Genomic DNA, 57,671 nt, shown 5'->3' with positions numbered 1-57,671 from the left:
TGAAACAGCCCGAAATGATGCAGCGCTCTTGATTCAATCACACTATTTTTGGAAGGCGCCAGAGTATTCTAATTTAAGAAATCAACTGGAGATTTCAGGAATATTAGAGGGAGAAAAGCTGGACTAAGCTAAAAGCAGATTACAGGAAAGTAAGTTATTCTTGCAATCTGCTTTTTTAACTTTTATACTACTCTTAGTACCTAGTCATAAGATCTCGGACGGTGTATCAAATGCGAAGAAATAAAAAAGAGCGGCAGGGTATGCTTGCTGCAACAATTAATGAAAACCCATTTGTCACAGATGAGGAACTCGCTGAGAAATTTAAAGTAAGTGTTCAGACGATTCGTTTGGACAGGTTGGAATTATCGATTCCAGAACTTCGAGAACGTATAAAAACAGTGGCTGAGAAACGATTTGAGGCAGAAGTACGCTCATTACCATTGGATGAAGTAATTGGCGAAATTATCGATATTGAACTTGACCAAAGTGCTATTTCCATATTTGATGTAAAGGAAGAACACGTATTTAAACGGAATAATATTGCGAGGGGGCATCATCTTTTCGCTCAGGCAAACTCACTTGCAGTAGCAGTCATAAATGATGAATTGGCGTTAACAGCAAAGGCCAATATTCAATTTAAGCGGTCTGTTAAGCTGAACGAGCGCGTGGTGGCTAAAGCGAAAGTGAATAAAATTGATGACAAGAATGGCAGAACCACTGTTGAAGTAACAAGTTTTGTGAATAATGAATTGGTCTTTACCGGAGACTTTGAAATGTATCGTTCGAAAACTAACTAAAGGATGAGACAGATGAAAATTGCAATTGATGCGATGGGCGGGGATCATGCTCCAAAGGAAATCGTCTTAGGGGCCTTGAAGGCAGTAGAAGCTTTTCCAGATATTGAAATCACTCTAGTCGGAGACGAAAATAAAATAAAAGAAACTTTAACAAGTCATGATCGAATTTCTATTATACATACAACTGATGTAATTCTTGGTACTGATGAACCGGTAAGGGCAGTCCGACGCAAGAAAAATGCATCCATGGTACTGGCTGCCCAGCAGGTAGCGGACGGGACAGCAGATGCTTGTCTTTCTGCAGGAAATACAGGTGCACTTATGGCTGCTGGTCTTTTTGTGGTAGGAAGAATTGAAGGAATTGACCGGCCTGCATTAGCGCCCACACTTCCAACACTCGGCGGGGAGGGTTTCCTGCTTTTAGATGTAGGGGCAAATGCAGATGCAAAACCTGAGCACCTGCTTCAATATGCCATAATGGGTTCCATTTACTGTCAGAAGGTTAGAGGTATATCAAATCCAAGGGTTGGACTTTTAAATATTGGAACAGAAGAGAAAAAAGGCAATGATTTAACAAAGCATGCTTTTGATTTGTTAAAATCAGCAAACTTACATTTTGTCGGCAATGTTGAGGCGCGTGATTTGCTTAATGGTGTGGCTGATGTTGTTGTAACAGATGGATTCACTGGAAACATGGTGTTAAAAACCGTTGAAGGAACTGCCCTTTCAATGTTTAAAATGTTAAAAACTACTTTAATGAGCAGCTTTAAAAGCAAATTAGCCGCTGCCATTTTAAAGCCAAATCTTATGCAGTTAAAAAATACACTTGATTATTCCGAATATGGCGGGGCTGCGCTGTTTGGACTGAAAGCTCCAGTCATAAAAGCACACGGCTCTTCAAATGCCCGTGCGTTATATAGTGCAGTAAGGCAGACGAGGGAAATGGCCGCAAACAATGTTGTCGGTCAAATTAAACAAACTATTGAAGAAACAAAGCAAAAGCATGGGGAGTGATTAGATGAAGAAAATCGCATTTGTGTTTCCAGGACAAGGATCACAAACGGTTGGAATGGGAAAAGACCTTGCGGAAAAATATCCAGATGTAATGGCATATTTCCAAAAGGCAGATGAAACATTAAATAGTCCATTAAGTCAATTGATTTTTGAGGGACCAAAGGAAGAGTTGACATTAACCGTAAACACGCAGCCAGCACTATTAACAACGAGCATTGCTCTTTTGGACTTCTTTCAAAAATCCGGAGTGAAAGCCGATTTTGTTGCCGGCCATAGTTTAGGTGAATATACAGCACTAGTTGCTGCCGGCGTCTTAAGCTTCGCTGATGGTGTTTTTGCGGTTAGAAAAAGAGGCGAATTTATGGAAAACGCCGTACCAAATGGTGAAGGTTCGATGGCTGCTGTTTTAGGCCTTGACCGTAACAAGCTTTCCGCTGTAACAGAAGCAGTAACGGCATCAGGAATGCCTGTTGCTTTAGCCAATTTAAATTGTCCTGGTCAAATTGTTATTTCTGGTTCAAAAGCAGGAGTAGAATCGGCTGGTGTAAAAGCAAAAGAAGCAGGGGCTAAAAGAGTTCTGCCGCTGGAAGTGAGCGGTCCATTCCATTCACCATTAATGGAACCAGCTGCCACAAAACTGAGAGAAGTATTGGACGGACTTGAAATGAATGATGCCAGGATCCCTGTTATCGCTAATGTAACTGCAGAACCCGTAACAAAAGCGGAAGAAATTAAGGATCAATTAATTGAGCAGCTTTATTCTCCTGTTCTATGGGAAGATTCGATACAAAAAATGATTGAATTAGGGGTTGACACCTTTATTGAAATTGGACCTGGAAAAGTTCTTTCTGGATTAATTAAAAAAATTGATAAAACTGTCACGATTTATTCTGTTTCGGATGAAGCAGCCGCTTCAAGTGTAATCGATGCCTTAAAGGAGGAAAAGCTATGAGTTTAGCAGGGAAGTCAGCACTGGTTACAGGAGCATCTCGAGGAATCGGCCGTGAAGTAGCTCTTGAGCTTGCTAAGCAGGGGGCAAATGTAGCAGTAAATTTTGCCGGAAGTGAAGAGAAGGCAAACGAAGTTGTAGATGAAATCAAAGCACTTGGCAGGGAAGCATTTGCTATAAAATGCAATGTATCTGATTCTAGTGAAGTGGCTGAAATGGTGAAAGCAACAATTGATCATTTTGGCAGTCTTGATATTCTCGTTAATAATGCGGGGATTACAAGAGATAATTTACTTATGAGAATGAAGGAAGAAGAATGGGATGATGTCATTAATACAAACCTTAAAGGGGTTTTCTTAGTGACAAAAGCGGTAACAAGACAAATGATGAAGCAGAGAAAAGGAAGAATAATTAATATGGCTTCTATTGTCGGAATCAGCGGTAATCCGGGGCAGGCAAACTATGTTGCAGCAAAAGCGGGGGTTATTGGTTTAACGAAAACCACTGCTAAGGAGCTTGCTTCTCGTAATATTACCGTTAATGCAATTGCTCCAGGTTTTATCACTACTGATATGACAGATAAACTTCCTGAAGATGTAAAAGCAGAAATGTTAAAACAAATCCCCCTCGCCCGTTTAGGAGAACCAAAAGATATAGCCAAAGCGGCGGCATTTCTTGCTTCAGACGACGCTGAATATATAACTGGGCAAACATTACATATTGATGGCGGAATGGTCATGTAAATGACACGCTTTTTGCCCGCTTCGGAGCGCCTGGCTGTCGGAACTGAACAATTCGCAAAGTTCGTCTGTATTATTTAAAAGAAATCCTTTATAATAGCTTGAGGGGAGGTGAAAAGCATGGCAGAGGTATTAGAACGTGTAACAAAGATCGTCGTTGACCGTTTAGGAGTGGACGAGTCTCAAGTAACACTTGAAGCTTCGTTTAAAGATGATCTTGGTGCTGATTCCCTTGACGTAGTTGAATTAGTAATGGAATTAGAAGATGAGTTTGATATGGAAATTTCTGACGAAGATGCTGAAAAAATTGGCACAGTAGGTGATGCTGTGAACTACATAAATAGCAAAAAGTAAATTTCGTTAGAGCATGCACCTAAAGCCCCGTTTTCAAACGGGGCTTTCTTGTCTGGCTGCGGCGCCAAGCGGCTCGAGTAATAAACCAAGCCGTCAAGATGGTTAAAGAGCAGCCATTACGACGCTAGTCTTATTCTTGTCGCCCCTGAACGTGGCGCCTTCGCTTTTCTTACTGTAAAATAGACTTGGCAAATAGTATTTAATTTTGCCAAGTTTCTTTGCGTTTTGTGAAAGTTTTTCTTAAACTAACAATATCAGTTGAATTTAGTACAAGGTGGAGACATTAATGCGCATGAATGGGAAAGAAAAAGGAGTAAACAACCGTGGAAGGGATTACCAATTTAAGGATTTCCAACAGATGATAGGAATTTCATTTACCAACGAAAAATTATTAAGACATGCTTTTACTCATTCATCATATGTGAATGAGCATCGAAGAAAGCCTTTTGAAGATAATGAAAGGCTGGAGTTTTTAGGAGATGCTGTTCTTGAGTTAACTGTGTCACAATTCCTTTTCAAAAAGTATCCGACAATGAAAGAAGGAGAGTTAACAAAACTGAGGGCTGCTATAGTTTGTGAGCCGTCACTTGTAACTTTTGCCAATGAACTTCAGTTTGGTAAATTCATATTGCTTGGTAAAGGGGAAGAAATGACTGGCGGAAGAGAACGTCCCGCATTACTTGCGGATGTTTTTGAGGCATTCATTGGTGCACTTTATTTAGATCAAGGAATTGAAACTGTAATTAGATTCTTGGAAAGAACTGTATACCCTAAAGTAAATGCCGGTGCTTTTTCTCATGTGATGGATTTTAAAAGCCAATTGCAGGAGTATGTTCAGCGGGATGGTACGGGTATGATTGAATATCATGTCCTCCAGGAAAAAGGCCCAGCCCACAATAAAGAATTTGTCTCTAAGGTCACTCTTAATGGTGAAGAGCTGGGAACGGGAACAGGAAGGTCAAAAAAAGAAGCTGAACAGCATGCTGCACAAAAAGCTTTAGAAGTATTGAAAACCAAGACAACTTAGAATGGGCAAATGTATAGAGGAGAAATCCCTTTAGCATTTAGGGAGGATAAAGTAATGTTTTTAAAACGGTTGGACATTATTGGCTTTAAATCTTTTGCTGACCGAATTAGTGTGGATTTTGTTACTGGGGTAACAGCGGTAGTCGGTCCTAATGGCAGCGGTAAAAGTAATATTACAGATGCAATTCGCTGGGTTTTAGGAGAGCAATCTGCCAAATCCTTGCGCGGGAGTAAAATGGAGGACATCATTTTCGCCGGCAGTGATACAAGAAAGCCGCTTAATTTTGCAGAGGTGACCTTAACATTAGACAACGAGGAGCAAGGCCTTTCGATTGATTATAATGAAGTAAGTGTAACACGCAGAGTTACCCGCTCTGGAGATAGTGAATTTTTTATCAATAAACAGCCGTGCAGGCTGAAGGACATTATTGATTTATTTATGGATTCTGGGCTTGGCCGGGAAGCATTTTCCATTATCAGCCAAGGAAAAGTAGAAGAAATATTAAATAGCAAAGCAGAAGACAGGAGAACGATCTTTGAAGAAGCAGCAGGGGTTTTAAAATACAAGACCCGTAAGAAGAAAGCTGAAGGAAAATTAGCCGAGACACAGGAAAATTTAAACCGTGTCTATGATATCTTGCATGAACTTGAAGGCCAAGTAGAGCCGTTAAAGATACAAGCCTCCATGGCAAAGGATTTTTTAGAGAAAAAAGAAGAACTTGAGAAATTTGAAGTAGCTTTAACTGTATATGAAATTGAGGAATTAAATAAGAAATGGGAAGACCATTCAAAACAGCTGGAGGACCATCAGCAAGAGGAATTAAAACTATCAAGTGAGCTGCAATTAAAAGAAGCCAAGATCGTTGAAACAAGAGACAAAATGACGGCATTGGATGAATCGATTACTGAGCTTCAAAATGTTCTGCTTCATGCAAGTGAAGAACTTGAAAAGCTTGAAGGGCGCAAGGAAGTCCTAAAAGAAAGGCGGAAAAATGCGGCCCAGAATAAAGAACAGTTAAAAATGAATATTTCCGAATTGACGGATAAGATTGCAGCATTAACACAAAATCGGGATTCTTTTGCGGATTCAGTAAGCAATCTGGAGAAGCAGGTGCAACAATTGCAGGCACAGTTAAAGGGAAAACAGGAAAAACTGCAATTATATGGGGAAAATATTGATGAAAAAATTGATGCATTAAAAGATGAATATATTGAGCTGTTAAATGAACAAGCCAGTGCCAAAAATGAATTGAAATATATTGAAGAGCAATTTCAGCAGCAGGAAAGAAAGAGCACTCGTCTAGATGATGAAAATCAAAAATTTTTGCTGGAGCGCGAAAAAGCTGAAAAGAAAAAGGCGGATATTCAAGCAGAACTTGATGATACTGGAAAAAAACTAGATGCCCAGGTTGCAGGGTTTCGCGAACATAAACGGCAGCTTGAATCCGTAAAGAATAACTATCAAAAACAGGAAAAGACGTTATATCAAGCCTATCAGCTGCTGCAGCAGGCTAAATCAAAAAAGGACATGCTTGAAGAACTAGAGGAAGATTACTCTGGATTTTTCCAAGGGGTTAAAGAAGTGTTAAAGGCCCGCGGCAGTAAGCTAAAAGGGATAGAAGGAGCTGTTGCTGAACTGATTACTGTTCCAAAAGAATATGGAACAGCAATTGAAACCGCCCTTGGGGGATCCCTTCAGCATATAGTAGTTGATACAGAACAAAACGGCCGGGCTGCCATTCAATATTTAAAACAGTATTCATATGGAAGAGCCACCTTTTTACCCCTTAATGTTATTAAAGGCAGAACATTGTCCCAGGCACAAATATCCATGATAAAGGGGCATCCGTCTCTTATTGGACCTGCTGTAAGTCTTGTTCGATTTGAAGGAAAATATGCTGAAATCATGAATAACCTATTAGGCAGTGTTGTGATTACAAAAGATTTAAAAGGGGCAAATGAGTTAGCAAAAATTCTTCAATATCGTGTACGGCTGGTAACTCTTGATGGTGATGTAGTTAATCCTGGCGGCTCCATGACTGGCGGAACTGTTAAACAGAAGACATCCTCTTTGTTAACAAGAAAAGGAGAACTTGAGGACCTGAAAGAAAAGCTTGTTATTATGGAGGAAAAAACAGCGGCTTTAGAGGCAGCTGTTAAGTCCCTAAAAGAGGAAGTAACCTTAAAAGAATCGCAGCTTGAAGAGATGCGTAAAAATGGAGAAGAATTAAGGCTCATTGAACAGACTTTAAAGGGTAATCAACGCGCGGCGGAATTGGAAGAAAAAAATATCAATGAAAGACTGGAAATATATGACCTTGAAAAAGGACAAATTGCTGAAGAAATCAGTACTCTATCCTCTAGGAAGAAAAATATTACTCAATCACTAATTGTTTATCAAACACAAATTAGCGAACTTGACCAGCAAATTATGCAGTTAACTGAGCGGAAGACAAATGACCTTACATCGAAGGAAGCACTAACAACTGAGATTAATGATTTAAAAGTTGCGTTTGCTTCTAAGAATGAGCAATATATGCATTTGAAAGAGCGGTTTGGCGCAATTGCAATAGAGCTTGAGGAAAGCGAGCAAAAGCTTTCCATTCTTAAGGAAGATTTAAGTCTTTTATCATCGGAAATGTCAAACAGCAGTTCAGGTGAGGAACAATTAGTAGAAGCAGCCAAACGTAAGCAGCAAGATAAAGAAGCAACATTACAATTAATTACTTCTAGACGGCAGGAACGTCTGGGACTACAAGATGCATTAGAAAATTTGGAAATAGAAACAAGAGAAGCCAAACGCATTCATAAAGGCATGACGGTCGTATTAAAAGATGAGGAAGTAAAATTGAACCGCTTGGATGTTGAACTAGAAAATCGTCTTGCCCGCTTAAGAGAAGAATATTTATTATCTTTTGATGGAGCGAAGGAACAATACCCGTTATCAATTCCAGTTGAGGAAGCACGTAAAAAGGTCAAACTGATTAAGCTTGCCATTGACGAACTTGGCAATGTAAATTTAGGTGCTATTGAAGAATATGAACGCGTTTCTGAACGTTATGAGTTTTTAAATGAACAAAAAACAGATCTTCAAGAAGCGAAAGATACCCTTTTCCAGGTAATTGATGAAATGGATGAGGAAATGAAAAAACGTTTTAAACAAACATTTGATGGGGTTCGTTCCCATTTTGAACCTGTTTTTCGAGCACTTTTCGGCGGAGGACATGCTGATTTAATCCTGACAGAGCCTGATGATATTCTAAATACAGGCGTTGAAATTGTCGCACAGCCTCCCGGGAAGAAATTACAGAATTTAGGGCTCCTATCAGGCGGGGAACGTGCCTTAACAGCCATTGCGTTATTATTTTCCATATTAAAGGTGCGCCCTGTGCCTTTCTGTATTCTCGATGAAGTGGAAGCAGCATTGGATGAAGCTAATGTTCAGCGTTTTAGCCAATATTTAAAACGCTACAGCAGCGAAACCCAGTTTATCGTGATTACCCATCGAAAAGGAACAATGGAAGAGGCAGATGTCCTTTATGGTATAACCATGCAGGAATCAGGTGTCTCTAAACTTGTATCTGTCCGGCTGGAAGATACAAAGGAACTTGTTCAATCTTAAAAGGCAGTGCTAAATGACATTTTGATTTTTAAAACTATGTTGAGTGGAATAGCAGCTGCACGAAGATTTCTGCAAGAGTACGGGACAGAGAAGATTCCGCACGCGCCAAAGCGGCGTCGAGGAGGCTCCTCAAAACTTGACAGGTAAAGTCCTGAAGCACAGGACAATTTCACAGAACCAAAACTAAAGGAAGTGAAAGAATGAGTTTTTTTAAGAAGTTAAAAGATAAAATCACTAAATCAACAGATTCTGTGACGGAAAAATTTAAAGAAGGTCTTACAAAAACAAGGGACAATTTTTCAGGAAAAGTAAATGACTTGATTGCAAGATACCGTAAAGTGGATGAAGATTTTTTCGAAGAATTAGAAGAGATTCTGATTCAAGCAGATGTAGGCTTCGATACCGTAATGGAGCTGATTGATGAGCTGAAAATGGAAGTAAAACGACGCAACATACAAGATCCACAAGAGGTAGAGAGTGTTATCTCTGAAAAGCTGGTAGATATCTATAATTCTGGAGAGGAATTAACTTCCGAATTGAATATCCAAGAGGAAGGTCTTACAGTGATCTTATTTGTTGGGGTAAACGGCGTTGGCAAAACGACCACAATTGGCAAACTTGCACATAAGTTTAAAAGCGAGGGGAAAAAAGTGCTATTAGCAGCAGGAGACACATTCCGTGCTGGTGCAATTGAACAGCTCGAAGTATGGGGCGATAGAGTTGGTGTAGAGACTATTAAACAGGGGGAAGGATCAGACCCGGCTGCGGTTATGTATGATGCCATCCAAGCTGCAAAATCACGTAAAGTTGATATTTTGCTTTGTGATACAGCAGGCAGATTACAAAATAAAGTAAACTTAATGAAAGAATTAGAAAAGGTTAAGCGGGTGATTGAACGGGAAATTCCAGGTGCTCCCCATGAAGTGCTGCTTGTTCTTGACGCAACTACAGGACAAAATGCACTCATTCAAGCCAAAACCTTCAAAGAAGCAACCAATGTCAGCGGGATTGTCCTTTCTAAATTGGATGGTACGGCTAAAGGCGGGATTGTACTAGCGATTCGTAAGGAATTGAATATCCCGGTCAAGTTTGTAGGGCTTGGTGAACGAATGGATGATCTCCAGGAATTTGATGCTGAAAAATATGTTTATGGTTTGTTTGCGGAACAGGTAGATAAAGCAGAGGTATAGAAACCTGCAGTTGTAAAGGTATTTTCTTGACAGATACAATATGGCTGTGTACACTTCTTTGTAAAGGTATTTCACTTAACATTAAAGGAGACGCTGGCATGATAGAAAAAACAACGCGAATGAATTACTTATATGATTTCTATAACTCGTTGTTAACGCCAAAACAGAAAAGCTACATGTCTCTTTATTATCTAGATGATTTCTCTCTTGGTGAAATTGCTGAAGAATATGGAGTCAGCCGGCAGGCCGTTTATGATAATATTAAACGGACAGAAGCCATGCTTGAGGAATATGAAGAAAAGCTGCTGCTGCTGCAAAAGTTTCAAGAGCGTTCAGGGCTGATAAAAAAGATGAAAAAAATGCTTATGGAGGAAAAGCCTTCAAAGCAAGATTTACTTGAGGCCATTAGTAAACTGGATAATTTAGATTAGGGGGCGGCATTGATGGCATTTGAAGGATTAGCCGACCGACTGCAAAGTACGATTCAAAAAATCCGCGGTAAAGGGAAAGTTTCTGAAGCGGATGTAAAAGAAATGATGCGTGAAGTTCGTCTTGCTCTATTAGAGGCTGACGTTAACTTTAAAGTTGTCAAAGACTTTGTTAAGAAAGTCAGTGAACGGGCTGTTGGGCAGGAAGTATTAAAAAGCTTAACGCCAGGCCAGCAGATTATCAAGATTGTTAATGAAGAATTAACAGCCTTAATGGGCGGCGAGCAAAGTAAAATTGCCGTCTCTAACCGCCCGCCGACTGTTATTATGATGGTTGGTCTGCAGGGGGCTGGTAAAACCACGACAACTGGCAAGCTTGCTAATTTGCTGCGTAAAAAGTATAACCGCAAGCCATTGCTTGCTGCTGGCGATATTTATCGTCCTGCGGCAATTAAGCAGCTTGAGACGCTTGGAAAACAATTAAGCATGCCGGTTTTCTCGTTGGGGGATCAAGTAAGTCCTGTGGAAATTGCCAAAAAGGCAATTGAACAGGCAAAAGAGGAACATAATGATTATGTTCTCATAGATACTGCCGGACGCCTGCATGTTGATGAAGCTTTAATGAATGAATTAAAAGACATCAAAGAATTAACAAAGCCGGATGAAATTTTCCTTGTTGTTGATGCCATGACTGGACAGGATGCGGTAAATGTAGCTCAGAGCTTTAATGAACAGCTTGGGATTACCGGGGTTATCCTGACAAAACTTGACGGGGATACACGGGGCGGTGCGGCACTTTCAATTCGTGCTGTCACTGAAAAACCGATTAAATTTGTCGGTATGGGTGAAAAAATGGATGCCCTTGAGCCGTTTCATCCGGAACGAATGGCATCCAGGATACTGGGTATGGGTGATGTGCTGACACTAATTGAAAAAGCACAGACCAATATTGATGAAGAAAAGGCAAAAGAATTAGAACAGAAAATGCGTACGGCAACATTTACGCTCGATGATTTCTTAGACCAGCTCGGACAGGTACGGAAGCTGGGGCCGCTTGATGAATTATTGAAAATGATGCCAGGTGCAAATAAAATCAAGGGCTTAAATAATATTCAAATCGATGAAAAGCAAATTGCACATGTAGAAGCAATCATCAAGTCGATGACGAAAGACGAAAAGATTCATCCTGAACTTATGAACTCAAGCCGCAAGCGGCGGATCGCCAAAGGCAGCGGACGTACTGTGTCTGAAGTCAACCGCCTGCTTAAACAATTTGAAGACATGAAGAAAATGATGAAGCAAATGACAGGCATGCAGCAAAAATCAAAGAAAAAAGGCGGATTCAAATTCCCGTTTAAGCCTTTTTAAAGAGAAAAGCAGAAGCGCCTTGACAGGGGCGGCAGGCATAAGAGCCGGCGAGAAGGATGTTTTTAGCCTTCTTGACGGATTGGCTGTAGACTGCGAACCCTTAGGCGCTGGAGCTGGACGATTATTAAAGTTCTATTTATAGGCTGTTTTATTTTAGTAGATATTGGTAATAATTAATGTAAAGAGAAAACACTTTACAAACATATAAACTATCTGCTAATATTATTTCTTGTGTGAAACTATTCGGAGGTGCTATTAATCATGGCAGTAAAAATTCGCTTAAAACGTATGGGAGCAAAGAAAACTCCTTTTTATCGTATCGTAGTTGCAGATTCTCGTTCACCACGTGATGGACGTTACATTGAGATAGTTGGTACTTACAACCCAGTTACAGAACCAGCTAAAGTTGAAATCAATGAAGACCTTGCACTTAAATGGTTACAAAACGGTGCAAAACCATCTGACACAGTTCGTAACATTTTCTCTAAACAAGGTATTATGGAGAAATTTCATAATGCAAAATTAAGCAAGTAATTCTGCAGTTATGAAAGAATTGATTGAAACAATTGTTAAGCCCTTGGTTGATTTCCCTGATGACGTCCGTGTTGACGCTGTTGAGGAAGAAAATCGTGTAACTTACCATCTCTCAGTGAATAAAGCTGATATGGGGAAAGTTATTGGCAAACAGGGGCGCGTTGCAAAGGCCATAAGAACTGTTGTCTACGCAGCAGGATCATCACAACAAAAGAAAATATTTCTAGAAATTGGTGAATAGCTTTTTGCATCATAGAAAAGCTTCCATGCCTTACTAGGCAGGGAAGCTAAACATGGATTAAAAGGGGGGATTAATTTCCTCCCTTTTTGCTATAGGAACGCCTAGACCCAGGGAGGAGGACCCTGCATGCAGCTAATCCAAACCGTTTTAGTAAAACAAATATTGACTGAAAACAGTAAACAGCAGCTTTTTGACCAATATCACTCCCGAAAGCTCCAGCTTCAGAAGGAATGCGACCAGCTTCAATTTGAATTAAAGCGATTAGACAAGACGAGAAATTTTTCACCCGTTACGTTGAAAAAACATTTTGAAAAAGAAATTCAAATGAGGAAAGAAAAAATAAAGCTTTTAGAGTTTCAAATTGAACAGCTGCATATCCTGCCAATAGGCAGCGAATTAAAGGAGAAAGAAGTTCAGGCGCTCATAGATGTAAAGATTGGGGATGTCTGGAATGATACACAGCCAATAATTGTGGTTAAAGATGGCATTATCGAGGATATTAGATAGTAGGTGATGCAGAATGGAAAAATGGTTTAATGTTGGAAAGATTGTTAACACACATGGAATTAAAGGAGAAGTCCGTGTCATTTCAAAGACAGACTTTCCTGAAGAACGCTATAAGCCAGGAAATCAATTATATTTATTTTTACCAAATGCCAGTACTCCAATTGAGCTGACAGTAAAGCAGCATCGAACACATAAGAATTTTGATTTACTGATATTTGAAGGGTATGAAAATATCAATTTGGTGGAAAAGTTTCGCGATGGTATTTTGAAAGTACCTGAATCGCAGCTGACGGATTTGGAAGAAGATGAATTTTATTTTCATGAGATTATTGGCTGCCATGTATTTCTTCCTTCTGGTGAGGAGATTGGCAAAATCAGTGAGATTCTGACGCCAGGAGCGAATGATGTTTGGGTTGTAAAAGGAAAGGGCGGCAAAGAGATTTTAATCCCTTATATTAAAGAGGTTGTCAAAGAAGTTAATGTGCAGGAGAAAACAGTTTTAATTGAACCAATGGAAGGTTTGTTATCATGATGTATATTGATATCCTGACACTCTTCCCAGAAATGTTTTCCGGGGTGCTTGGCAATTCCATTTTACATAAGGCTGTTGAAAAATCAGCAGTACACTATAATGTGGTGAACTTTCGCGAGTATGCTGATAACAAACATTCGGCTGTCGATGATTATCCGTATGGGGGAGGGGCTGGAATGGTATTAATGCCGCAGCCAATTTTCGATGCTGTTGCAGCCCTAAAAGAAAAGGCAGAAAGCAAAAAAACAAGAGTCGTCCTTTTATGCCCTCAGGGAACCCGGTATGACCAACGAAAGGCCGAGGAATTAGCTAAAGAGGAGCATTTAATCTTTATCTGCGGACATTATGAAGGATATGATGAACGAATCCGCGAGCATGTTGTAACAGATGAAATCTCAATTGGAGATTATGTTTTAACTGGCGGTGAGCTTGGAGCAATGGTCATCATTGACAGTGTTGTCCGCTTATTACCGGAAGTATTGGGGAACGCTGAATCTCATATGAAGGATTCCTTTAGCACTGGATTGCTGGAACACCCGCATTATACAAGACCAGCTGATTTTCGCGGGATGAAGGTACCGGATGTACTTCTTTCAGGAAATCATAAATTAATCGAGGAATGGCGCAATAAGGAAGCATTAAGGCGTACATTGGTCAGAAGGCCTGATTTATTAGAAAAAATAGAATTAACACCACAGCAAGAAAAATGGCTTAAAGAAGTGGAAAAAGAAAAAATCTAGTATTGCAGCCTGTCAATAATTATGGTATGATACATCTTGTGACTTTGCCTGAAGCTTATTCAGCCGGGTCTTATAACGATGTTCCGCTGCAATGATAAGTCGTTTATGTGCATGAGCGTCTGTTGGAAGGAGTTGAAAACGATGCATAAAATTATAGAAGAAATCACAAAAGAACAACTTCGTTCTGACCTTCCTGCGTTCCGTCCTGGTGACACTGTACGTGTACACGTAAAAGTTATCGAGGGAACCCGCGAGCGTATTCAGTTATTTGAAGGTGTTGTGATTAAGCGTCGTGGTGGTGGAATCAGCGAAACTTTCACTGTTCGTAAAGTTTCTTACGGAGTAGGCGTTGAGCGTACATTCCCTGTTCATACACCAAAAATTGCGAAGCTTGAAGTTATCCGCCGCGGTAAAGTTCGTCGTGCGAAACTTTATTATCTGCGTAACCTTCGCGGTAAGAAAGCTCGTATTAAAGAAATCCGCTAATATGAAAAAGAGAAGAGCTTGCCGCGCAAGCTCTTTTTTCATACATATCTATCTAACCTGAGAATGGAATTTGGAAAAAGGAAGATTAAAATTTCATTAAAACTCGGGGTCCTCCGTGCTAATTAGAGGGAAGTTATGTACAATAATCTTTATAAGACTTTGCAGGATTGGTGGGTAATGTATGACAAAGAAAAAAAATGAACTATGGGAATGGACGAAGGCACTATTAATAGCAGTTGCACTTGCGGCAGTTATCCGCTACTTTCTTTTTGCTCCAATAGTAGTGGACGGGTTATCCATGATGCCGACACTACAGGACCAAGACAGGATGATTGTAAATAAATTAAGTTATGAAATAGGGGAGCCTCACCGCTTTGATATCATTGTCTTTCATGCACCAGAGCATAAAGATTACATAAAGCGGGTAATTGGACTGCCTGGGGATCATATCGAATATAAAAATGATACATTGTATGTAAATGGAAAGGCTTATAAAGAGCCATATCTTGACGAATATAAAAGCCAAGTTGAAGATGGACCGTTAACAGATGACTTTACTTTAGAAGAAAAAATAGGCCGTACCACTGTTCCAAAAGGCGAGTTATTTGTCATGGGGGATAATCGCCGCTTCAGTAAAGACTCAAGACATATCGGAACAATTCCTATGGGCAAAGTCATTGGAAAGGCGAGCGTCATCTTTTGGCCAATAAAAGATGCGCGTATAGTAAAAGTTAAATAAATAAAAGGGAGGCGGCACTTTGACGATTCAATGGTTTCCTGGCCATATGGCAAAGGCGCGCAGAGAGGTCACGGAAAAATTAAAGCTTGTTGATATTATATTTGAATTGGTCGATGCACGAATTCCCTATTCATCAAGAAATCCAATGATTGATGAGATTATTCAGCATAAGCCAAGACTTGTACTTTTAAATAAAGCGGATATGGCCGATCAAACAGTAACGAAGGAATGGACGGCCTTTTTTGCGGAAAAGGGAATAAAGTCTCTTGCTATTAATTCACAAGCCGGAGAAGGCCTGAAAAACATCAACAGTGCTACAAAGGAAATCCTAAAGGAGAAATTTGACCGTCTTAAGGCAAAAGGGGTTAAACCACGGGCCATTCGCGCCATGATTGTAGGAATTCCAAATGTCGGGAAATCAACGCTGATTAACCGCTTAGCAAAAAGAAATATCGCAAAAACCGGCAATACCCCGGGGGTTACGAAATCTCAAGCATGGATTAAGGTTGGAAAAGAAATGGATCTGCTCGATACACCAGGGATTCTGTGGCCTAAATTTGAGGACCAAGAGGTTGGGATGAAGCTTGCTGTCACAGGGGCAATCAAAGACACGCTGTTAAATCTGCATGATATGACGATTTATGCGTTAAAGTTTTTAGAAAAGGAATATCCAGAACGCTTAAAAGACCGTTATAAGCTTACTGAACTGCCGGAAGATCCTGTTGCCCTTTTTGAACATATTGGACGGCTGAGAGGCTGTTTGATGGGCGGAGGAATGGTAGATTATGATAAAGTGGCTGAGCTTGTCGTTCGTGAAATTCGTTCTGAAAAATTTGGCCCAATTTCTTTTGAAAAGCCGAGTGATTTCTAATTATCATTCCAAAAATAAACAAAATTTTAGGTGACAAATATGAAACGACCCTCAATAGCGCAAATTGAACAAAGTTTAGCGGAACTTAGGAATGAATCTGACCCGTTTATTTGTGAGCTGGAAAAGGATGAAAGAGTTGGCGTCCAAAAAAGTCTGGCTAAATGGAAAAAGAGGCGGGAAGAGGAAAAATTCCTTGAAATTAAATTTCACAACATGACCTATTATGAACGGAAAGCCAGAGCTGAAGGTTTTGAGCTCATTGCTGGAGTAGATGAAGTTGGACGTGGACCGCTTGCAGGCCCTGTTGTGGCGGCTGCTGTCATTTTACCTCACGATTTTTTCTTATCAGGAATAGATGATTCTAAAAAACTATCAGAAAAAAAACGGCAAGAATATGATGAGATTATTAGGAAAGAGGCTGTTTCAATCAGCATAGCTATGGTACAGGCTGCAGAAATAGATGAAATCAATATTTATAAAGCAACACAAAAAGCGATGAAATCTGCTATTGTTTCATTGAATCCTTGTCCAGATTACATATTAATTGATGCAATGAAGGTAGAAACTCCCTATCCATCTGAATCAATTATTAAGGGAGATGCTAAAAGTGTTTCCATTGCGGCAGCTTCCATTGTTGCTAAAACAGCCAGAGATCAGTTGATGAAGGACATTGCCCAAAGCTGTCCAGCATACGGTTTTGAACGTAATATGGGGTATGGTACGAAGGAACATTTGCTGGCCATTCAGAAATGCGGAATTACAAAATACCACCGGAAATCTTTTGCCCCTGTTAGGGAGTATATTGAACCGAACTTATTCTCTTAAAGGGTGTTTAACTATAGAATTTAAAAACAGGCGATGCCTGTTTTTTGTTTATTATCCTAAAAAATTAAAAGTAGTTATTTCTATGGGGTAATTTCCCTTATTATCTATGAAATGGCAGGGAAAAATTATTTTTATGCTTTATGGTAGACAAGGTTTGTATCATTATATAAAATGAAAACGGAGTCAATTTTTTGAAGAGTAAGCTATAGGAGGATGGGAAATGAATATCCATGAGTATCAGGGGAAAGAAATCCTCAGAAAATATGGAGTAATGGTTCCAAATGGAAAAGTAGCATTCACAGTTGAAGAAGCTGTTGAAGCTGCAAAAGAACTAGGCACTCAAGTATGTGTGGTAAAAGCACAAATCCACGCAGGCGGCAGGGGAAAAGCCGGTGGTGTAAAAGTTGCGAAAAACCTTGATGAGGTTCGTACATACGCTAGCGAAATTCTAGGCAAAACATTGGTAACACACCAAACTGGCCCAGAAGGCAAAGAAGTAAAACGCCTTTTAATTGAAGAAGGCTGTGACATTAAAAAGGAATACTATGTTGGATTAGTGCTTGACCGTGCTACTTCCAGAGTAGTATTAATGGGTTCTGAAGAAGGCGGTACAGAGATCGAAGAAGTTGCTGCAAACACACCAGAGAAAATTTTCAAGGAAGAAATTGATCCAGGTCTTGGATTAATGCCATACCAAGCACGACGCCTTGCATTCAATATTAACATTCCAAAAGAATTGGTAAACCAAGCTGTTAAATTCATGACAGGACTTTATAATGCTTATATTGATAAAGACTGTTCAATCGCTGAAATCAACCCGCTTGTCGTTACTGGTGATGGAAAAGTTATGGCGCTGGATGCAAAATTAAACTTCGACTCCAATGCATTATTCCGTCAAAAAGATGTTTTAGAATACCGTGACCTTGAAGAGGAAGATCCAAAAGAAATTGAAGCTTCTAAATACGATTTAAGCTACATTGCATTAGATGGCAATATTGGCTGTATGGTTAATGGTGCTGGTCTTGCAATGGCGACTATGGATATTGTTAAACATTATGGCGGAGACCCGGCTAACTTCCTTGATGTTGGGGGCGGTGCTACAGCTGAAAAGGTAACGGAAGCATTTAAAATTATCCTTTCTGATCCACATGTAAAAGGTATTTTCGTCAATATCTTCGGCGGTATTATGAAGTGTGATGTCATCGCTGAGGGCGTAGTTGAAGCTGCAAAACAAATAGGACTAACTATGCCGCTTGTTGTTCGTTTAGAAGGAACGAACGTTGACTTAGGTAAGAAAATTCTTTCTGAGTCAGATCTAAACATTACACCTGCTGAATCTATGGCAGACGGTGCACAAAAAATCGTTTCACTAGTGAAATAGGATCGAATGAAAGGGGAATTAACGTGAGCGTTTTTGTTAATAAAGATACGAAAGTTATTGTTCAAGGGATTACTGGCGGCACTGCTCGTTTCCATACAAAACAAATGCTTGAATATGGAACGAAGGTAGTCGGCGGTACTTCACCAGGTAAAGGCGGACAAGAAGTGGAAGGCCTGCCTGTATTTAACACAGTAAAAGAAGCAGTGGAAGCAACTGGTGCGAATGCTTCTGTTATTTATGTTCCAGCCCCATTTGCTGCTGATTCTATTATCGAAGCAGTTGATGCTGAATTAGATCTTGTAATTTGTATTACTGAGCATATTCCAGTATTGGATATGGTAAAAGTAAAACGTTATATGGAAGGCAAAAAGACACGCTTAGTCGGTCCTAACTGCCCTGGTGTTATTACGGCAGATGAGTGTAAGATTGGGATCATGCCTGGCTATATTCATACAAAAGGACATGTGGGAGTTGTTTCCCGCTCCGGAACCTTAACGTACGAAGCAGTACATCAATTAACTCAAGCAGGCATTGGTCAAACAACAGCTGTTGGTATTGGCGGAGACCCTGTTAACGGAACAAACTTCATTGACGTTCTAAATGCTTTTAATGAAGACCCTGAAACATATGCTGTCATCATGATTGGTGAAATCGGCGGTACTGCTGAAGAAGAGGCTGCAAAATGGGTACAAGCAAACATGACGAAACCTGTTGTCGGCTTCATTGGCGGACGTACTGCACCTCCAGGAAAACGCATGGGACATGCTGGTGCAATTATTTCAGGCGGTAAAGGTACTGCAGATGAAAAAATCCGTGTTATGAACGAATGCGGTATTAAAGTTGCTGCAACACCTTCAGTAATGGGTGAAACTTTAATTGAAGTCCTAAAAGAAAAAGGACTTTACGAAAAGTGTAAAACTCACTAATTTACATCATAAGGTATAACGAATAGTCTCTCATATTGTGAGGGACTATTCTTGCTTTTTAAATTTAGGAGGAATGCTGTTAATGGATGAATTTAAAAAAAATTTAATAACCCTGCTTCACTATCCAAATACTTCATGGAATAACATATTTCAGATATTGAAAAAGGACCCGGGTCTTGAATCCTTTCACCCGTACAAATCAGCAAGGCCGTTACAGATGGTCTTCTCCACAATCGGAAAACCTTTCACCCAATCTTCACTCGATTCCTTTCATCCAGATATCATTTTTGACCAAATTCAACAGTACCAAAAGAACAATATCCATGTCATCACTTACTTTGATAAAGAATACCCCAGCTGCCTAAAAGAAATTTATCAACCGCCATGGGCATTATTTGCCAAGGGAGATCTGTCACTGCTTGAAAAGGGGCCAAAGCTTGCTGTGGTAGGTTCCAGACAATCAACTCTTTATGGGAAAAATGCCATTCAGACCCTGTTTCCTAAATTAATTGGAAATAAACTCCTCATTGTCAGCGGCCTTGCAAAAGGCATTGATACACTTGCTCATGAATTTGCTATAAAATATGGCGGCAGGACCATCGGAGTTATAGCAGGCGGTTTTGAACATATTTATCCAAGGGAAAATATGAACCTAGCATTGGAAATGATGGATACACAACTGGTGTTATCCGAATATCCACCGGATACCAGGCCGCGAAAATGGCATTTTCCAGCGAGAAATCGAATTATTAGCGGTTTATCACAAGGAACCTTTATTATAGAAGCAAAACGTAAAAGCGGCTCATTAATTACAGCGAATTTTGCACTTAATGAAGGAAGGGAAGTTTTCGCACTTCCAGGCAGTATATTCAACCCGTTTTCTTTAGGCACAAATGATTTAATCCAACAAGGAGCAAAACTTGTTACAAAGCCAGAGGATATTTTAGAAGAAATAAGATAAAACTCTAACTGAATTGGGAAAAAATATAGTGTATTCTTGCATAAAAAGATAAAATTTAGTATAAAAAGGTTGAAATAATTTCTAATATGTATTACATTTTCCAACAGATGTTCGAAAAAAGAATAAGTTTAAAAAGAATAAATAATATTGTAAATAAAGTGAAACTTCAATCAGCGGCGTCTTTTCATCACCAACTGATGGTTAGTTCCGTTCTATTTTCTCTAATATCGAAGTCTAACGCCTCGACAAATAGAAAGCTGGAACCTGATTGGTTTAACGAAGCCGCCAAAATCACGGCGGCAAAGTTTCACTCTATCTCACAAATTGGGCGCATGCGGCAGTTCCCCCCCACATCTGCTTCCCGCTAAACGCTAAGTCTTGAAATGGGGGGCTGCTGCCCGTTAATGCGGGATAAATAATAATTGAACATATTTGGGATAAGGGAGTTTTGTAAAAAAAATTTTTGAAACAAGTAAATTCAATGGAATTTGGAATTTAGAAAACTTCTCAAATTGTGAGCATCATAGAAAAAGGCACTCGCCGTATTCTAGGCGCTTTCATAATTTCCCTCTTATTTAAGGAGGAATAAACATGACTGAATTTCTTGTCATCGTAGAGTCGCCGGCAAAAGCGAAAACGATTGAAAGATACTTAGGGAAAAAATATAAAGTAAAAGCATCGATGGGTCATGTAAGAGACTTACCAAGAAGTCAAACAGGTGTCGACGTAGAGCATAACTTTGAACCAAAGTATATTACGATCCGGGGAAAGGGACCAGTTTTAAAAGAATTAAAAACAGCAGCAAAAAAAGCAAAGAAAGTATATCTCGCAGCCGACCCCGATCGTGAAGGGGAAGCCATTGCCTGGCATCTGGCACAAAGTCTGGGGGTAGATGTGGAATCTGACTGCCGGGTTGTTTTCAATGAAATTACAAAGGATGCGATTAAGGATTCTTTTAAATACCCTCGGCCAATCAATATGGATTTAGTCGATGCTCAGCAGGCCCGAAGGATATTGGATCGGCTTGTAGGCTATAATATCAGTCCGCTTTTGTGGAAAAAAGTAAAAAAAGGATTAAGTGCAGGAAGGGTTCAATCTGTTGCCGTCAGAATAATCATTGACCGCGAAAAGGAAATACAGGCCTTTGTCCCAGAAGAATATTGGACAATTGAAGGAGATTTCGTTAAAGGTACAAACCAGTTTAGTGCATCTTTCTATTCACTGACCGGCAAGGAAAAAACGGAATTAAAATCTGAAGCAGATGTACAAAAAGTATTAAAAAAATTAGACGGAAATAAATTCAAAGTACTATCTGTTACTAGAAAAGAACGAAAAAGAAATCCAGCACCACCTTTTACGACCTCCTCACTTCAGCAGGAAGCTGCAAGGAAATTAAACTTCCGGGCAAAGAAAACGATGATGCTTGCCCAGCAGCTTTATGAAGGTATTGAACTTGGTAAAGAAGGAACGGTTGGTTTAATCACCTATATGAGAACGGATTCAACCAGGATATCTGAAGTGGCACAAACGGAAGCTGTTGATTTTATAAAAACAACCTATGGTGACGATTATTTAAAAACGGAGCAAAGAAAAGAAAAAAAGCAGACAAATGCTCAGGATGCACATGAAGCCATTCGTCCAACCAGCACGTATAAGGAACCAAATAGCTTAAAGGAATTCTTATCCAGAGACCAGCTTCGTCTTTATAAATTAATTTGGGAGCGGTTTTTAGCCAGTCAAATGGCACAGGCTGTAATGGATACAATGAGTGTTGATTTGCAGAATGGCGACGTTATTTTCCGGGCTACTGGTTCGAAAATAAAGTTTCCAGGTTTTATGAAACTATATGTAGAAGGATCTGATGACCAAGTAGATGAAATTGCAAAGATGCTTCCTGATTTAAATGAGGGAGACGAAGTTTTTCAAAAGGACATTGATCCTAAACAGCATTTTACTCAGCCGCCGCCAAGATATACTGAAGCAAGATTAGTAAAGACGCTGGAGGAGCTGGGAATCGGACGACCTTCCACATATGCTCCAACGCTGGATACGATTCAAAAACGTGGTTATGTTACGCTGGATAATAAACGTTTTATCCCTACAGAGCTTGGGGAAATTGTGCATGAAGTCATGGTTGAATTTTTTCCAGAAATCATCGATGTGGAATTTACAGCCAAATTAGAAAACGGATTAGATAATGTTGAAGATGGAAAAATGCCATGGGTACAACTGATTGATGCCTTTTACAAAGAGTTTGAGACCCATTTGAAAATTGCGGAACAAGAAATGGAAAAGATAGAAATTAAAGATGAACCTGCAGGAGAAGATTGTGAAATGTGCGGTTCACCAATGGTGTTCAAAATGGGCCGTTACGGAAAATTTATGGCCTGCAGCAATTTCCCTGACTGCCGGAACACTAAACCAATTGTAAAAGAAATTGGGGTTACGTGTCCTAAATGTAAGGAAGGCACCATCATCGAAAGAAAAAGTAAGAAGCGACGTTTATTTTACGGTTGCAGCCGTTATCCGGAATGTGATTTTATTTCATGGGATAAACCATTGCCAAGGCAATGTCCGAAATGTGAGGGACTCCTGGTTGAAAAGAAATTGAAAAAAGGTGTCCAAGTTCAATGTGTAAATTGTGACTACAAGGAAGAACCGCAAAGCTAAGAGTGGATAAAAATCCACTCTTTTACATTGTTTCTGAATCTAAAAGCTTTTTTGTTTTTAATTCATGTAGTACAATGCAATATGGGTCAAATCAAAGGATAGTCTTAAATGGTTCCATGAAGAGCAAATGAGGTTATCAACGGGTAATTTTGGAATTAAAGACTTATATTAGGAACAATTCAGAACTTTATGAAGATTTTGTAAAAAACGTTGCAAGGGTTTTGGAAGTGTGATAATATGTAGTAGCCTTTGCGGGAATAATTGTTTGTAATTGTGAACATTTTATTAAAGTTAGTTATCAAGTATTTACAATTGTTTTAGAGTTATTCAAAATAAACAATTGAGCCATTGATAGCTTTTATCAACTGAACATATTGTTCAATTCTGAGCAAAAAAGACTAACAGAGCATTTACAGTGACACTTAGGAAATCATCATTAAAAATTAATATTGAAGACCGTTAACTCTAATATGTTAATGATATTTTGAAAATATTTTACATAAGTTAAACTGTACAAATTGTGAAATACAAATAATTAACTCCAAAGGGAGGACCATCTTAAATGAATCAATTTCATGCAACAACGATTTTTGCTATTCACCATAATGGACACTGCGCCATGGCTGGTGATGGTCAAGTAACATTGGGCAATACGGTTGTGATGAAGCATACAGCGAGAAAAGTTCGGAAGATTTTTAATGGGAAGGTATTAGCAGGTTTTGCAGGTTCTGTAGCCGATGCTTTTACCCTTTTTGAACTGTTCGAAGGAAAGTTAGAAGAATTTAACGGTAACCTTCAAAGAGCTTCTGTAGAACTCGCGAAGGAGTGGAGAAGCGATAAGGTGCTTAGGAAACTCGAAGCAATGCTTATTGTCATGGATCGTGAAAATTTACTATTAGTCTCCGGCACAGGTGAAGTCATTGAACCGGATGATGGTATATTGGCCATCGGTTCTGGAGGTAATTATGCGCTGGCGGCAGGACGATCCCTTAAAAAGTATTCGGGTGAGTATTTATCTGCCAAAGAAATTGCCAGGGCTTCATTGGAAATTGCTGCAGAAATATGTGTCTACACAAACCATAACATAATCGTTGAAGAGCTTTAATGGGAGGAGACATAAAATGAGTAAAAAATCCGATTTAACGCCACGCCAAATTGTTGAAAAACTTGATCAATATATCATTGGGCAAAAGGATGCGAAAAAAGCAGTTGCGGTTGCACTTAGAAATAGATATCGAAGAGGTCTATTGAACGAAAATCTGCGGGATGAAATTATTCCTAAGAATATTCTAATGATTGGGCCGACGGGTGTCGGCAAAACTGAAATAGCCCGCAGAATTGCTAAATTAGTTGGTGCACCATTTGTAAAAGTGGAAGCCACTAAATTTACAGAGGTAGGCTATGTGGGCCGGGATGTGGAGTCAATGGTCCGTGACTTGGCAGAAACTGCTGTTCGTCTTGTCAAAGAAGAGCGGATGCAGAGTGTTAAGGAGCGGGCAGAGGAGAATGCTAACAATAGGCTGGTTGAGTTATTAGTACCAGCGGCTAAAAAATCAAACAACTATAAAAATCCTTTAGAAATGTTATTTGGCGGCGGAAATTCTGCTTCTGAACAAGAAACACCTCAAGAGGATTACTCAATTCACGAAAAACGGAAAATTGTAAGAGAAAAGTTAGCCCTTGGGGACTTGGAAAACGAAGTGGTCACAGTAGAGGTAGAAGAACAAGCTCCATCTATGTTTGATCTTTTTCAAGGCTCTGGAATTGAGCAAATGGGTATGAACATGCAGGATGCTCTTAGCAGTTTCATGCCAAAAAAACACAAGAAAAGAAAGTTAACGGTCAAAGAAGCTAGAAAGGTACTAACAAATGAAGAAGCATCCAAATTAATTGATATGGATGAGGTAACAACAGAAGCCATTTATCGTGCTGAGCAAACAGGTATTATTTTTATCGATGAGATTGATAAAATTGCCAGCAAAAATTCAGGCGGTTCAACTGCAGATGTCTCTCGAGAAGGAGTGCAAAGAGATATTTTACCAGTAGTAGAAGGTTCAACGATTGTAACGAAGTACGGACCTATCAAAACAGACCATGTACTATTTATTGCAGCTGGTGCCTTTCATATGGCTAAACCATCTGATTTAATTCCAGAACTTCAAGGCCGTCTGCCAATTCGTGTTGAACTTACAAAGCTGACAGTTGATGATTTTTATCGCATCTTAATCGAACCTGATAATGCATTAATTAAGCAATATAATGCATTATTAGAAACAGAAGGTATACAAATTGAATTTTCTGACGATGCTATTCATAGAATCGCAGAAATAGCTTTTGAAGTGAATCAGAATACAGATAATATCGGGGCTCGGCGTCTTCATACTATTCTTGAAAAGCTTTTAGAGGACCTCTCATTTGAAGCACCGGATATCACAATGGATAAAATTACGATTACACCTCAATATGTAGATGAAAAACTTGGAGCTATTTCGAAAAATAAGGATTTAAGCCAATATATCTTATAAAGGTATAGGTTTAAGGTTTTCAAGGTACCTAATTCAAAGAAATATTTCAATAACACAAAAATTAAATAATGGTTGCAGCTATTTAGGAGGAAGAAACAGATGGATTTACTAACAAAGTCTAGAAAAATTAACGTTTTATTGCAAAAAGCAGCAGGAAAGCCAGTAAACTTTAAAGAAATGGCAGATACATTAAGTGAAACTATTGAAGCAAATATTTTTATTGTAAGCCGACGTGGTAAGCTTCTTGGATTATCCATTTATCAGCAAATCGAAAATGAACGTATGAAGAAGATGTTTGAAGAACGTCAATTTCCTGAGGAATATACTCATAACTTATTTAATATTACTGAAACATCTTCCAATCTTGGGGTTGAAAGTGAATATACTGCATTCCCTGTGGAAAACCAAGAACTTTTCCGCGAAGGTTTGACAACAATCGTTCCAATCATCGGCGGCGGGGAAAGATTAGGCACTCTTATTCTTGCAAGACTTCATGATCAATTTTCAGATGACGATCTTATTCTTGCTGAATATGGCGCTACTGTAGTCGGTATGGAGATTTTACGTGAAAAAGCAGAAGAAATTGAAGAGGAAGCAAGAAGCAAAGCTGTAGTTCAAATGGCAATTAGTTCATTATCTTATAGTGAACTTGAAGCAATTGAACATATCTTTGAAGAACTTAACGGACAAGAGGGTCTATTAGTTGCTTCAAAGATTGCTGATAGAGTCGGTATTACCCGTTCCGTGATTGTTAATGCATTAAGAAAGCTTGAAAGTGCAGGAGTTATCGAATCCCGTTCACTTGGTATGAAAGGTACTTATATCAAAGTTCTTAATGATAAGTTCTTAGTAGAACTTGAGAAATTAAAATCTCATTAAGAAGAAGCAAGTAAAGGGTGTCAGGCACCATGTGAATGTCACATAGAGCCAGGCACCCAATTTTTTTAAAGTAAAACTTGATTGTTTTTTTTGTCTGTGCTATATTAATTCTTGGTGTTAATACACACGTTTGTTGATTTGAACGGATGGTGCTGTTTCGACAGTTTCTGTTTGAAGATGAGACAAGCGGAGGAAATCAAACCATTAGGAGGAAAAGTTACATGTCAGTAATTTCTATGAAACAATTACTTGAAGCTGGTGTACATTTCGGACACCAAACTCGCCGTTGGAACCCAAAAATGAAGAAATATATCTTCACTGAGCGTAACGGCATTTATATCATTGACCTTCAAAAAACAGTTAAGAAGGTTGAAGAAGCTTATAGCTGGGTAAAAGAACTTGCTGCAAATGGCGGAACAATGCTGTTTGTTGGTACTAAAAAACAAGCTCAAGATTCAGTTAAGGAAGAAGCAGAACGTTCTGGAATGTATTATGTTAACCATCGTTGGTTAGGTGGTACATTAACAAACTTTGAAACCATTCAAAAACGTATCGCACGTTTAAAAGATATCGAGAGAATGGCTGAAGATGGAACTTTTGATGTTTTACCTAAAAAAGAAGTTGTTCAATTGAAAAAAGAACAAGAACGTCTTGAAAAGTTCTTAGGCGGTATTAAAGAAATGAAGCAGCTTCCAGATGCATTATTCATTATTGACCCTCGTAAAGAGCGCATCGCTGTTGCTGAAGCAAAGAAATTAAATATTCCTATCGTAGGAATTGTTGATACAAACTGTGACCCAGACGAAATTGATGTTATTATCCCAGCGAATGATGACGCAATTCGTGCGGTAAAACTATTAACTTCTAAAATGGCTGATGCCATCCTTGAAGCAAAACAAGGCGAAGAAGTAGCAGCGGTGGAAGCATAATTTTAATAATGTAAACTAAAAAAAGGTGATAAGAGGGAGACCCTTTATCACCTTTTTTTAAAGAAATATAATTATGACAAAGTTTATCTTTAGCGTGTATGGCTAAGATAGGTACATAGAATATTAAGGAGGATTTTATAATGGCTGTAACTGCACAAATGGTAAAAGAATTACGTGAAAAAACCGGCGCAGGTATGATGGATTGTAAAAAAGCACTGACTGAAACAAACGGTGATATGGAAAAAGCAATTGACTTTTTACGTGAAAAAGGAATTGCCAAAGCAGCTAAAAAAGCTGATCGTATTGCTGCAGAAGGATTAACTTCCATTTTAACAGAAGGTAATGATGCGGTAATTTTAGAAGTGAATTCTGAGACTGACTTTGTAGCGAAAAACGAAGGATTCCAAACTCTTGTAAAAGAACTTGCTTCACACTTATTGAAAAACAAACCAGCTGATGTTGAACAAGCATTAACTCAAACAATGGAAAATGGCGCAACTGTTATTGACCATGTTAATGCTGCAATTGCGAAAATTGGAGAAAAATTAACTCTTCGCCGTTTTACAATTGTATCAAAAGGTGATAATGATGCATTTGGTGCTTATCTGCACATGGGCGGACGTATCTCGGTTTTAACAGTATTAGAAGGTACTTCTGATGAAGATGCTGCAAAAGATGTAGCAATGCATATTGCAGCTTTAAATCCTAAATATGTCTCTCGTGATCAAGTATCACAAGAGGAAGTTGAACATGAGCGTCAAGTATTAACACAGCAAGCTCTTAATGAAGGAAAACCAGAAAATATTGTTAAAAAGATGGTTGAAGGCCGCTTAGGAAAATACTTTGAGGATGTATGTGTCCTTGACCAAGCTTTTGTTAAGAATCCTGACCAAAAAGTACGTCAATTCGTTGAATCAAAAGGTGCAACACTTCGTGAATTCGTTCGTTATGAAGTTGGAGAAGGAATTGAAAAGCGTGAAGATAACTTTGCTGAAGAAGTTATGAACCAAGTGAATAAACAATAGTCAACTTTTCTTAAGGGAAACTTTAATTGAATTTTAAGGGAATGTTACTGAAATAGATTCTGAATAGGGGACACGATGTGTGTTCCCTATTTTTAAAGAAAAATTTGAAATTTGAAAAGGTCTAGCTCCGGGTGCCATCGGCTGTTTCATCATGGTCAATCCATTAAGAAGGTTAAAAGCCGGTTTATATCGGCTTGCCTGTTCTTGTCGAATGGAAGGGCGCCCTGTGCTTTTCTAATCGGAGGTTTATATGAGTAGTCCTAAATACAAACGCGTGGTGTTGAAATTAAGCGGGGAGGCATTAGCTGGTGACACAGGCTTTGGAATTAAACCTTCCGTAATAAAATCAATTGCCACACAGGTTAAAGAAATAGCAGAGCTTGGAGTTGAAGCAGCAGTTGTTGTTGGCGGCGGCAATATTTGGCGTGGTAAAATCGGCAGTGAAATGGGAATGGACCGGGCAACAGCTGACTACATGGGCATGCTTGCAACCGTAATGAATTCCTTGGCTCTTCAAGACAGCTTAGAACACTTGGGAATTGAATCCCGTGTACAAACTTCCATTGAAATGCGTCAAGTGGCTGAGCCATATATAAGACGAAGAGCTATGAGGCATTTAGAGAAAAGCCGCGTGGTTATTTTTGCAGCAGGAACAGGAAATCCATATTTTTCGACAGATACAACTGCTGCATTAAGAGCAGCAGAAATTGATGCAGAAGTTATTTTGATGGCAAAGAATAATGTCGATGGTGTTTACTCTGCAGATCCAAGAACAGATCCAAGTGCAACAAAATATGAAGACTTATCATTCCTTGATGTAATTAAAGAAGGGTTAGCTGTAATGGACTCTACAGCATCTTCTTTATGTATGGATAATGATATTCCGCTAATTGTTTTTTCTATTACAGAACCAGGAAATATTAAAAAAGCAGTTATGGGTGAAAAAATCGGTACAATTGTTAGGGGGAAGAAATAATGCCTAAACAAGTTATTAATTCGGCAAAAGAGAGAATGACGAAAGCGATCCAAGCATACACTAGAGAACTTGCAAGCATCCGTGCAGGAAGAGCTAATGCATCATTATTGGACAGAATTACTGTTGATTATTATGGTGCCTCGACTCCAGTTAATCAGCTTGCTGGGATTTCAACTCCAGAAGCAAGATTATTAGTAATTCAGCCATATGATAAGTCAATCCTCGGCGAGATTGAAAAAGCGATTTTAAAATCTGACCTTGGATTAAATCCAACCAGCGATGGGTCTGTTATCCGTCTTGCCATTCCACAATTGACGGAAGAACGTAGAAAAGAGCTTGTTAAATTGGTGAAAAAAGAATCAGAAGAAGCGAAGATTGCTATCCGCAATATTCGTCGTGATGCAAATGATGAATTGAAAAAACTTGAAAAAAATGGCGAAATTACTGAAGATGCTCTTCGAGGGTATTCAGATGACATCCAAAAATTAACAGATGATCAGATTAACAAAATTGATCAAATTACGAAAGATAAAGAAAAAGAAATTATGGAAGTTTAATAAAGAAAAGCGAAAGTACCTTGAATAGAAATAGGGAGACCCTCTTTTTTAGGGGGTTTTTTTCCTATTGGCTGTAATAATGTTATCCCTGCTATTATAAGTTTGATGGTTGAGCGAAAATTAACGGGGAAGTATAATAAAGTGAAACTTTAATCAGCGGGAAGGTTTTCGTTCACCGCTAATTATTAGTTGAACCAATCGGGCATTTACGGGCAGTTAATCTCCCGCATATCCTTCTTTGCATGTAAGCCTAAAAGCAGTTCTTACATCCCGTTAATGCGGGATAAAAGTTCTAATCATTATTCTGAACTCATTTTAATTTACATAGGTTATTAAATGAAGATATCTTTTGGATTATTTGGTATGATATAAACATGCTGGATAATTTCTACAATACATATTGTTGGTAACAAGCAGTTTAATTTCGGAGGAAATGAATAAGTATTCGAGGAGCAAATGTTATGTTTAATAAAATTAGGCTTTGGAAGAATCAAAATAATTCTTCCATACTCCGAGATAAAATAGAAGAGTTAAAAAAGTCACCCATACCAGAACACGTCGCTATCATTATGGATGGTAATGGCCGTTGGGCTAAAAAGCGGGCACTGCCAAGGATTGCGGGCCATCATGAAGGTATGAAAGTAGTTCGTAAAACAACCATGCTCGCTAATGATCTTGGCGTTAAGACACTTACTCTGTATGCTTTTTCGACAGAAAACTGGAAACGGCCAAAAAATGAAGTCGATTATATAATGAAACTGCCTGAAGAATTTCTTGGAACATTTCTTCCTGAATTGGTGGAAAATAATGTTCAGGTAAAAATGATGGGATATAAAAATCAACTTCCCGTACATACACTGCGTGCAATAGAAAAAGCTATGGAAGAGACTAAAAATAATGATGGGTTAGTATTAAATTTTGCATTAAATTACGGCAGCAGAGCCGAAATTATTGATGCAGTAAAAAAGGTTTTAACTGATTGTCAAAATGGAACACTGAACGAATCTGACTTGAATGAACAGATTTTTTCATCTTATTTGATGACAGCGGATTTTTCAGACCCAGATCTATTAATTCGGACAAGCGGTGAAATCCGTTTAAGTAATTTTATGTTATGGCAATTAGCTTACTCGGAGTTTTGGTTTACGGATGTGTTATGGCCTGATTTCAGTGAGGAACATCTGCTGGAAGCGATAGAGGTTTTTCAAAAAAGACAAAGACGCTTTGGAGGAATATAAAGGCAGGGATGTTTCACCAAATAATGAATCCCGTCTAGCCAATCATTTTATTTTTAACCTTCTCTAATATTAAAAAGGTGTTGAAATTATTAATGAAGCAAAGAATCATAACTGGGGTCGTTGCAGCAGCGCTATTTCTGCCAATCGTTTTTTATGGCGGACTTCCTTTTTTGCTGTTGACATATGTTCTTGCCAGTATTGGACTCTATGAATTAATGAGGATGAAGAAATTAAGTATTTTTTCGCCTTATGGGTTTTTGGCGTTAATTCTTCTGTGGATTCTTCTTTTACCAAATGAAATTCTTAATGACTTTTATTATTCTAAAGTTGAAATAAGTATTGCGCTAATCCTTTTATTATTGACTTATACGGTTATCACGAAAAACCGCTTTGATTTTGAGGATGCCGGATTTTCGATTTTATCCTCGATATATGTAGGAATCGGTTTTTATTTTTTCATGGAAACACGTGAAGCAGGAATTGTGTATATTTTTTATTCGTTATTCATCATATGGGCTACTGATTCCGGGGCGTATTTTTTTGGTAAAGCAATGGGTAAAAATAAACTTTGGCCGGAAATCAGCCCGAATAAAACGGTAGAAGGGTCTTTAGGCGGAATAGTTTGTGCAGTAGTGGTAGCAATTTTTTTCGGACTCTTTTCTGACTTTAATGCTACTATTATCACATTAATAGGGATGACGATTGTTCTTTCCATATTTGGACAAATTGGAGACCTTGTCCAATCTGCCTATAAACGCCATTTTAATGTGAAAGATTCAGGAAATATTTTACCAGGTCACGGCGGTATCCTCGACCGCTTTGACAGCTTACTTTTTGTTCTGCCATTGCTGCATTTATTCCACATTTGGTCTTAAATTTAATATTTAAGACCTTCAAGAATGTACAGCTCCAGCACCGAACTCCCGGCGTCACAAGCCAATCTGGTCATAGGCAATAAAGCTTTCAGCCAGATTGGCTTGTGCTTGCCTGAGGCTGGCCAAGGCGCTTACGCTTTTCTTTCTTATAGGAGATGACTTATTTTGAAAAATATTAGTTTATTGGGGGCAACAGGATCCATTGGGATTCAAACACTTGATGTTGTCCGTGAGCACCAAGATGAATTTACTATTAAAGCAATATCTGTTGGGAAAAACATTGAGCTAACCCGGAAAATTATTGGTGAATTTCAACCAGAATTAGTATCTGTCCAAAATTTTGATGATTTTAATACATTAAAAGCAGAATTTCCCCATACTAATTTCACATACGGGGATGAAGGAATAATTGAAACGGCTGTTTATGAAAAAGCGGATATACTTGTGAATGCCGTGTTAGGCAGTGTTGGATTAAATCCAACACTGCAAGCCATTGAATGTGGCAAAACCATTGCCATTGCGAACAAAGAAACATTGGTGACAGCAGGACATTTAGTAGTAGATGCAGCTAAGAAAAATAATGTTCCGCTTTTACCAGTTGACAGTGAACATTCTGCTATTTTTCAGTCGCTTCAGGGGGAAAAAGAGAAAAATATCGAACGATTGATTTTAACTGCGTCTGGGGGCAGTTTTCGAGACCGAACTCGAAGCGAGTTAGAAGATGTCACTGTTGAAGAAGCGCTAAATCATCCAAATTGGTCGATGGGTGCAAAAATCACGATTGATTCAGCCAGTATGATGAATAAAGGGTTGGAAGTCATTGAGGCACATTGGCTGTTTGATATGCCATATGATAAAATTGATGTCCTTCTTCATAAAGAAAGCATTATTCATTCAATGGTTGAATTTCATGACTCCAGCATCAAAGGTCAGATTGGAACACCAGATATGCGGGTTCCAATCCAGTATGCTCTTACCTACCCGGATCGTATGCCGCTCCCGTCAGGACATCGGCTGGATTTGGCAGCAATAGGCCAATTGCATTTTAAAGAAATGGATTTGGAACGTTTCCGCTGCCTTAAATTCGCCTATGAAGCTGGCAGGATTGGGGGAACCTTGCCGACCGTTTTAAATGCTGCGAATGAAACAGCTGTTGCTGCCTTTTTGGAAGGCAAGATACGTTTTTTACAGATTGAAAATTTGGTTGAAAAGGCGTTAGAACATCATCAAACCATTGATTATCCGAGCTTAAACGTAATTCACGAAGTTGACAAGGAAACAAGACAGTATGTACAATCACTGTTATAATTAAAAATAGCATCGGCTGTGATAATTATTCACAGTCGATTAAAGGAATAAAGATCCTTTCCTACCCCAAAAAAAGGTGGTTATATTTTTGAATACAGTTATTGCCTTTATCGTAATTTTTGGTGCATTAGTCTTCTTTCATGAATTTGGTCATTTCATTTTTGCCAAGAGAGCCGGAATATTGTGCCGTGAGTTTGCAATCGGTATGGGACCAAAGGTTTTTTCTCATAAAAGGGGAGAGACAACCTATACAATCAGGCTGCTGCCAATTGGCGGTTATGTCCGCATGGCTGGAGAAGACCCGGAAATGGTTGAGATTAAGCCTGGTTATCGGATTGGATTATTATTTAATAAGGAAGAACAAGTAAGTAAAATTATCCTTAATAATAAAGATAAATATCCTAATTGCCGAATTGTTGAAGTAGAGCATGCGGATATTGAAAAGGATTTGATCATAAAAGGGTATCCTGATGATGATAATGAAAACATGCAGACTTTTCCTATTCATCCCGCAGCGGTCATTGTAGAAAATGGTGTGGAGACACAGCTTGCACCGATTGACAGACAGTTTGCCTCCAAAACATTATGGCAAAGATTTTTGACTATTTTTGCAGGTCCGGCTATGAATTTTGTTTTGGCTTTTGTGGTATTTATTATTATCGCTTTATTACAAGGCGTGCCGACAAATGAACCAAAACTTGGGGTTATCACAAAGGATGGTGCCGCAAATGCTGCTGGACTTCAAAAAGATGACATTATTCAGAGCATTAATGGGTCAGAAATTACAAGCTGGTCTGACGTAGTTGAAATCATACGTAAAAATCCAAATGAAAAATTAGATTTTTCAATTGTTCGTAATGGACAAGAAAAGGATGTCCAAGTAACACCACAAGAGAAAGCGGTCGAAGGAGATAAAATAGGGATTATCGGGGTTTATAGTCCTGTAGAAAAATCTCCTGTTCAAGCAGTTACGGCTGGGGCGAAAGAAACTTATTTTTGGACAACACAAATTTTTGTAATGGTTGGTAAATTAGTTACAGGACAGTTTTCTATTGATGCACTATCCGGTCCTGTAGGGATTTACTATTCAACCGATGAAGTTGCAAAATCGGGAATTTATTATCTAATGAAATGGGCAGGTATTTTAAGTATCAATTTAGGAATTATGAACTTATTACCAATTCCTGCACTTGATGGCGGCAGATTGATGTTTTTTGCCATTGAGGCAGTGAGAGGAAAGCCAATTGACAGGCAAAAAGAGGGAATGGTACATTTCATCGGCTTTGCTTTACTGATGCTGCTCATGCTTGTCGTCACATGGAATGATATACAGAGGTTCTTCTTAAAATAAAGTAAAACTTCCATCAGTTGGTTCTTCAACCCCACTGATGGATAGTCCCGTTGTACTGACTTTAATATCGTTGGTGCCGCACTGATAAAGAGTCCGTACAAATAGGTTTAGACTAACCTTTGCTTACGCATCGGTAAGTTTTGCTGTTTTTCACAAATCGGACCTTTACAGGCAGTAGATCTCCTAACTAATTTCTTTGTTTACTCAATAATTTTAAGGTGGGAGTCTTACTGCCCGTTGAGGCGGAATAAACAAATTTGGAACCAGCTTTATTGGTTCCTTATTTTTTTATGGACAAAAAATGGATGAAGGTTTTTGTCGAATAAAACCGATTTTTGATAAACTGATGTGATATAATTATGTTTTGTTAGAGAGAATTAGGATGGGAGAGAGAACGATGAGCGAACATGCCTTGGGCAATAAAGAGCGATTCCAACTCTTGCTCCAGCAGCTGCAATTAGTTGAGGATGCTGTTGTAGTGTATTTCAACAATGCGCAAATCGAAAGGCTATTAGTTGAAAAAAAATCAAGGAAGTGGCATTTTCAATTTTTATTTGAAAAAATTCTTCCTTTTAATGTTTATATCCAATTTGCAACACGGTTAGAAAGAGCTTTTTCTAATATCGCTATTATTACTTACGAAATCCACACCGAAAATTCCGCTTTTACTGCTGAATTACTACAACAATACTGGAGCTATTGTATCCAGCAAATTGATGGTATTTCGCCGCCCCTGATTAAGCTTTTAAATGGACAAGTTCCAGAAGTCAATGGAAACAAATTGACCGTTGCGGTTCACAATGAAGCTGAAGGAATGACATTAAAAAATAAATATGGTTCTGTCATTAGCAATATACTTCAATCTTTAGGATTTCCATTCATTTCAATGGATACGGAAATCAAAAAGGATGAAAAAAATGAAGAATATGAACAATTTCAACGGGCTAAAGAGAAAGAAGATCAAGAACGGGCCCTTTTAGCAATGGTGGAAATGCAGAAGAAAGAGGCAGAAAATAACCAAGCTAATGGCGACGTTTCGGATGGCCCGGTTTCAATCGGTCTTACAATTAAAGATGACCATGATCTTCGCAGTATGATTGAAATTGTAGATGAAGAAAGAAGAGTAGTAGTCGAGGGTTATATCTTTGATGCTGAAATACGTGAATTAAGAAGCGGACGGTCACTGCTTACATTTAAAGTTACAGACTATACCAGTTCCATTATGGTGAAAATGTTTTCCCGTGACAAAGAGGATGCTGCCCAATTTCAACGTGTCAAAAAAGGAATGTGGGTAAAGGCCCGCGGAAGTATACAAAATGATACCTTCGTCCGGGATCTTGTGATGATTGCGAATGATATACATGAAATTAAGCCGGTTGAGCGGAAGGATACAGCACCGGAAAACGAAAAACGAGTGGAGCTCCATCTTCATACACCAATGAGTCAAATGGATGCCGTAACACCAGTAAGTGCGCTGGTTGCCCAAGCAAAAAAATGGGGTCATAAGGCAATTGCTGTAACAGACCATGCTGGCGCTCAATCATTCCCGGAAGCATTTAGTGCAGGTAAGAAGAACGATATTAAAATTCTTTTTGGCGTCGAGGCAAATCTAGTGGATGATGGCGTTCCTATTGCCTACAATGATGCTCACAGGCTGCTTTCAGACGATACCTATGTTGTTTTCGACGTTGAGACGACCGGCCTTTCTGCTGTCTATAATACGGTTATCGAGCTTGCAGCTGTAAAAGTGAAAGACGGAGAAATAATCGACAGATTTGAATCTTTTGCCAACCCGCATCACCGCTTATCGGCTACAACCATAAATTTAACAGGTATAACGGATGATATGGTACAAAACGCACCAGAAACGTCTGAGGTCTTCCAAAGGTTTCATGATTGGGCACAAGATGCGGTCTTAGTTGCACACAATGCCTCGTTCGATATGGGATTCCTAAATGTCGGATATAAAAATATCGGTATAGGAAAAGCAAAAAATCCAGTAATTGATACATTAGAACTTGGCCGTTTTCTTTATCCAGAGTTAAAGAATCACCGTTTAAATACGTTAACCAAAAAGTTTGATATTGAATTAACTCAACATCACCGGGCAATCTACGATGCTGAAGCTACAGGCTATTTATTATTAAAAATGTTAAAAGATGCTCAAGAAAAAGGGATTGAGTATCATGACCAGCTTAATGAAAACATGGGGAAAGGGAATGCATATCAGCGTGCAAGACCTTATCATTGTACTCTTATTGCACAGACAGCGGCTGGTTTGAAAAATTTATTTAAGATTATTTCCATCGCTCATATTGAGTATTTTTACCGGGTTCCAAGAGTACCTCGTTCGTTACTGCAGAAATACCGTGAAGGAATAATTGTTGGTTCTGCTTGCGACAAGGGAGAGGTCTTTGAAGGAATGATGCAAAAGACTCCCGAAGAAGTTGAAGAAGCTGCCCGCTTTTATGACTATCTTGAGGTCATGCCAAAAGAAGTTTATGCACCATTAATTGAGATGGAACTTGTTCGTGATGAAAAAGCCCTTGAACAAATAATCGGCAATATCGTGGAACTTGGCGATAAACTTGAGATTCCTGTGGTGGCAACTGGAAATGTTCATTACTTGAATGAAAATGATAAAATTTACCGCAAAATCCTGATTAGTTCACAGGGCGGTGCCAATCCATTAAATCGTCATGAACTTCCGGATGTTCATTTCAGGACAACCAATGAGATGCTTGATGCCTTTTCATTTCTTGGTGCGGAAAAGGCCAAGAGAATAGTGGTTACCAATACCAATAAAATAGCAGATATGATTGATGACATTAAACCAATCAAAGATGAATTGTATACACCAAAGATCGAGGGTGCAGAGGATGAAATGCGCAAGATGAGCTATGACATGGCTCACAAGATCTATGGTGATCCGCTGCCGGAAATAGTTGAAGCACGGCTTGAAAAAGAATTGAAAAGTATCATCGGTCATGGATTTTCCGTCATCTATTTAATCGCCCACAAACTTGTAAAAAAATCACTTAATGATGGATATCTAGTTGGTTCCAGGGGTTCAGTCGGTTCCTCATTAGTTGCCACGATGACGGAAATTACTGAAGTAAATGCACTGCCGCCTCATTATATCTGCCCTGAATGCAAACATTCGGAGTTTTTTGATGATGGATCGGTTGGTTCTGGTTTTGATTTACCAGATAAAAACTGTCCAAATTGCGGAGCTAAATATCGTAAAGATGGTCATGATATTCCCTTTGAAACATTTCTTGGTTTTAAAGGGGACAAGGTTCCAGATATCGACTTGAACTTCTCTGGTGAATATCAGCCGCGCGCCCATGACTATACAAAGGTTTTGTTCGGTGATGACTATGTATATCGGGCAGGTACCATTGGTACAGTCGCAGATAAGACAGCTTTTGGCTATGTAAAAGCCTATCAGCAGGATCATAATCTCCATATGAGAAATGCTGAAACTGAACGGCTTGCTTCAGGCTGTACGGGTGTTAAGCGGACAACCGGCCAGCACCCTGGGGGTATTATCGTTATTCCTGATTACATGGATGTTTTTGATTTTACTCCTATTCAATTCCCGGCTGATGATAGAAATTCTGAATGGAGAACAACCCATTTTGATTTCCATTCCATTCATGATAACGTCTTAAAACTAGATATACTCGGACACGATGATCCGACGGTTATTAGGATGCTGCAAGATTTAAGCGGGATTGATCCAAAAACCATTCCAACGGACGACCCAGAGGTAATGAAAATATTCAGCAGCCCTGAATCTTTGGGAGTTACCGAGGAACAAATCATGTGTAAAACAGGGACACTGGGTATCCCTGAATTTGGAACAAGGTTTGTTAGACAGATGCTTGAGGATACAAAGCCGACAACCTTCTCAGAACTGGTTCAAATTTCTGGACTTTCACATGGTACAGACGTTTGGCTTGGAAATGCTCAGGAATTAATTCAAAATCAAACCTGTACATTAAGCGAAGTAATCGGCTGTCGTGATGATATCATGGTATACCTGATTTATCAGGGGCTAGAGCCTTCACTTGCATTTAAAATCATGGAGTCTGTCCGTAAAGGGAAGGGCTTAACAGATGATATGGAAGCAGAAATGCGCAGGAATGAAGTGCCGGAATGGTATATCGATTCATGTAAAAAAATAAAGTACATGTTCCCAAAAGCACATGCTGCCGCATATGTTTTGATGGCAGTGCGGATTGCTTATTTTAAAGTTCATTTACCGCTTCTTTACTATGCAGCCTATTTCACAGTTCGTGCAGAAGACTTCGAAATTGAAACAATGACACATGGTTCTGAAGCGATTCGTGCAAGGATTGCAGAAATCAATGCAAAAGGATTGGATGCATCCAATAAAGAGAAAAGTTTATTAACCGTTTTGGAATTAGCGCTCGAAATGACCGAAAGAGGGTACTCATTCCAAAACTACGACTTATATAAATCTGCTGCATCAGAATTTATTATTGATGGTAATTCATTAATTCCACCATTCAATTCAATCCCTGGCCTTGGAACTAATGCTGCAATCAACATTGTAAATGCACGTGCCAAGGGTGAATTCTTATCGAAGGAAGACCTGCAGCAACGTGGAAAAGTATCCAAAACTATTCTAGAATACCTAGATAATCAAGGCTGTTTAGAATCACTTCCAGATCAAAACCAACTTTCTCTATTTTAATGGAAGTAAAATTTCTTGGGTTTGCATATAGAATTTGGTTATGGTATAGTTTTATTGGAAATACTAATGATTACTCTCGTATCTAAAGAGTGGGGTCCCTCCCACTCTTTCGTGTGTTTACACGGTTTTTTTGTTGTTACTGAAGCGCCATGGGGTTAAGGGGCCGCAAGCCGCAGCCTCAAGAAAGCTGGTCTCGTGCCTGCTGCCTTTGAACAGGCGCTTACGCTACTCTTGTTACTTTGAAAAAATATCAGCAGGTACATAGTAGTTGGGTGGAAAAGGAGGTATTACATGAGCAAAGTAACTGAAATGGTCGAAGAACTGGCTGCGCCAATATGTCAAGAACTTGACATTGAACTTGTAGAAATTGAATATGTGAAGGAAGGAAAAAGCTGGTTTCTTCGCGTATATATTGATAAAGATAAAGGTGTTGATATTGAGGATTGCGGATTGGTGAGTGAACGTCTCAGTGAAAAACTTGATGAGATTGACCCGATTCCACATAACTATTTCCTTGAAGTATCATCTCCCGGAGCAGAAAGACCTTTAAAAAAACCAAAGGATTTTGAAAAAGCAATCGGAAAAAATGTTTTTCTTAAAACGTATGAACCAATTGATGGGGAAAAAAACTTTGAAGGAATTTTACAAGAATTTGATGGCCAGATAGTAAAAATAGAAATAAAAATAAAAACCCGTAAAAAGACCATCGAAATTCCTTATGAAAAAGTAGCAAATGCGAGGCTCGCGGTTACTTTTTCATAATTAACTGTAGAATATAATATGATTAGGGGGATACGAACAAATGAGCAGCGAATTATTAGATGCTCTTATGGTGCTGGAAAAAGAAAAAGGTATTTCGAGGGATGTTCTAATTGACGCCATTGAAGCGGCACTTATATCTGCATACCGCCGCAATTTTAATCAGGCCCAAAATGTACGAATAGATTTGAATTTAGATACAGGTTCAATGCGTGTTTTTGCCCGTAAAGAGGTTGTAGATGAAGTCTTCGATCCACGGCTTGAAATTTCAATTGAAGATGCCAGACACATTAATCCGAACTATCAGGTGGAAGATGTCGTCGAAATGGAAGTAACTCCTAAGGATTTTGGCAGAATTGCAGCACAAACAGCTAAACAGGTTGTGACTCAGCGGGTCAGAGAGGCAGAAAGAGGAATTATTTATTCTGAATTTATTGACCGTGAAGAAGATATCATGACTGGTATTGTCCAGAGACTGGATTCGAAATTTATTTATGTGAGTCTAGGCAAAATTGAGGCTTTACTTCCGGTAAATGAGCAAATGCCTAATGAGAAATATAAACCGCATGATCGGATAAAAGTTTTTATCACAAAAGTTGAAAAAACAACAAAGGGTCCGCAAATTTTTGTCTCTCGTACACACCCTGGTTTATTAAAACGATTATTTGAAATTGAAGTGCCTGAAATTTACGACGGCACGGTCGAAATTAAATCCGTGGCACGTGAAGCGGGTGATCGCTCAAAAATATCCGTCCATTCTGATAATCCTGAGGTAGATCCGGTTGGTTCCTGTGTAGGACCTAAAGGTGCAAGAGTTCAGGCGGTTGTAAACGAATTAAAGGGTGAAAAAATAGATATTGTCAAATGGTCAGATGACCCTGTTGTATTTGTTGCCAATGCACTCAGCCCTTCAAAAGTGCTTGATGTTATTGTTAAGGAAGAGGAGAAGGCAACTACAGTAGTTGTTCCTGATTATCAGCTTTCATTAGCAATTGGCAAAAGAGGTCAAAATGCCCGCCTTGCAGCCAAGTTAACCGGCTGGAAAATTGACATTAAATCAGAATCTGAAGCTCGCGAATTGGGGATTTACCCGCGTGAGGAAATGATCAAGCTGTTTGATGATCAAGTCGACACTGATTTTGACTATGATGATGAAGAATTAGAGTAAGGACGAGGTGAATGATGATGAACACAAAAAGAAAAGTTCCAATGCGCAAATGTGTAGCTACGGGTGAAATGAAACCGAAAAAAGAACTCGTTCGCATCGTTCGCTCTAAAGAAGGAGATGTCTCCATTGATTTAACCGGAAAGAAATCCGGAAGAGGAGCATACCTTTCAAAAGATAAGGAAGCAGTTTTATTAGCTAAGAAAAAAAATATCTTATCCAGTCACTTGGAAGCGGCGGTGAAGGATGAGATTTATGAAGAACTGCTTGAGTTAATAGAGAAGGAGAACTGAGTCAACCAAATGACAGAAAATCAATGGTTTTCATTACTTGGATTGGCTAATCGGGCACGAAAAGTAATTTCGGGTGAGGAGCTCAGCATTAAAGAGATTCGGAGCGGTAAAGCAAAGCTCATATTACTATCCAAGGATGCATCTCAAAATACTGCAAAGAAAATTACAGATAAATGTAATTCATATATGGTCCCATTGAAAATGGTTGAAAACCGTCATCTTCTTGGTCGAGCGATTGGTAAAGAGGCCCGCGTGGTTGTTGCTGTGTTGGATGATGGATTTGCTAAAAAACTGGTATCGTTGCTCGATTAATTCTAGCGGGGGTGAAAAATAATGAGTAAATTACGTGTGTATGAATATGCGAAAAAACATAATCTTTCAAGTAAAGAAATCATTACAAAATTAAAAGAAATGAATATTGAGGTAACAAACCATATGGCAACATTAGAAGAAGCAGATATTAAAAAGCTTGATTCTGCCTACAATAAAACTGAAAGTAATTCCCGAGAGAAAAAACAGGTAAATCAGACCCAGCAAAAAACGGCGAATACTTCTCATGAGAAACGTCCCAACAACCGCCCTGGTCAAAATAAACAAGCAAACAAACCTGTTGCGGCGGGCAAGACCGGACCAAAGTCCATTGAGGATGATGATAAATTAGCTGCACCTAATAAGGTAAAGGTATCGGCACCTCCTAAAAATAAAGAAGGCAAAAAACACGATCAAGAATATCAGTCTAAAGAAAATAAAGCTTTTCAGGGAGGAAAAGGAAAGTCTAAGTCTCATAATAATAATCACAACAGAAATCAAAACAAGCGGAAAAACCAACCACATGTTCAGCAAGCTGCTCCGCAAAAGAAAAAAGAGAAAGAACTTCCAACAAAAATTACCTTTACCGATTCTTTAACTGTAGCAGAACTTGCTAAAAAACTGCATCGTGAGCCATCAGAAATCATTAAAAAACTCTTTTTGCTTGGTGTAATGGCAACTATTAACCAAGATTTAGATAAAGATGCAATTGAATTGATTGCTGGTGAATATGGAGTAGAAGTAGAAGAGGAAATTAGAGTTGATACCACTGATTTAGAGGTTTACTTTACCGAAGATGATCAAGAAGATTTAGTGGAAAGACCAGCAATTGTGACAATTATGGGTCACGTTGACCATGGTAAAACAACATTGCTTGATTCCATTCGTAATACGAAAGTTACTGAAGGGGAAGCAGGGGGAATAACCCAGCATATTGGTGCCTACCAAGTTGTCAATAATGGTAAAAAAATTACCTTCCTTGATACACCTGGGCATGCTGCATTTACGACAATGCGGGCACGCGGTGCACAAATTACGGATATAACTGTACTTGTGGTTGCTGCAGACGATGGTGTTATGCCTCAGACAGTAGAGGCGATTAACCATGCGAAAGCTGCTGAGGTGCCAATTATTGTTGCAGTGAATAAAATGGATAAAGAGGCGGCCAACCCTGACCGGGTAATGCAGGAGCTTACTGAGCATGGACTTGTAGCAGAAGCTTGGGGCGGCGATACCATCTTTGTTCCAATTTCAGCTAAAAATGGTGATGGAATCGACAACTTATTAGAAATGATTTTATTGGTCAGCGAAGTAGGAGAACTAAAAGCAAATCCAAACCGGAAGGCAATAGGTACAGTAATCGAAGCCCGTTTAGACAAAGGAAAAGGCTCAGTTGCAACCTTGCTGATTCAAAATGGTACATTAAAAATAAGCGACCCAATAGTGGTTGGTAATACATTTGGCCGTGTTCGGGCAATGATTAATGATAAAGGCCGCCGTGTAAAAGAAGCTGGTCCATCTACTCCAGTTGAAATTACAGGTCTTAATGATGTACCGCAGGCCGGCGATAGGTTTGTTGTTTTTGATGATGAAAAAACAGCACGTCATGTTGGAGAAGCACGTTCTCAAGCCGCAGTGGCTGCACAACGGGGAGAAAAGACCCGCGTTAGCCTTGACAATTTATTTGAACAATTGAAGCAGGGAGAAATGAAAGACCTGAATGTCATTTTAAAATCAGATGTTCAAGGTTCTGCAGAGGCCCTGGCAGCTTCTTTAAATAAAATTGATGTAGAAGGCGTTAATATTAAAATTATTCATAATGGCACAGGAGCCATTAATGAATCTGATATTTCCCTTGCAGCCGCATCAAACGCAATCGTTATCGGCTTTAATGTACGGCCGGATGCTAACGCCAAACGTGCTGCCGAAGAAGAAAAAGTTGATGTCCGGCTTCACCGCATCATTTACAAAGTGATAGAGGAAATGGAAGCAGCCATGAAAGGGATGCTTGATCCTGAATTTGAAGAAAAAATTATTGGTCAAGCTGAAGTTCGTCAGACATTTAAGGTTTCAAAAGTTGGAACAATTGCCGGCTCTTATGTGACAGATGGTAAGATTACCCGTGACAGCGGTGTACGTGTCATTCGTAATGGAATAGTCATCTTCGAAGGTGAAGTCGATGCATTAAAACGTTTCAAAGATGATGCCAAGGAAGTCTCACAAGGATATGAATGTGGTATAACAATTAAGAATTATAATGATATTAAAGAAGAAGATATCATTGAGGCATATGTAATGCAAGAAGTGGAACGTAAATGATCATCGGCTCAGCCGACTGTGAATGTATCATTTATGATGCCCATTCATTAAAGGAGAAACGTGCTGTATTACAGCGGATTATCACTCGTTTACGTCAAAGATTTAATGTTTCTGTGGCTGAGGTTGGCTATCATGATGTATGGCAAAGAACAAGAATAGCCATTACTGTAGTATCCCAGGCACGGACAGGGGCAGAACACGAATTACAAAACGCATTAAAATTAATTGACTCATTTCCGGAAATAGAAAGAACAATCACCGAGATTGAATGGCTTTAAGTTAAGAGGTGAATGTAATGAGCCATAGACCTAACCGTGTTGGAGAGCAAATGAAAAAAGAATTAAGTGATATCATTGGACGCAAAATCAAAGACCCGCGAATTGGTTTTGTGACAGTGACAGACGTTCAAGTTACAGGAGATCTTCAACAAGCCAAAGTATTTATATCTGTTTTGGGTGATGACGAGCAAAAAGAGAATACATTAAAAGGCCTGGCAAAAGCCAAAGGGTTTATTAGATCCGAAATCGGACACCGTATTCGTCTGCGTAAAACACCTGAAATCATATTTGAATTTGATGAATCAATCGATTATGGAAATCGAATTGAAACCCTTATTCATGAACTCCATACAGATGATCAACAGCTGGAGAAGAATGAAGAAGAATAGAAAAGAATAACGGGAAATGGATAGACAAATCGTCTATCCATTTTTTTCGGAAGAAAGGAGCTAGAAATGTGGAAGGAATTTTGCCTCTTTATAAACCAAAAGGGATGACGAGTCATGATTGTGTTTTTAAGTTAAGAAAAATCTTAAAAACAAAGAAAATTGGCCATACTGGAACACTTGACCCGGATGTTACCGGCGTTCTTCCTATTTGTATAGGGAAAGCTACCAAGATTGCCGAATATATTACGGATGCAGGAAAAACTTATGAGGGAGAAGTGACAATTGGTTTTTCCACGACAACGGAAGATGCTTCCGGAGAAAGAGTGGAACAAAAGCCGATTGAAGGGCCGATTTCTCGAAAAGACATACTTAAGGTTTTTGAGTCGCTGACTGGTGAAATTGAACAGACACCTCCAATGTTTTCGGCTGTAAAAGTCGATGGTGTCCGTCTCTATGAATATGCCCGTAAAGGAATCGAAATAGAACGGCCTTCCAGAAAAGTCAACATCTATTCGATTCAGCTGCTGGATGAACGGGAGGAATGGTTTGAAGACCCTATTCGATTTAAGTTCAAAGTCAGCTGCAGCAAGGGGACTTATATCAGAACTTTAGCCGTCACCATTGGGGAAAAATTGGGATACCCTGCGCATATGTCAAGTCTGATAAGAACTCAGTCAGCCTGCTTTACATTGAAGGATTGCGTTACATTAGAAGAAGTGGAAAAAATGGCACAAGAGGGGAGTATTAAAGCTGTATTAAGACCATTAGAAACAGGACTTTCTTATTTGCCGAAATTAAAAATAAATGATAAAGTAGCAGAGAAAGTGAAAAATGGTGCCTTATTGACCATACCCGAACATTTAAAAACTTGTAACGGACCTATTATTGCTGAAACAGAAGATGGAGTTGCATTAGCGATATATGCAAAACATCCAAATAAGCCAGAATTCTTAAAACCAGTCAAGGTCTTAAGGAATGGACAAGAATAAAAGGTACGGAATAGAAAAGGTGAGTTTCAATTGGAAGTAAAGATGTTAGAGTTTCCATTAAACATAGGGGATCAAAATCTGCCGCCGCTATCCATGGCTCTTGGATATTTTGATGGAGTTCACCGAGGCCACCAGCAGGTCATTCAAAAAGCTAAACAACAGGCGATCGATAAGGGACTTAGCAGTGCGGTAATGACATTTGACCCTCATCCGTCAGTTGTGCTGAAAAAAGGGCAAAAGCCTATTCAATACATTACTCCCTTAACAGAAAAAATAAAAGTCATTGAGCATTTTGGAATTGACTATTTATTTATTGTTCATTTTACTGAAGAGTTTGCTAATCTGCTGCCACAGGAATTCATTGATCAATATATAATCGGACTAAATGTAAAACATGTTACAGCCGGATTTGATTATTCGTATGGACGAATGGGGAAAGGCAATATGGAGACATTGCCCTTCCATTCAAGAGAAAAATTTACCTATTCTGTTGTGCCAGAGTTTATGGAGGGAAACCAAAAAGTAAGCTCAACAAGAATTCGTAATCTGCTTAAGGAAGGAAAAATAGATCAAATTCCATCCCTTTTAGGCAGGTATTATTCGACTTCTGGAATCGTTATACATGGTGATAAACGAGGGAGAACAATAGGTTTTCCAACAGCAAACATCGAGTTGAATGATGATTATATTACTCCGCCGGTTGGTGTGTATGCTGTTAGAATCAAGGTGAATGATGTTTGGCATAATGGTGTTTGCAATGTTGGTTATAGACCGACTTTTAATAAGGAAAATGTAAAAATATCAATTGAAGTTTATATCTTCGATTTTAACCAAGACATTTATGGTGAAGAGACAGTCGTCGAATGGCTTCTATACCTTCGAAATGAACGGAAGTTTTCTGGAATTGATGAACTGGTTAAGCAAATTGAAAAAGATAAACTGAATGCCTTACAGTATTTTAACGAAAATCGACAAACTTCTAAAAAAGGCTGATTAAAGTAAGAATATCTTGGATATTATTAAGGATAAAACTTGCTTTTTGACGTAAAACATTGTATTCTTATTTACGTACTAAAAATAACCTTTGCTTGGCAAGTCGAGTCACCGACGCTTGCTCGGTAACAGGGGATTTGGAAAATTAGGAGGTGAACATGGATGGCAATCACACAAGAACGTAAAAACGAGATCATCAATGAGTTTAAAACTCATGAAAATGATACTGGATCTGCAGAGGTTCAAATCGCTGTCCTTACTGAACAAATCAATAAATTGAACGATCACTTACGCGTTCATAAGAAGGATCACCATTCACGTCGTGGTCTGTTGAAAATGGTTGGTAAGCGTCGTAATCTTTTAACTTACCTTCGTAACAAAGACGTACAGCGTTATCGTGTATTAATTAAAAAGCTTGGCCTACGTCGATAGTTTACAGAAGCGGGAATTTTCCCGCTTTTTTATTAGTAAAAAAACATAAAAGAAGGATATACATATTTTTAAGACTCGGCTTTATTGTGCATACTAATATTAATTTGAATTGATAACATAAGCTTTTAAGGCTTTTTTTATATTTTTAATTAGTTAGATGATTTAGCGGAATTTTTCGCATCATCCTTCTAAGATGTTTAGATGAGAGGGGTAAAATTATGGACCATGAGAAACATGTGTATTCCATTGATTGGGCTGGACGCAAGCTGACGGTCGAAATCGGACAGCTTGCTAAACAGGCCAATGGAGCGGTTTTAGTCCGCTATGGTGAAACAGCAATTTTAAGTACAGCCACGGCTTCGAAGGAACCAAAGAACTTAGACTTTTTTCCTTTAACCGTTAACTATGAGGAACGTTTATATGCAGTAGGAAAAATTCCTGGAGGATTTATTAAACGTGAAGGACGGCCAAGTGAGAAGGCTATTTTAGCAAGCCGTTTAATAGACCGGCCGATTCGCCCGCTTTTTGCTGATGGATTCAGGAACGAGGTTCAAGTAATCAGTATGGTAATGAGCGTGGACCAAGATTGTTCCCCCGAAATGGCAGCCATGTTTGGCTCTTCACTCGCACTTAGTGTATCAGATATTCCATTTGAAGGACCAATTGCCGGTGTAGTTGTCGGCAGGGTAGATAACCAGTTTGTTATTAATCCGACTGTGGAACAATCGGAAAAAAGCGATATTCATTTGTCAGTAGCTGGTACTAAGGACGCCATTAACATGGTTGAAGCAGGAGCAAATGAAGTTCCAGAACAAGTAATGTTAGAAGCCATTATGTTTGGTCATGAAGAGATTAAACGCCTAATTGCCTTCCAAGAAAAAATTGTGGCTGAAATTGGGAAAGAAAAATTACAGGTTACTCTTTTTGAAATTGACAAAGAGCTGGAAGCTGAAGTTCGGGGACTTTGTGAAGAAGAAATGATCAAGGCTATTCAAGTTCAAGAAAAGCATGCACGTGAAGATGCAATTAAAGCAGTCAAAGATCAAATATTTGCAAAGTATGTTGAACAAGCAGCTGAAGAAGATACCTTAAAACAAGTAAAGCAAACAATGGATAAGATTGTAAAAGATGAAGTACGCCGTTTAATTACAGTAGAAAAAATTCGTCCAGACGGCCGTAAAATTGATGAGATCCGTCCATTATCCTCACAGGTTGGAATTCTTCCGCGTACACATGGCTCAGGATTATTTACACGAGGACAAACGCAGGCCTTGAGTATTTGTACCCTTGGAGCAATGGGAGACGTTCAAATTTTGGATGGTCTAGGAATTGAGGAAGAGAAACGGTGGATGCACCACTATAATTTCCCATCCTTTAGTGTTGGGGAAACTGGGCCAATCCGTGGTCCCGGCCGCCGTGAAATAGGCCATGGTGCACTTGGAGAGCGTGCTTTAGAGCCGGTTATCCCATCTGAAAAAGACTTTCCTTATACAATCCGGGTTGTATCAGAAGTATTGGAATCAAATGGTTCTACCTCACAGGCAAGTATTTGTGGGAGCACATTAGCATTAATGGATGCCGGAGTGCCAATCAAAGCACCTGTAGCTGGTATTGCAATGGGCCTTGTTAAATCTGGCGAACATTATACCGTTCTTACTGATATTCAAGGAATGGAAGATCATTTGGGAGATATGGACTTTAAAGTAGCTGGAACTGCAAAAGGTGTTACGGCACTTCAAATGGACATCAAAATTGAGGGGCTTTCCCGTGAAATTCTAGAGGAAGCATTACAGCAAGCCAAAAAAGGCAGAATGCAGATTTTAGATCATATGCTTTCGACCCTTGGAAATCCAAGAGAAGAACTTTCTCGATTTGCACCGAAGATTTTAACAATGGCCATCAATCCGGACAAGATTCGTGATGTCATTGGTCCAAGCGGTAAACAAATCAATAAAATTATTGAGGAAACAGGGGTTAAAATCGATATTGAACAGGACGGTACAATTTTCATTGCATCTACTGACTCTGAAATGAATCAAAAAGCAAAGAAAATTATTGAAGATATTGTCCGTGAGGTTGAGGTTGGCCAAATGTATCTGGGTAAAGTTAAACGGATTGAGAAATTTGGCGCCTTTGTAGAAATCTTCCATGGTAAAGATGGTTTAGTTCATATATCTGAACTGGCCGAAGAACGTGTGGGCAAAGTAGAAGATGTAGTGAAAATTGGAGACGAGATTTTAGTAAAAGTTACTGAAATTGATAAGCATGGCCGTGTTAACTTGTCCCGCAAAGCAGTCCTAAAGGAACAACGGGAAAAAGCTGAAGAAAGCCAGCAAAGTTAATATAGGATTGGAGTCAGGGATCTGAGTGTCTCTGGCTTTTTATTATGTTGGGCACCTGCACAAAGAATGCTGACGGAAATATCTCCGCTGGGAACAGCAGTACTTGTTCCGAAGACATCCGCGCTTTTTGTTCTACCTTGTCCCTTTCATACATAATCTTTATGGAAGGGGGAAAAGTAGAATGAAAAAGGTCCTTATATTATTTGTCATTTGTTTTGCTGCGTGGATGGTCGTAAATACATCAATCATAACTAACTATGTCCGTGGTTTGAAGGACAATGCCATGCCGGCAGTAAAAGACTCTGAAGCTCTAATGGAAGAAATTAAACAAAAAGCATCTACATATGAAAAGCCGCCTTCTGATGCAAAAATAGACAGTGTTTGGAAAGCCATCCCTGGTTATAACGGGGTTAAGGTAGATATTGATGCATCATATTCAAATATGAGGAAATTGGGTTCTTTCAATGAAAATAAATTAGTTTACACACAGGTAAAACCAAAAGTGCATCTTAGTAACTTACCCGCTTCCCCTATATACCGCGGGCATCCTGATAAACCAATGGTTTCCTTTATTATTAATGTAGCATGGGGAAATGAATATTTATCTGAAATGCTTGCAACTTTAAAAAAACATAATATTTCGGCAAGTTTCTTCTTAGAGGGCAATTGGGCAAAAAAAAATCCAGAACTTGCAAAAATGATTGTTAGTGCAGGTCATGAGATTGGGAACCATTCCTATTCCCATCCTGATATGGCAAAATTAACGGCATCCCAAGCAAGAGAGCAAATGATCAAAACGAATGAAATCATTGAAGCGGCAACAGGAAAAAAATGTACATTATTTGGCCCGCCAAGCGGAAGCTATCGTGACGAAACTGTAAAAATTGCTAATGAATTAAAAATGAAGACGATTTTGTGGACAGTTGATACAGTGGATTGGCGAAAGCCAGCGCCGGAAGCACTTATTAACCGTGTTATGAGTAAAATCGGAAATGGTTCAATGGTACTCATGCATCCGACTAAATCGACTGCTGCATCACTTGATCAATTAATTACCCAAATTAAACAGAAGCATTTGGAAATCGGGACAGTATCAGAGTTATTAAATGAAGAAAGAATAATGAAATAATAGGGAAGATTAGCTAAAAGTTGGAGAAAATAGTTATAAAAGGTATAATAAACAATGGAGTAGTAGCATCTGCTGTTTACAGACAGGAGGAAGTTGATGATAAACAAATATACTTGTAAAAATGGAGTAAGGATAGTATTAGAACAAATTCCAACCGTCCGTTCAGTTGCCATAGGTATTTGGATTGGAACGGGTTCAAGAAACGAAAATCCAAAAACCAATGGGATTTCCCATTTTCTTGAACATATGTTTTTTAAAGGCACAACCTCGCGCACTGCTAAGGAAATCGCCGAGTCCTTTGATAGTATCGGCGGACAGGTAAATGCCTTTACCTCAAAAGAGTATACATGCTATTATGCAAAGGTTTTGGATACACATTCAAAATTTGCTTTAGATGTTTTAGCTGACATGTTTTTTAATTCAACATTTGATGATAATGAACTTAAGAAAGAAAAAAATGTTGTCCTTGAAGAAATTAAAATGTATGAGGATACTCCGGATGATATCGTTCATGACTTGCTCAGCAGAGCAATTTTTGGTAATCATCCTCTAGGATATCCCATTTTAGGAACCGAAGAAACACTGAATACCTTTACAGGTGATTCATTAAGAGAATATATTCATGAAAGGTATATACCAGATAATGTGGTAATCTCTATTGCTGGTAATGTACCAGAAACTTTTATTCATGATGTGGAACAATATTTTGGCTCTTATCAAGGTGGAAATGCTCGGACAGGTGAAAATACCCCAACTTTCCACTCTAATAAAATTGCTCGAAAGAAAGAAACGGAGCAAGCCCATTTATGTATTGGCTTTGAAGGTTTGAAAGTAGGGCATGAGGATATTTATAGTTTAATTACCTTAAATAATGTTTTGGGCGGCAGCATGAGCTCGAGATTATTCCAAGATGTCCGTGAACAAAAAGGATTAGCCTATTCGGTTTTCTCTTATCATTCAGCCTATCAGGATAGCGGAATCGTAACAATTTATGGCGGGACAGGGGCTAATCAGCTGAATGTTCTTTTTGAAACGATTCAGGAAACCTTAAATAAACTAAAACAGGACGGGATTACGGAAAAGGAATTAACCAACAGTAAAGAGCAGTTAAAGGGAAGTTTAATGTTAAGCCTGGAAAGTACCAACAGCCGTATGAGCAGAAATGGGAAAAACGAGCTTTTACTAAAACGCCATCGCTCACTTGATGAAATTATTGAACAAATTGAGGCCGTCACGAAAGACAGTGTTGACGAAATGGGAAGAAACATTTTTACAGATAACTATTCTATTTCACTAATCAGCCCAGATGGGGAAATCCCTCATAATTTTTAAATTAAAAACAGTTCGTCTCCTCGAACTGTTTTTTCTTTAGTCTAATTCAGCTTTTTCGTTTATAAACTTATAGAAAAAGAGCAGAGAGGTGTTTTATTAATGCGATTGAGCGAATTAAGCGGGAAAGAAATTGTTGATGTCAAAAAAGCAGAACGTCTGGGGGTGCTGGGACAAACTGATTTAGAAATTAATGAAAGGACCGGACAAATTCAGGCCTTATTAATTCCCTCATTGAAATGGTTCGGTTTTAGAAAGCAAGGAGAAGAAATTAGGGTACCATGGCAGCACATTAAAAAGATTGGTCCCGAAATGATTATTATCGATGTTCCTGAAGAGGAATAATTACTGTTAAAAAGCCCAAGCAAATAACTTTTGCTTAGGCTTTTTTTTTTTACCGCAGATGGAAAACTCACAGATTTACGCCATCTTACATAATATGGTGAAGTGATAAGAAGAAATAAATTCCTTGAAGGATTTTTTTAAAAAAGAAGGTGAGTGTTTTCATGCTGACAGGGATACAAATAGCTGTTATTGGCGGTGATGCCAGACAGCTGGAAATTATCCGGAAGTTAACCGAGTCAGATGCAAGAGTTTCATTAATTGGATTTGAACAGCTTGACCACGCCTTCACAGGTGCTGTCAAGGAAAAACTGGATGAAGTTGATTTCTCAAATATAGATGCCATTATATTGCCAGTGGCTGGCACAAATTTAGAAGGACAGGTAGAAACAATATTCTCGAATGAGAAAGTCGTGTTAACAGAAGACATTCTAGCAAAAACACCAGAACATTGTACGATATACTCTGGAATCAGCAATTCCTTCCTGAATGGAATTGTAGATCAGACAGGAAGAAACCTTATTCAGTTATTTTCAAGAGATGATGTTGCCATTTATAATTCCATTCCAACCGTAGAAGGAACGATTATGATGGCCATCCAGCATACAGACTTTACAATCCATGGTTCAAATGTGGCCATTCTTGGTTTGGGACGCTGTGGTATGAGTATTGCAAGGGCTTTTCATGCCCTTGGCGCAAAAGTGAAGGTTGGAGCAAGGAAGAGCGAGCATCTTGCAAGGATTACGGAAATGGGACTTGAACCTTTCCATTTAACCGATGTTGAAAAAGAAATTACCGATACAGATATTCTTATTAATACAGTTCCACAATTAATCGTTGCAGCAGGAGTGATTGCCAAATTACCTCCACATACGCTCATTATTGATATTGCCTCAAAACCAGGGGGGACCGATTTCCGATATGCTGAGAAGCGGGGAATTAAAGCATTACTTGCCCCCAGTTTACCTGGAATTGTCGCCCCAAAAACAGCAGGGCAAATCTTAGCAGATGTCCTGATACAGCTGCTCCAAGAGTCAATTAAAAACCGAAAGGGGAATATAGAATGAGTTTAAAAGGTAAAAGGATTGGATTTGGTCTAACCGGCTCACATTGTACGTATGATGTGGTATTTCCAGAAATTGAAAAGCTCGTGCAAATTGGTGCTGAGGTTGTTCCAATTGTTACTTTTACTGTAAAGAACACAGAAACCCGTTTTGGTAAAGGTGAGGATTGGGTTCAGCGGATTGAGGATCTGACAGGTCATAAAGCAATTGATTCCATTGTTAAGGCTGAACCATTGGGTCCGAAGATGCCCCTGGATTGTATGGTAATCGCTCCGCTTACAGGTGTATCTATGAGTAAATTTGCAAATGCCATGAACGATAGTCCAGTATTAATGGCTGCTAAAGCAACTTTACGTAATTTAAAACCAGTGGTTCTTGGTATATCTACTAACGATGCTTTAGGACTTAATGGGGTAAATTTAATGAAGCTGATGGCTGCAAAAAATATCTATTTTATTCCGTACGGTCAGGATGACCCGGTAAAAAAACCAAATTCCATGGTTGCAAGAATGAGTTTATTAACAGAAACAGTTGAAGCTGCCATGGAAGGCAGACAAATTCAGCCAGTTATTGTTGAAAAATATAAGGATTCTGAATAATAATTCCCCCCTTTTTTAAAATAGGTTATTTCTTTTGAGGAATATGTTAAAATAAATTAATATTTCATCAGTAGGAAGATATTCTTTATCCTACTGGTGAAAAATAAATCAGTAATCAATACTGGCAGTAAAAATAACTCAACTATGAAATAACCAGCCAGTGTATTTGAAAGGGGAACTAGAAATGAGTCAGCAAAATGGATTTCATGTTGCTGTTGTTGGAGCAACAGGCGCGGTTGGACAACAAATGATTCAAACCTTGGTAAAAGAGAATTTTCCTATTAAGAAACTTACTTTACTTTCTTCAGCACGTTCAGCAGGAAAAACAGTAGTGGTGAACGGTGAAGAAATCACAATACAAGAAGCAAAACCTGAAAGTTTTGAGGGTGTTGATATTGCCTTATTCAGTGCAGGTGGAAGTGTTTCACAAGAGCTGGCACCTGAAGCAGTAAAACGCGGGGCAATCGTTGTAGACAATACCAGTGCATTTAGAATGGATGAAAATACTCCATTGGTTGTTCCTGAGGTTAATGAAGCAGATCTTCATGGTCATAATGGAATCATTGCCAATCCAAACTGCTCAACGATTCAAATGGTTGTAGCTCTTGAGCCAATCAGAGAAAAATTCGGATTAAAAAAGGTAATTGTTTCAACCTATCAAGCAGTATCAGGTGCTGGGGCAGCAGCAGTTGAAGAGTTAATGGGACAAACAAAAGCCATTGTGAATGATGAAAAATTTGAAGCCAATATTCTACCGGTAAAATCTGATAAAAAGCATTATCAAATTGCTTTTAATGCTATTCCACAAATTGATAAGTTTCAAGATAATGGATTTACATTTGAAGAAATGAAAATGATTAATGAAACGAAAAAAATTATGCATATGCCAGAACTCCCAGTTGCGGCAACATGTGTTCGTCTGCCTGTAGCAGTCGGCCATTCTGAGTCTGTCTATTTCGAAGTTGAAGCAGAGAATGTAAGTGCTGATGATATTAAAGAATTGTTAAAAGATGCTCCAGGTATAGTATTACAGGATGATCCAGAAAATCAAATTTATCCAATGCCGGCTGATTGCGTTGGGCTAAATGATGTTTTCGTTGGAAGAATTAGAAAAGATCTTGATGAGGCGCTAGGTTTTCATATGTGGGTTGTATCCGACAACCTGCTGAAGGGGGCGGCCTGGAACTCAGTTGAAATCGCGGAAAGATTAGTAGAATTAGGAATTGTAAAACCTAAGTAACAACAAAAAGGCAGGTTTAGGTGTCACCATGAAAATCATTGTTCAAAAGTTTGGCGGAACATCTGTTAAAGATGAGGAAAGCCGTAAACATGCACAAAGACATATTGAAAAGTCACTGGCCGATGGCTATAAAGTGGTAGTAGTTGTTTCAGCAATGGGGAGAAATGGAGACCCCTATGCTACTGATACACTATTATCATTGATTGGGAGCAGTTCAAGTAAGCTATCGAGACGGGAACAAGATTTATTAATGTCATGTGGTGAAGTAATCTCTAGTGTTGTATTTACCAATATGCTTTTGGAAAGCGGGATAAAAGCTGCTTCTCTTACAGGGGCACAGGCAGGTTTCCGAACGAATGCAGATTATACAAATGCAAAAATTATTGAAATGAAATGTGATCGGCTTTTAAGGGAATTGGAACATCATGATGTTGTGGTTGTTGCAGGATTCCAAGGAGCGGCAAAAAATGGAGATACGACTACTATTGGCCGGGGTGGAAGCGATACGTCAGCAGCGGCTCTTGGTGCGGCTCTGAATGCGGAGTGGATTGACATTTTCACGGATGTTGAAGGTATTATGACCGCAGATCCAAGAATTGTTGAAAATGCACGTCCGCTGTCTGTTGTAACCTATACGGAAGTGTGCAATATGGCTTATCAGGGAGCTAAAGTCATTCACCCAAGGGCTGTGGAAATTGCTATGCAGGCAAAGGTTCCGATTCGAATCCGTTCCACTTATTCAGACTCGAAAGGAACTTTGGTCACCTCCATCACAAGAAACAGCCGTGGAAGTGACATTAAAGAACGGCTGGTAACAGGAATTGCACATGTTTCTAATGTTACCCAGATCAAGGTATTTGCTAAAAAGGATCAGTATTACCTGCAGGCAGAAGTATTTAAGGCGATGGCAAATGAAAAGATAAGTGTGGATTTCATTAATATATCGCCTAACAGTGTTGTTTATACTGTCACTGAAGAAATGACCGACCAGGCAATTCGTGTTTTAACAGAATTGGGTCATGAACCAATTGTAGAACGGCATTGTGCCAAAGTTTCTGTGGTAGGTGCAGGGATTGCGGGAGTGCCTGGGGTGACATTTAAAATTGTAACTGCACTTTCCAATAAAGGAATCCGTATTTTGCAATCAGCTGACAGCCATACTACCATTTGGGTATTGGTGAAACAGGATGATTTGGTAGAATCCGTAAATGCTTTACATGATGTATTTCATTTAGAAGATGAATCATTAGAGTTTAATCGTTCAGAAATAGAGGCTTCATTGAGGAATATGGACTAAGAAAAAGCTGCTAAGGGATAATCAGTTGATTTCGAAGGGAGTAGAGAAAATGGTTTATTTCGGGCGCGTCTCTACAGCCATGGTAACCCCTTTTAATAGTAAAGGGCATATTGACTTTGCTAAAGCGACAAAATTAATTAATTATTTAATTGATAGTGGAACAGAATCCCTTGTTATTGCGGGAACAACTGGTGAATCTCCCACATTGACAAAAGAGGAAAAACTGGCATTGTTCGATCATGTCGTAAAAGTCGTAAATAAAAGAATCCCGGTTATTGCCGGTACCGGAAGTAATAATACGTATGCTTCCATTGAGTTGACAAAAAAAGCGGAGCAGCTTGGTGTGGACGCCATTATGCTGGTTGCCCCGTATTATAATAAGCCAAACCAAGAGGGGCTGTATCAGCATTTTAAAGCAGTTGCTGATTCAACCGCCTTACCAATCATGGTCTATAATATTCCCGGAAGAACTGCAGTAACGATTCAGCCAGAAACAATCATCCGCCTTTCAAAAATTGATAACATTGTTGCAGTTAAAGAAGCAAGCGGTAATTTAAATGCAATGACCCAGATTATTGCCAATACAGATGATGATTTTCTTTTGTATAGTGGTGATGACAGTTTGACTATGCCCGTACTATCAATAGGAGGTACCGGAGTCGTATCTGTTGCATCACATGTAATCGGAAATGAAATACAGGAAATGGTTCAGGCATTTTTTGAAGGGCATCCGGAAAAGGCTGCAAAGCTTCATCAACAGCTTTTGCCGCTTATGCAAGGATTATTTGCTGCCCCAAGTCCAGCACCTGTCAAAACTGCCCTGCAGATGATGGGGTTTGATGTTGGGGCAGTCAGATTGCCTCTCGTAGGACTGACAGAACAGGAACGAGCTGCATTAGTCAAACTTTTAAATAAATAGATTAATTCATAAAAAAGAGGTCAACGACGGTGTCGTTGGCTCTTGTGCGCTTGGCAGCGCTTCGCTCTAGAGGGTGCAAGTCCCTAACATGCCGTTGTGGCGGAAATGTATAGCTGACAGGTAGTGCGAGTATCGTGAGATTTCGTGCGGAGGACTTGAAGGCAAAACTCGGAACAGGTGGCTAAAACCATGTTGGC

The 57,671-nt window shown here is 39.0% G+C and carries 55 protein-coding genes (1 of these 55 running past the window's edge); all 55 read left to right on the top strand.

All coding sequences use genetic code 11. The features are described from left to right. Window positions 1-127, top strand: the end of a protein-coding gene (gene recG / locus M3183_RS13490) for an ATP-dependent DNA helicase RecG (protein WP_251470541.1). The gene continues 1,922 nt to the left of window position 1, outside the view; only the last 127 of its 2,049 coding nucleotides appear in the window; the start codon falls outside the window, past its left edge; its stop codon occupies window positions 125-127. Window positions 128-230: 103 nt separating this feature from the next. Then, complete coding sequence (gene fapR / locus M3183_RS13485; RefSeq protein ID WP_251470538.1) at window positions 231-797, top strand: transcription factor FapR; 567 nt, start codon at window positions 231-233, stop codon at window positions 795-797. Window positions 798-809: 12 nt separating this feature from the next. Next, window positions 810-1,811 carry a phosphate acyltransferase PlsX gene (gene plsX, locus M3183_RS13480; protein ID WP_251470535.1) on the top strand — a complete coding sequence of 334 codons (1,002 nt, stop codon included), beginning with the start codon at window positions 810-812 and terminating at the stop codon, window positions 1,809-1,811. Between the two features lie 4 nt (window positions 1,812-1,815). After that, window positions 1,816-2,763 carry an ACP S-malonyltransferase gene (fabD, locus tag M3183_RS13475; protein WP_251470532.1) on the top strand — a complete coding sequence of 316 codons (948 nt, stop codon included), beginning with the start codon at window positions 1,816-1,818 and terminating at the stop codon, window positions 2,761-2,763. After that, window positions 2,760-3,503 (top strand): 3-oxoacyl-[acyl-carrier-protein] reductase, encoded by a 744-nt coding sequence (gene fabG / locus M3183_RS13470; RefSeq protein ID WP_251470529.1) that lies wholly within the window; start codon window positions 2,760-2,762, stop codon window positions 3,501-3,503. The genes fabD and fabG overlap by 4 nt, the downstream gene beginning before the upstream one ends. A 117-nt stretch (window positions 3,504-3,620) precedes the next feature. Further along, the gene (acpP, locus tag M3183_RS13465; protein WP_251470526.1) at window positions 3,621-3,854 is read left to right on the top strand and encodes an acyl carrier protein; all 234 of its coding nucleotides are present in this window, start codon (window positions 3,621-3,623) and stop codon (window positions 3,852-3,854) included. A gap of 286 nt (window positions 3,855-4,140) precedes the next feature. Beyond that, window positions 4,141-4,881, top strand: a complete 741-nt coding sequence (gene rnc, locus M3183_RS13460; protein WP_251470524.1) for a ribonuclease III — start codon at window positions 4,141-4,143, stop codon at window positions 4,879-4,881. A 54-nt stretch (window positions 4,882-4,935) separates the two neighbouring features. Beyond that, a complete protein-coding gene (smc, locus tag M3183_RS13455; protein ID WP_251470521.1) occupies window positions 4,936-8,502 on the top strand; it encodes a chromosome segregation protein SMC in 3,567 nt (1,188 codons plus the stop codon). 200 nt (window positions 8,503-8,702) lie between these two features. After that, the gene (gene ftsY, locus M3183_RS13450) at window positions 8,703-9,692 is read left to right on the top strand and encodes a signal recognition particle-docking protein FtsY (RefSeq protein WP_251470518.1); all 990 of its coding nucleotides are present in this window, start codon (window positions 8,703-8,705) and stop codon (window positions 9,690-9,692) included. A gap of 98 nt (window positions 9,693-9,790) precedes the next feature. Next, on the top strand, window positions 9,791-10,123 hold the full coding sequence (locus M3183_RS13445) for a putative DNA-binding protein (RefSeq protein WP_251470516.1): 333 nt from the start codon (window positions 9,791-9,793) through the stop codon (window positions 10,121-10,123). A 12-nt stretch (window positions 10,124-10,135) separates the two neighbouring features. Beyond that, the gene (ffh, locus tag M3183_RS13440) at window positions 10,136-11,488 is read left to right on the top strand and encodes a signal recognition particle protein (protein ID WP_251470513.1); all 1,353 of its coding nucleotides are present in this window, start codon (window positions 10,136-10,138) and stop codon (window positions 11,486-11,488) included. 261 nt (window positions 11,489-11,749) lie between these two features. Continuing rightward, window positions 11,750-12,022 carry a 30S ribosomal protein S16 gene (gene rpsP / locus M3183_RS13435; protein WP_251470510.1) on the top strand — a complete coding sequence of 91 codons (273 nt, stop codon included), beginning with the start codon at window positions 11,750-11,752 and terminating at the stop codon, window positions 12,020-12,022. 10 nt (window positions 12,023-12,032) lie between these two features. Then, window positions 12,033-12,263, top strand: a complete 231-nt coding sequence (locus M3183_RS13430; protein WP_251470507.1) for a KH domain-containing protein — start codon at window positions 12,033-12,035, stop codon at window positions 12,261-12,263. 126 nt (window positions 12,264-12,389) lie between these two features. Beyond that, the gene (locus M3183_RS13425) at window positions 12,390-12,770 is read left to right on the top strand and encodes a YlqD family protein (RefSeq protein ID WP_251470503.1); all 381 of its coding nucleotides are present in this window, start codon (window positions 12,390-12,392) and stop codon (window positions 12,768-12,770) included. A gap of 13 nt (window positions 12,771-12,783) precedes the next feature. After that, window positions 12,784-13,302 carry a ribosome maturation factor RimM gene (gene rimM, locus M3183_RS13420; RefSeq protein ID WP_251470501.1) on the top strand — a complete coding sequence of 173 codons (519 nt, stop codon included), beginning with the start codon at window positions 12,784-12,786 and terminating at the stop codon, window positions 13,300-13,302. After that, a complete protein-coding gene (gene trmD, locus M3183_RS13415) occupies window positions 13,299-14,042 on the top strand; it encodes a tRNA (guanosine(37)-N1)-methyltransferase TrmD (protein WP_251470499.1) in 744 nt (247 codons plus the stop codon). Before rimM ends, trmD begins: the two co-directional genes overlap by 4 nt. 141 nt (window positions 14,043-14,183) lie before the next feature. Then, window positions 14,184-14,528: a 50S ribosomal protein L19 gene (gene rplS, locus M3183_RS13410; RefSeq protein WP_251470497.1), complete on the top strand. Its 345-nt coding sequence runs from the start codon at window positions 14,184-14,186 to the stop codon at window positions 14,526-14,528. 181 nt (window positions 14,529-14,709) lie between these two features. Next, complete coding sequence (gene lepB, locus M3183_RS13405; RefSeq protein WP_251470495.1) at window positions 14,710-15,267, top strand: signal peptidase I; 558 nt, start codon at window positions 14,710-14,712, stop codon at window positions 15,265-15,267. Window positions 15,268-15,286: 19 nt separating this feature from the next. After that, window positions 15,287-16,138, top strand: a complete 852-nt coding sequence (ylqF, locus tag M3183_RS13400) for a ribosome biogenesis GTPase YlqF (RefSeq protein WP_251470493.1) — start codon at window positions 15,287-15,289, stop codon at window positions 16,136-16,138. Window positions 16,139-16,177: 39 nt separating this feature from the next. Beyond that, the gene (locus tag M3183_RS13395; protein ID WP_251470491.1) at window positions 16,178-16,963 is read left to right on the top strand and encodes a ribonuclease HII; all 786 of its coding nucleotides are present in this window, start codon (window positions 16,178-16,180) and stop codon (window positions 16,961-16,963) included. Window positions 16,964-17,183: 220 nt separating this feature from the next. Beyond that, window positions 17,184-18,344, top strand: coding sequence for an ADP-forming succinate--CoA ligase subunit beta (gene sucC / locus M3183_RS13390; protein WP_251470490.1), 1,161 nt, complete (start codon window positions 17,184-17,186; stop codon window positions 18,342-18,344). Window positions 18,345-18,367: 23 nt separating this feature from the next. Further along, window positions 18,368-19,270, top strand: coding sequence for a succinate--CoA ligase subunit alpha (gene sucD / locus M3183_RS13385; protein WP_251470487.1), 903 nt, complete (start codon window positions 18,368-18,370; stop codon window positions 19,268-19,270). Window positions 19,271-19,352: 82 nt separating this feature from the next. Continuing rightward, window positions 19,353-20,231, top strand: coding sequence for a DNA-processing protein DprA (dprA, locus tag M3183_RS13380; RefSeq protein WP_251470484.1), 879 nt, complete (start codon window positions 19,353-19,355; stop codon window positions 20,229-20,231). A gap of 591 nt (window positions 20,232-20,822) precedes the next feature. Further along, window positions 20,823-22,901, top strand: a complete 2,079-nt coding sequence (gene topA, locus M3183_RS13375; protein WP_251470481.1) for a type I DNA topoisomerase — start codon at window positions 20,823-20,825, stop codon at window positions 22,899-22,901. Window positions 22,902-23,463: 562 nt separating this feature from the next. Beyond that, complete coding sequence (gene hslV / locus M3183_RS13370) at window positions 23,464-24,006, top strand: ATP-dependent protease subunit HslV (RefSeq protein ID WP_251470479.1); 543 nt, start codon at window positions 23,464-23,466, stop codon at window positions 24,004-24,006. A 16-nt stretch (window positions 24,007-24,022) separates the two neighbouring features. Beyond that, window positions 24,023-25,426, top strand: coding sequence for an HslU--HslV peptidase ATPase subunit (hslU, locus tag M3183_RS13365; protein ID WP_251470478.1), 1,404 nt, complete (start codon window positions 24,023-24,025; stop codon window positions 25,424-25,426). Window positions 25,427-25,525: 99 nt separating this feature from the next. Then, window positions 25,526-26,305 (top strand): GTP-sensing pleiotropic transcriptional regulator CodY, encoded by a 780-nt coding sequence (codY, locus tag M3183_RS13360; RefSeq protein ID WP_251470475.1) that lies wholly within the window; start codon window positions 25,526-25,528, stop codon window positions 26,303-26,305. 221 nt (window positions 26,306-26,526) lie between these two features. Further along, window positions 26,527-27,234 (top strand): 30S ribosomal protein S2, encoded by a 708-nt coding sequence (gene rpsB / locus M3183_RS13355; RefSeq protein ID WP_251470474.1) that lies wholly within the window; start codon window positions 26,527-26,529, stop codon window positions 27,232-27,234. A gap of 140 nt (window positions 27,235-27,374) precedes the next feature. After that, window positions 27,375-28,259 (top strand): translation elongation factor Ts, encoded by an 885-nt coding sequence (gene tsf / locus M3183_RS13350; protein WP_251470472.1) that lies wholly within the window; start codon window positions 27,375-27,377, stop codon window positions 28,257-28,259. A gap of 250 nt (window positions 28,260-28,509) precedes the next feature. Continuing rightward, a complete protein-coding gene (pyrH, locus tag M3183_RS13345; protein WP_251470469.1) occupies window positions 28,510-29,235 on the top strand; it encodes a UMP kinase in 726 nt (241 codons plus the stop codon). Then, window positions 29,235-29,792 (top strand): ribosome recycling factor, encoded by a 558-nt coding sequence (gene frr / locus M3183_RS13340; RefSeq protein ID WP_251470466.1) that lies wholly within the window; start codon window positions 29,235-29,237, stop codon window positions 29,790-29,792. Before pyrH ends, frr begins: the two co-directional genes overlap by 1 nt. A 461-nt stretch (window positions 29,793-30,253) precedes the next feature. After that, window positions 30,254-31,030, top strand: coding sequence for an isoprenyl transferase (locus tag M3183_RS13335; RefSeq protein WP_251470463.1), 777 nt, complete (start codon window positions 30,254-30,256; stop codon window positions 31,028-31,030). A 92-nt stretch (window positions 31,031-31,122) separates the two neighbouring features. Beyond that, window positions 31,123-31,905 carry a phosphatidate cytidylyltransferase gene (locus tag M3183_RS13330; RefSeq protein WP_251470460.1) on the top strand — a complete coding sequence of 261 codons (783 nt, stop codon included), beginning with the start codon at window positions 31,123-31,125 and terminating at the stop codon, window positions 31,903-31,905. 165 nt (window positions 31,906-32,070) lie between these two features. After that, on the top strand, window positions 32,071-33,213 hold the full coding sequence (gene dxr, locus M3183_RS13325) for a 1-deoxy-D-xylulose-5-phosphate reductoisomerase (RefSeq protein WP_251470457.1): 1,143 nt from the start codon (window positions 32,071-32,073) through the stop codon (window positions 33,211-33,213). Window positions 33,214-33,301: 88 nt separating this feature from the next. Then, window positions 33,302-34,564 carry an RIP metalloprotease RseP gene (rseP, locus tag M3183_RS13320; RefSeq protein WP_251470455.1) on the top strand — a complete coding sequence of 421 codons (1,263 nt, stop codon included), beginning with the start codon at window positions 33,302-33,304 and terminating at the stop codon, window positions 34,562-34,564. A 397-nt stretch (window positions 34,565-34,961) separates the two neighbouring features. Further along, complete coding sequence (locus M3183_RS13315; RefSeq protein ID WP_251470453.1) at window positions 34,962-39,287, top strand: PolC-type DNA polymerase III; 4,326 nt, start codon at window positions 34,962-34,964, stop codon at window positions 39,285-39,287. A gap of 291 nt (window positions 39,288-39,578) precedes the next feature. Next, window positions 39,579-40,049 carry a ribosome maturation factor RimP gene (gene rimP / locus M3183_RS13310; RefSeq protein WP_251470451.1) on the top strand — a complete coding sequence of 157 codons (471 nt, stop codon included), beginning with the start codon at window positions 39,579-39,581 and terminating at the stop codon, window positions 40,047-40,049. A 40-nt stretch (window positions 40,050-40,089) separates the two neighbouring features. After that, window positions 40,090-41,214, top strand: coding sequence for a transcription termination factor NusA (gene nusA / locus M3183_RS13305; RefSeq protein ID WP_251470450.1), 1,125 nt, complete (start codon window positions 40,090-40,092; stop codon window positions 41,212-41,214). Between the two features lie 17 nt (window positions 41,215-41,231). Beyond that, complete coding sequence (gene rnpM / locus M3183_RS13300) at window positions 41,232-41,504, top strand: RNase P modulator RnpM (protein ID WP_251470610.1); 273 nt, start codon at window positions 41,232-41,234, stop codon at window positions 41,502-41,504. Window positions 41,505-41,513: 9 nt separating this feature from the next. Beyond that, window positions 41,514-41,816 (top strand): YlxQ family RNA-binding protein, encoded by a 303-nt coding sequence (locus tag M3183_RS13295; protein ID WP_251470449.1) that lies wholly within the window; start codon window positions 41,514-41,516, stop codon window positions 41,814-41,816. A 21-nt stretch (window positions 41,817-41,837) separates the two neighbouring features. After that, a complete protein-coding gene (gene infB, locus M3183_RS13290) occupies window positions 41,838-44,132 on the top strand; it encodes a translation initiation factor IF-2 (protein ID WP_251470448.1) in 2,295 nt (764 codons plus the stop codon). After that, window positions 44,129-44,410 (top strand): DUF503 domain-containing protein, encoded by a 282-nt coding sequence (locus M3183_RS13285; protein ID WP_251470447.1) that lies wholly within the window; start codon window positions 44,129-44,131, stop codon window positions 44,408-44,410. Before infB ends, M3183_RS13285 begins: the two co-directional genes overlap by 4 nt. A 17-nt stretch (window positions 44,411-44,427) precedes the next feature. Further along, entirely contained in the window at window positions 44,428-44,799 is a 372-nt protein-coding gene (rbfA, locus tag M3183_RS13280) for a 30S ribosome-binding factor RbfA (protein ID WP_251470446.1), read from the top strand. A gap of 68 nt (window positions 44,800-44,867) precedes the next feature. Then, the gene (gene truB, locus M3183_RS13275; RefSeq protein WP_251470445.1) at window positions 44,868-45,788 is read left to right on the top strand and encodes a tRNA pseudouridine(55) synthase TruB; all 921 of its coding nucleotides are present in this window, start codon (window positions 44,868-44,870) and stop codon (window positions 45,786-45,788) included. Between the two features lie 30 nt (window positions 45,789-45,818). After that, window positions 45,819-46,781, top strand: coding sequence for a bifunctional riboflavin kinase/FAD synthetase (gene ribF / locus M3183_RS13270; RefSeq protein WP_396953721.1), 963 nt, complete (start codon window positions 45,819-45,821; stop codon window positions 46,779-46,781). A gap of 162 nt (window positions 46,782-46,943) precedes the next feature. Beyond that, on the top strand, window positions 46,944-47,213 hold the full coding sequence (gene rpsO, locus M3183_RS13265; RefSeq protein WP_251470444.1) for a 30S ribosomal protein S15: 270 nt from the start codon (window positions 46,944-46,946) through the stop codon (window positions 47,211-47,213). 218 nt (window positions 47,214-47,431) lie between these two features. Further along, complete coding sequence (gene pnp, locus M3183_RS13260) at window positions 47,432-49,555, top strand: polyribonucleotide nucleotidyltransferase (protein ID WP_251470443.1); 2,124 nt, start codon at window positions 47,432-47,434, stop codon at window positions 49,553-49,555. A gap of 181 nt (window positions 49,556-49,736) precedes the next feature. Continuing rightward, entirely contained in the window at window positions 49,737-50,684 is a 948-nt protein-coding gene (locus M3183_RS13255; protein WP_251470442.1) for a polysaccharide deacetylase family protein, read from the top strand. A gap of 96 nt (window positions 50,685-50,780) precedes the next feature. After that, the gene (locus tag M3183_RS13250) at window positions 50,781-52,016 is read left to right on the top strand and encodes a M16 family metallopeptidase (protein ID WP_251470440.1); all 1,236 of its coding nucleotides are present in this window, start codon (window positions 50,781-50,783) and stop codon (window positions 52,014-52,016) included. A 99-nt stretch (window positions 52,017-52,115) separates the two neighbouring features. Continuing rightward, window positions 52,116-52,358, top strand: coding sequence for a YlmC/YmxH family sporulation protein (locus tag M3183_RS13245; protein WP_251470439.1), 243 nt, complete (start codon window positions 52,116-52,118; stop codon window positions 52,356-52,358). A 161-nt stretch (window positions 52,359-52,519) separates the two neighbouring features. After that, window positions 52,520-53,422 carry a dipicolinic acid synthetase subunit A gene (dpaA, locus tag M3183_RS13240; protein WP_251470438.1) on the top strand — a complete coding sequence of 301 codons (903 nt, stop codon included), beginning with the start codon at window positions 52,520-52,522 and terminating at the stop codon, window positions 53,420-53,422. Beyond that, window positions 53,419-54,018, top strand: coding sequence for a dipicolinate synthase subunit B (gene dpaB / locus M3183_RS13235; protein WP_251470437.1), 600 nt, complete (start codon window positions 53,419-53,421; stop codon window positions 54,016-54,018). The genes dpaA and dpaB overlap by 4 nt, the downstream gene beginning before the upstream one ends. A 184-nt stretch (window positions 54,019-54,202) precedes the next feature. Then, on the top strand, window positions 54,203-55,258 hold the full coding sequence (asd, locus tag M3183_RS13230; protein WP_251470436.1) for an aspartate-semialdehyde dehydrogenase: 1,056 nt from the start codon (window positions 54,203-54,205) through the stop codon (window positions 55,256-55,258). A gap of 28 nt (window positions 55,259-55,286) precedes the next feature. Beyond that, window positions 55,287-56,555 carry an aspartate kinase gene (dapG, locus tag M3183_RS13225; RefSeq protein WP_251470435.1) on the top strand — a complete coding sequence of 423 codons (1,269 nt, stop codon included), beginning with the start codon at window positions 55,287-55,289 and terminating at the stop codon, window positions 56,553-56,555. Window positions 56,556-56,604: 49 nt separating this feature from the next. Then, complete coding sequence (dapA, locus tag M3183_RS13220) at window positions 56,605-57,474, top strand: 4-hydroxy-tetrahydrodipicolinate synthase (protein WP_251470434.1); 870 nt, start codon at window positions 56,605-56,607, stop codon at window positions 57,472-57,474. The last annotated feature ends 197 nt before the right edge of the window (window positions 57,475-57,671 follow it).

The sequence above is a fragment of the Neobacillus mesonae genome, from assembly GCF_023715155.1.
Taxonomy (GTDB): domain Bacteria; phylum Bacillota; class Bacilli; order Bacillales; family Cytobacillaceae; genus Neobacillus; species Neobacillus mesonae_A.
This window is presented reverse-complemented; position numbering and strand designations above follow the sequence as displayed.

Bases quoted from the DNA above. Each gene is read 5' to 3' on its own strand.
- M3183_RS13330 (WP_251470460.1), top strand. From the start codon at position 31,123: ATGAAGCAAAGAATCATAACTGGGGTCGTTGCAGCAGCGCTATTTCTG.
- M3183_RS13255 (WP_251470442.1), top strand. From the start codon at position 49,737: ATGAAAAAGGTCCTTATATTATTTGTCATTTGTTTTGCTGCGTGGATG.
- dpaA (WP_251470438.1), top strand. From the start codon at position 52,520: ATGCTGACAGGGATACAAATAGCTGTTATTGGCGGTGATGCCAGACAG.
- dprA (WP_251470484.1), top strand. From the start codon at position 19,353: ATGGATGAATTTAAAAAAAATTTAATAACCCTGCTTCACTATCCAAAT.
- lepB (WP_251470495.1), top strand. From the start codon at position 14,710: ATGACAAAGAAAAAAAATGAACTATGGGAATGGACGAAGGCACTATTA.
- rplS (WP_251470497.1), top strand. From the start codon at position 14,184: ATGCATAAAATTATAGAAGAAATCACAAAAGAACAACTTCGTTCTGAC.
- tsf (WP_251470472.1), top strand. From the start codon at position 27,375: ATGGCTGTAACTGCACAAATGGTAAAAGAATTACGTGAAAAAACCGGC.
- rpsB (WP_251470474.1), top strand. From the start codon at position 26,527: ATGTCAGTAATTTCTATGAAACAATTACTTGAAGCTGGTGTACATTTC.
- infB (WP_251470448.1), top strand. From the start codon at position 41,838: ATGAGTAAATTACGTGTGTATGAATATGCGAAAAAACATAATCTTTCA.
- trmD (WP_251470499.1), top strand. From the start codon at position 13,299: ATGATGTATATTGATATCCTGACACTCTTCCCAGAAATGTTTTCCGGG.
- fabD (WP_251470532.1), top strand. From the start codon at position 1,816: ATGAAGAAAATCGCATTTGTGTTTCCAGGACAAGGATCACAAACGGTT.
- fabG (WP_251470529.1), top strand. From the start codon at position 2,760: ATGAGTTTAGCAGGGAAGTCAGCACTGGTTACAGGAGCATCTCGAGGA.
- frr (WP_251470466.1), top strand. From the start codon at position 29,235: ATGCCTAAACAAGTTATTAATTCGGCAAAAGAGAGAATGACGAAAGCG.
- rbfA (WP_251470446.1), top strand. From the start codon at position 44,428: ATGAGCCATAGACCTAACCGTGTTGGAGAGCAAATGAAAAAAGAATTA.
- M3183_RS13395 (WP_251470491.1), top strand. From the start codon at position 16,178: ATGAAACGACCCTCAATAGCGCAAATTGAACAAAGTTTAGCGGAACTT.
- M3183_RS13285 (WP_251470447.1), top strand. From the start codon at position 44,129: ATGATCATCGGCTCAGCCGACTGTGAATGTATCATTTATGATGCCCAT.
- M3183_RS13295 (WP_251470449.1), top strand. From the start codon at position 41,514: ATGACAGAAAATCAATGGTTTTCATTACTTGGATTGGCTAATCGGGCA.
- ftsY (WP_251470518.1), top strand. From the start codon at position 8,703: ATGAGTTTTTTTAAGAAGTTAAAAGATAAAATCACTAAATCAACAGAT.
- plsX (WP_251470535.1), top strand. From the start codon at position 810: ATGAAAATTGCAATTGATGCGATGGGCGGGGATCATGCTCCAAAGGAA.
- topA (WP_251470481.1), top strand. From the start codon at position 20,823: ATGACTGAATTTCTTGTCATCGTAGAGTCGCCGGCAAAAGCGAAAACG.
- nusA (WP_251470450.1), top strand. From the start codon at position 40,090: ATGAGCAGCGAATTATTAGATGCTCTTATGGTGCTGGAAAAAGAAAAA.
- ffh (WP_251470513.1), top strand. From the start codon at position 10,136: ATGGCATTTGAAGGATTAGCCGACCGACTGCAAAGTACGATTCAAAAA.
- dapG (WP_251470435.1), top strand. From the start codon at position 55,287: ATGAAAATCATTGTTCAAAAGTTTGGCGGAACATCTGTTAAAGATGAG.
- sucC (WP_251470490.1), top strand. From the start codon at position 17,184: ATGAATATCCATGAGTATCAGGGGAAAGAAATCCTCAGAAAATATGGA.
- M3183_RS13250 (WP_251470440.1), top strand. From the start codon at position 50,781: ATGATAAACAAATATACTTGTAAAAATGGAGTAAGGATAGTATTAGAA.
- pnp (WP_251470443.1), top strand. From the start codon at position 47,432: ATGGACCATGAGAAACATGTGTATTCCATTGATTGGGCTGGACGCAAG.
- acpP (WP_251470526.1), top strand. From the start codon at position 3,621: ATGGCAGAGGTATTAGAACGTGTAACAAAGATCGTCGTTGACCGTTTA.
- pyrH (WP_251470469.1), top strand. From the start codon at position 28,510: ATGAGTAGTCCTAAATACAAACGCGTGGTGTTGAAATTAAGCGGGGAG.
- hslV (WP_251470479.1), top strand. From the start codon at position 23,464: ATGAATCAATTTCATGCAACAACGATTTTTGCTATTCACCATAATGGA.
- fapR (WP_251470538.1), top strand. From the start codon at position 231: ATGCGAAGAAATAAAAAAGAGCGGCAGGGTATGCTTGCTGCAACAATT.
- dapA (WP_251470434.1), top strand. From the start codon at position 56,605: ATGGTTTATTTCGGGCGCGTCTCTACAGCCATGGTAACCCCTTTTAAT.
- M3183_RS13425 (WP_251470503.1), top strand. From the start codon at position 12,390: ATGCAGCTAATCCAAACCGTTTTAGTAAAACAAATATTGACTGAAAAC.
- rimM (WP_251470501.1), top strand. From the start codon at position 12,784: ATGGAAAAATGGTTTAATGTTGGAAAGATTGTTAACACACATGGAATT.
- asd (WP_251470436.1), top strand. From the start codon at position 54,203: ATGAGTCAGCAAAATGGATTTCATGTTGCTGTTGTTGGAGCAACAGGC.
- M3183_RS13245 (WP_251470439.1), top strand. From the start codon at position 52,116: ATGCGATTGAGCGAATTAAGCGGGAAAGAAATTGTTGATGTCAAAAAA.
- M3183_RS13430 (WP_251470507.1), top strand. From the start codon at position 12,033: ATGAAAGAATTGATTGAAACAATTGTTAAGCCCTTGGTTGATTTCCCT.
- rnc (WP_251470524.1), top strand. From the start codon at position 4,141: ATGCGCATGAATGGGAAAGAAAAAGGAGTAAACAACCGTGGAAGGGAT.
- M3183_RS13335 (WP_251470463.1), top strand. From the start codon at position 30,254: ATGTTTAATAAAATTAGGCTTTGGAAGAATCAAAATAATTCTTCCATA.
- rnpM (WP_251470610.1), top strand. From the start codon at position 41,232: ATGAACACAAAAAGAAAAGTTCCAATGCGCAAATGTGTAGCTACGGGT.
- M3183_RS13445 (WP_251470516.1), top strand. From the start codon at position 9,791: ATGATAGAAAAAACAACGCGAATGAATTACTTATATGATTTCTATAAC.
- M3183_RS13315 (WP_251470453.1), top strand. From the start codon at position 34,962: ATGAGCGAACATGCCTTGGGCAATAAAGAGCGATTCCAACTCTTGCTC.
- smc (WP_251470521.1), top strand. From the start codon at position 4,936: ATGTTTTTAAAACGGTTGGACATTATTGGCTTTAAATCTTTTGCTGAC.
- dpaB (WP_251470437.1), top strand. From the start codon at position 53,419: ATGAGTTTAAAAGGTAAAAGGATTGGATTTGGTCTAACCGGCTCACAT.
- rpsO (WP_251470444.1), top strand. From the start codon at position 46,944: ATGGCAATCACACAAGAACGTAAAAACGAGATCATCAATGAGTTTAAA.
- hslU (WP_251470478.1), top strand. From the start codon at position 24,023: ATGAGTAAAAAATCCGATTTAACGCCACGCCAAATTGTTGAAAAACTT.
- rpsP (WP_251470510.1), top strand. From the start codon at position 11,750: ATGGCAGTAAAAATTCGCTTAAAACGTATGGGAGCAAAGAAAACTCCT.
- rimP (WP_251470451.1), top strand. From the start codon at position 39,579: ATGAGCAAAGTAACTGAAATGGTCGAAGAACTGGCTGCGCCAATATGT.
- codY (WP_251470475.1), top strand. From the start codon at position 25,526: ATGGATTTACTAACAAAGTCTAGAAAAATTAACGTTTTATTGCAAAAA.